Source organism: Pseudomonas sp. Q1-7 (genome assembly GCF_028010285.1).
GTDB lineage: Bacteria > Pseudomonadota > Gammaproteobacteria > Pseudomonadales > Pseudomonadaceae > Metapseudomonas.
Map to the genome: position 1 here is coordinate 57,672 of NZ_CP116304.1, position 56,217 is coordinate 113,888.

Genomic DNA, 56,217 nt, shown 5'->3' on the forward strand with positions numbered 1-56,217 from the left:
ATTACGGATTGCGCAAAGGACGGGAGAACAACAATGAACCCAGCACTCGCCATGCCTGACGCCGCGCCACCGCGCCGCCGTGGGCGCATCCAGCTGCTGCTGATCCTGATGGTGGTGATCGGCCCGATGCTGCTCGCCACCGCCATGTACAAGTTCAACTTCTGGGTGCCGGAGGGCCGGAGCTACCACGGCGCCCTTATCGGCAATGGCCAGACCCTGGCCGACCTCGGCGTGCAGGATGCGACTCAGTCGGAAACATGGACGTTGCTGGTGACCGCCCCGGCCGGCTGCCTGGAGGACTGCCAGCAGTTGGTCTATGCGGCGCGGCAGATCCACATCGGCCTGGGCCGCGAGGCTTCTCGCGCCACCCATGCCCTGGCCACCACCGAGGTGTCCGCGGACTACGCCGCCCGGCTCCAGCAGGAGTACCCGCAGCTCAAGCGCCACGGCCTGGATGCCGCCGCCTATGAAAAGGCCACCGACAACCTGGGCGGCGCGCAGCTGTGGATCGTCGATCCCCACGGCAACCTGGTGCTGCGCTACGACGGCAGCGCCAAGGGCAAACAGATTCTCAACGACCTGCGTCACCTGCTGAAGCTTTCCAATATCGGTTGAACGAGCCCTTTCCCCGGAAAGGTGAGGAGCGGCTGCTGTGGATAACCTCAAGAACCGGCCTGGATACCGCCTCGCCCTGTTCGCCACCCTGCTGGCCGTGGTGGTGGTGCTGCTGGGCGCGTACACCCGCCTGACCCACGCCGGTCTCGGCTGCCCCGACTGGCCGGGGTGCTACGGCTTCATCGGCGTGCCGCAATCCGAAGCCCAGCTGGCACACGCCGAGGTCAACTTCCCCCATGCGCCAGTGGAGGCCGAAAAGGGCTGGAACGAGATGGTCCACCGCTACTTCGCTGGCACCCTGGGCTTGGTGATCCTGGGGCTGGCCATCCAGGCGGTGCGCCTGCGCGGCCGCGACGGCCAACCGCTGAAGTTGCCGCTGCTGTTGCTGGGCGTGGTCATCACCCAGGCGGCGTTCGGCATGTGGACGGTGACCCTGCAGCTCTGGCCCCAGGTGGTGACGGCCCATCTGCTGGGCGGATTCACCACCCTCTCGCTTCTGCTGCTGCTTTGTCTGCGCCTGTCCAATGCCTTCCCTCCCCTGCATCTACCGGTGCGGCTGCGTCGTTGGGCGGCGTTGGGCTTGGCGCTGGTGATCGGGCAGATCGCCCTGGGGGGATGGGTCAGCTCCAACTATGCGGCAGTGGCCTGCGTCGACCTGCCCACCTGCCACGGTGAATGGTGGCCGGCCATGGACTTCGCCAACGGCTTCCACCTCACCCAGCACATAGGCCCCAACTACCTGGGTGGACAACTGGACAGCGATGCCCGCACCGCCATCCACATGACTCACCGGCTCGGCGCCCTGGCGGTAACCCTGGTGCTGCTGGCCCTGGCCTGGCAACTGCGCGGCGCCGGGCTTTCACGCCTGGCCGGGCTGCTGCTGGCGGCACTGTGCCTGCAGGTGGGCCTGGGTATCAGCAACGTGCTCTTGCACCTGCCGCTGCCGGTGGCGGTGGCCCACAACGGCGGCGGTGCGCTGCTGCTGCTGGTGCTGGTATCAGTGAACTACCGGGTGCGGGCGCAGGCTCCGGCCGCCTCCGTTTCCGCCGCGGCGGTCCGGCACCACGCCGGCAAGCCGGCCTGAACACAAGAAGAAGGAGAGACGCCATGGCCACTCTGCTCAGCCAAGGACACAGTGAAGTCCGCGCCAGCTGGCGCGACTACCTGGAACTGACCAAGCCCAAGGTGGTGGTGCTGATGCTCATCACCTCGCTGGTGGGGATGTTTCTCGCCACTCGCGCCGGGGTGCCCTGGGACGTGCTGCTGTTCGGCAACCTCGGCATTGGCCTCTGCGCCGGTGCGGCGGCGGCGGTCAACCATGTGGTGGACCGGCGCATCGACTCGATCATGGCGCGCACCCTCAAGCGCCCGGTGGTCAATGGTCGTGTCTCGCCGGCGGCGGCGCTGGCCTTCGCCTTCGTGCTGGCGGTGGCCGGCCAGGGGCTGCTGCTGGCCTTCACCAACGAACTGACCGCCTGGCTGACCCTGGCCTCGCTGGTGGGGTACGCCGTGCTCTACACCGGCTTCCTCAAGCGCGCCACGCCGCAGAACATCGTCATTGGCGGCCTGGCCGGCGCTGCGCCGCCGCTGCTGGGCTGGGTAGCGGTCACCGGGCACCTGTCCGCCGAACCGCTGCTGCTGGTGCTGATCATCTTCGCCTGGACCCCGCCGCACTTCTGGGCCCTGGCCATCCACCGCAAGGCCGAATACGCCAAGGCCGACATCCCCATGCTGCCGGTGACCCACGGCGAGCAGTACACCAAGGTGCACATCCTGCTCTACACCCTGGCGATGTTCGCGGTGAGCCTGCTGCCTTATGCCATTCACATGAGCGGCCCGCTCTACCTGGTTTGCGCCACGGCATTGGGCGCGCGCTTCCTGCAGTGGGCCTGGGTGCTGTACCGTGACAGCAAACCGCACGCGGCGATCAGGACCTTCAAGTACTCTATCGCCTACCTCTTCCTGCTGTTCATCGCGCTGTTGGTGGACCACTACCTGATGCTGAACCTATGACCAGAATCCAGAAAACCGTCTTCGTCCTCGTCGCTGTCGTCGCCGTGGTGCTCGGCCTCACCGTGCATCGGGTGCTCAACAGCCAGGGCCAGACCGACCCCACCAAACTGCTCGACGCCGGCATCGTCCTGCTGCCCCAGAGCCGCACGCTGCCGGCGCTGGAAATGATCGACCAGAACGGCGCCAAGGTCGCGGTGGACCAGTTCAAGGACAAGTGGAGCCTGGTGTTCTTCGGCTACACCTTCTGCCCGGACATCTGCCCCACCACCATGGCGCAGATGCGCGAGCTCAAGGGCCTGCTGCCGCCGGAAGCGCGGGACAACCTGCGCATCGTGTTCGTCAGCGTCGACCCGAATCGCGACACCCCGCAGCAGATGAAGCAGTACATCGGTTACTTCGACCCGAGCTTCGTCGGCATTACCGCCGACCTGCCCACCCTGCAGAAGCTGGCCAACGCGGTGAGCATTCCGTTCATCCCGGCCGACACCAGCAAGGAGAACTACACCGTGGACCACAGCGGCAATCTGGTGGTGCTCGGCCCGGACGGCACCCAGCGCGGCTTCATCCGCTCGCCGCTGAACAACCAGAAGCTCAAGGAGCAACTGCCGGGATTGCTGGCGCCCAAGGGCTGACCGTAGGTTGGGTCGGGCGGCGCTCCGCTGAGGAACGAAGCCAACGAATCCGGTGCACAGCCTTTCGCGAATGAATTCGCTCCCACAGGAAACCAGGCACCCACAAAAAAGCCCGCTCAATCGAGCGTAATGCTGTTCACATAAGCATTTGAGCTGCAGCCGAAGCTCCCCGAGAATCCGATGCCAGACCTCTGGCATCGGATTTTTTATGTCCTTTCAACAGCAGTTGCTCGACCTGGGCGAGTTGTTCAACTTCTCCGACTTGAGCACCTTCACCCAAAACATCCCGATCGAGTGGGTGGCGTCGGCGCTGGACCTTTCTGCCCAAGCCACCATCCGCCGCCGGCGCCTGCCCAGTGATCAGGTGCTCTGGCTGGTGCTCGGCATGGCCTTGTTCCGCGACGAGCCGGTCCATGAGGTGGCGCGGCGCCTGAACATCTGCGCCCAGGGTCTGGCCTCCGACCACCTGCTGGCCAGAAGTGGGGTCACCGAGGCACGCAAGCGGCTGGGGGCCGATCCGGTTGAATGGCTGTTTCGCCAGACGGGTCAGCAATGGGGGTGTGAGCGCTATGACGGCGATAGCTGGCAGGGCCTGCAGGTGTTGGCGGTGGATGGTGCACTGCTGCGCACCCCGGATACACCCGAACTGCGGGAGCATTTCGGCTCTGGCAATACCGCCACCGACCGTCAGACGCCGTTCCCCATGCTGCGGCTCGTGGCCCTGATGAATGTGCGCTCGCACTTGATTCTGGATGCCCAGTTGAGCCCATACCGGCGCAGTGAAATGCGTTTGGCCGATGCCTTTGTGCAGCAGATTCCCGACCATTCGGTGACCTTGTTCGACAAGGGGTTCTGGAGCGCCGATTTGCTGTTGGGGTTGAACAAGGGCGGTGACCACCGACATTGGTTGATCCCGGCCCGCCAGGGTCTAGTCAGCGAGGAAGTGACGCGTTATGGCAAAGGGGATCGCCTGTTGCGCATGAAGGTGTCGCCCCAGGCGCGAAACCGTAACCCGAACCTACCCACGCACTGGGAGGTGCGCGAGGTCAGCTACGAAGTCCAGGGCAAGGTAAAAACCGTTCTGACCTCGCTGCCGGCCGAGCGCTACAGCGCCAAGGCGGTCGCCACACTGTACCGGGAGCGCTGGGAGATCGAACTGGGTTTCCGGAACATCAAGAGTTCCCTGCAGCAGAATGCGGTGACCCTGCGCAGCAAGGTCAAGGCGTTGGTCTACCAGGAGGTCTGGGGATTGTTGCTGGCCTACAACATCATCCGCCGTGAGGCCGGTCAGGCGGCAGTCGCCTTCGGCCGCTCACCCGCCGACATCCGCTTCAAGCCGGTGGCTCACTATATCGCCGTGCAATTGATCGTGATGGCGGCGGCCAACCCGATTTCGGCCACGGGCCGTCGCCTGTCGGAGTTGCGAGCCGGTATTGGCGGGCTGTTTCTGGATCACCGCCCCAAGCCATCAAGACCCAGGACGGTGAAGATTTCCAAGACCCGCTACCCGGTGGACCGCAAGGCTGCTCCGCTTAAGTGAACAGCATTACGCTCAATCGAGCGGGCTTTTTCATTCATGCCGAAGCAATCAGAACGCCGGAACCACCGCGCCCTTGTACTTCTCCTCGATGAATTGCTTCACCTCGGGGCTGTGCAGGGCCGCGGCCAGTTTCTGCAGGTCGGCGTTGGCCTTGTTGTCCTCGCGGGCCACCAGGATGTTCACGTAGGGCGACTCGCTGCCTTCGATGGCCAGGGCGTCCTGGGTGGGGTTCAGCTTGGCTTCCAGGGCGTAGTTGGTGTTGATCAGCGCCAGGTCCACCTGGTTCAGCACGCGCGGCAGGGTCGCGGCTTCCAGCTCACGCACCTTGATGCCCTTCGGATTCTCGGCGATGTCCTTCGGGGTGGCGGTGATGCGGGTGTTGTCCTTCAGCTTGATCACGCCGGCCTTGTCCAGCAGCAGCAGGGCGCGGCCGCCGTTGGTGGCGTCGTTGGGGATGACCACCTGGGCGCCTTCCGGCAGCTCGGCCAGGGACTTCACCTTGCTGGAGTAGGCGCCGAAGGGCTCGACGTGGACGCCGACCACGGACACCAGCTTCACCTTGGTCTGGCGGGCCTTGTTGAACTCGTCCAGGTAGGGCTGGTGCTGGAAGAAGTTGGCATCCAGGCGGCCTTCGGCAACCTGCACGTTGGGCTGCACGTAGTCGGTGAAGACTTTCACCTGCAGGTCCACGCCTTCCTTCGCCAGTTGCGGCTTGATGAACTCGAGGATTTCCGCGTGGGGCACCGGGGTGGCGGCCACCTTCAGGGTGTCGGCCTGGGCGGAGAGGGTGGTCAGGGCGGCGAAGGCCACCAGCAGTTTTTTCATGAGCGGCTCCTTGTGGGCAGTCGTGGGGGCCGGCGCAACGGGCGCCGGCGCCAGGTCATTTACGGGAAAAGTGAACCACCAGCTTGTCGCCGACGGTTTGCAGGATCTGTACGAGCACCAGCAGCAGGACCACCGTGACCACCATCACGTCGGTCTGGAAGCGCTGGTAGCCGAAGCGGATGGCCAGGTCGCCGAGGCCGCCGGCGCCCACCACTCCGGCCATCGCGGTGTAGGACACCAGGGTGATGGCGGTGACGGTGATGGCGGCGAAGATGCCCGGCCGGGCCTCCGGCAGCAGGGCATTCCAGATGATCTGGCGGGTGGTGGCGCCCATGGCCTGGGTGGCTTCGAGGATGCCGCGATCCACCTCGCGCAGGGCGGTTTCCACCAGGCGCGCGAAGAAGGGCGTGGCGCCCACCACCAGCGGAGGGATGGCGCCGGCGACACCCAGGGAGGTGCCGGTGATGAACACGGTGAAGGGGATCATCACAATCAGCAGGATGATGAAGGGCAGCGAACGCAGCACGTTCACCAGCAGCGACAGCAGGCCGTAGACGGCTTTCTGCTCGAACAGCTGGCGAGGGCCGGTGAGGAACAGCAGCACGCCCAGGGGCAGGCCCAGCAGCACGGTGAACAGCAGCGAGCCGCCGAGCATCAGGAAGGTGTCGAGGGTGGCGAGCCAGATTTCGTACCAGTCGATATTGGCGAGCAGGGCGTCCATCAGCGCAGGATCTCCAGGTGCACGTCCGCCTCGCGGAAGCAGGTCAGCGCGGCGTCGATATCGCCGCCGGTCAGGGCCAGGGTCAGCTGGCCGTAGGGGGTGTCCTTGATGCGGTCGATTCGTCCCGCGAGGATGCTGTAGTCCACCCCGCTCTGGCGCGCCACGGTGCCCAGCAGCGGGGCGTAGGTCGCGTCGCCGCGGAAGGTCAGGCGCAGGATGCGGCCGCTGACATGGGCGAAATCATCGCGCTGCTCGCCTTCGTCCACGTGTTCGTCTTCCAGCACGAAGCGCTGGGTGGTGGGGTGCTGCGGGTGCAGGAACACATCGGCCACCGCGCCCTGCTCGACGATGACGCCACCGTCCATCACCGCGACGCGGTCGCAGACCCGGCGGATCACGTCCATCTCGTGGGTGATGAGGACGATGGTCAGCTTCAGTTCGCGGTTGATCTCGGTCAGCAGTTGCAACACCTGCGCGGTGGTCTGCGGGTCGAGGGCGCTGGTGGCCTCGTCGCAGAGCAGGATTTTCGGCTGGGTGGCCAGGGCGCGGGCAATGCCGACACGCTGCTTCTGGCCGCCGGAAAGCTGCGCCGGGTACTTGCGCGCGTGGTCGCTGAGGCCGACACGGGCCAGCAGTTCGGCGACGCGGCGATCGATCTCGCTGCGGGACAGTTCGCCCGCGAGCTTCAGCGGCAGGCCGACGTTCTCGGCCACGGTCTTGGACGACAGCAGGTTGAAGTGCTGGAAGATCATCCCGACGCGCTGGCGGAAGCGGCGCAGGCCCTCGCTGTCGAGGGCGGTGACGTCGGTGCCTTCGATGACGATGCGGCCACCGGAGGGTTCCTCGAGGCGGTTGATCAGGCGCAGCAGGGTGCTCTTGCCGGCGCCCGAATGGCCGATCAGGCCGAAGACTTCGCCGCTCTGGATGGCGAGGTCGGTCGGCTGCAGGGCCGGGATTTCACGGCCTTCGACGCGATACGCCTTGTGGACGTTATGGAATTCGATCACTGCGGAAACCTTGTGGGTTCGTCGTTAGCCGGATCGGCTAAAAAGCCGGCAAGTTTACCTGCTGCCACATAGGCACAGAAAATCTTTCTGTGCCTATGGCTATAGCATCGGGGAATAAGCGACAGGCGGGCTCAGTGCAGTCTAGCTGCCTGTCGGCCGGCGGCCTCAGGACTGAGGGGCCGGCTCCAGCGGCAGGGCTTCGTTGCCCGCCTGGCGCGCCTTGTCGATGGCGCCGTTGAGGCCTTCGGTCAGCGCCGGGGCCTTGGGCATCAGGCTGCGCGCGTGGCTGAGGGCCGTGGCGGCGCCGTCCAGGTCTCCCAGTTGCAGGGCGACCTGGCTGCGCTTGAGCCAGGCATCGGCCAACTGGCGCTGGTAGTGCGCGACGCGGGCGTCCGCCGCGTTGCTGCCTTCCAGGGCCCTGAGCTGGCTTTCTGCCTCGGCCAGTTGGCCGGCCGCCAGGCTCTGGTCGAGCTGCAGGAAGCCGCTGCTCAGTGCGTCGGTGGGCGGCTCCGCGCCCTGTTGTGCGGTCTGGCAGGCGGCCAGCAGCACGGAAAGCGCGGCGATGGATAGGCAACGAGTGGCGAACGGTTTCATTTCGTCAGGTCTCTGATTGCTCAAAAAATGCGCGATTGTACACGCTGCTCGGGCTTAGGACAAAAAAGCAGTGTCATTCCGGCCGCCGGGCTGGCGATTCTGTCGCCTTGCCTGGCGCCGCTCAGGTGCGACGCGGCAGGGCGAAACTGAAGAGGAACAGGCTCGCGGCCGACACCACGATGGACGGGCCGGCCGGGGTGTCCTCGTACCAGGACAGCGCCAGACCCGCGCACACCGCCACCAGGCCCAGCAGGCTGGCGCCCAGGGCCATCTGCTCGGGGCTGCGGGCGTGACGCTGGGCGGCGGCGGCCGGGATGATCAGCAGGGACGTGATCAGCAGCACGCCGACGATTTTCATCGCCACGGCGATGACGATGGCGATCAGCAGCATCAGGCCGAGGCGGATCGCCGCCACCGGCAAGCCTTCCACCCGCGCCAGTTCCTCGTGCACGGTGATCGCCAGCAGCGGCCGCCAGATAAGGGTCAGCACCAGCATCACCAGGGCGCTGCCGCCGAGAATCCAGGCGAGGTCGGTCCGGCTCACTGCCAGCAGGTCGCCGAACAGATAGGCCATGAGATCGACGCGTACCTCGCTCATGAAGCTCAGCACCACCAGGCCCAGGGACAGGGTGCTGTGGGCGAGGATGCCCAGCAGGGTGTCGGAGGCCAGCGGTTGGCGCTGCTGCAGGGTCACCAGCAGCACGGCGAGCAGCACGCAGCCGACGGTCACCGCGAGGGTGGGGCTGACGTCGAGCATCAGGCCAAGGGCCACGCCGAGCAGGGCGGCATGGGACAGGGTGTCGCCGAAATAGGCCATGCGCCGCCAGACCACGAAGGAGCCGAGGGGGCCGGCCACCAGGGCCAGGGCCAGGCCGGCGAGCAGGGCGTTGAGGAGAAAGTCAGCCATGGTTGCAGTCGGGGCCGTGCTTGTGGACGGGCGTGAAGCGGGTGCCGCCGGGGAAGGGGGGCTTCACCACTTCGCCATGCAGGTCGTGGGCATGGTCGTGGTGGTGGTGGTAGACGGCCAGGCTCTTGGCGTCCTGGCCGAACAGTTCGACGAAGGCCGGGTCGCCGCTGACCTGTTCCGGGTGGCCGGAGCAGCACACGTGGCGATTCAGGCAGACCACCTGGTCGGTGGCGCTCATCACCAGGTGCAGGTCGTGGGAAACCATCAGCACGCCGCAGCCGTGGCGGTCGCGCAGGCGGCCGATCAGGCGATAGAGCTCGGCTTGGCCGGCGACGTCGACGCCCTGCACCGGCTCGTCCAGCACCAGCAGCTCGGGCTCGCGCAGCAGGGCGCGGGCCAGCAGCACGCGCTGCAGCTCGCCACCGGAGATGTTTTGCAACGGGTTGTCGATCACCTGGGCCGCGCCCACTTCATCCAGCGCGGCGAGGGCGGCCTTGCGGTCAACCCCCGGCACCAGGCGCAGGAAGCGCAGCACGGTCAGCGGCAGGGTGGCGTCCACCTGGAGCTTCTGCGGCATGTAGCCGATGTGCAGGCGCGGCTTGCGCCAGACTTCGCCGCTATCGGGCTTGAGCAGGCCGAGCACGGCGCGCACCAGGGTGGTCTTGCCGGCGCCGTTGGGGCCGATCAGGGTGACGATCTCGCCGGCCTTCACTTCCAGGCGCACATCCTGCAGCACCGGTTGGCCCGCGAAGTCGACGCCGACCCCGTCGAGACGGATCAGTACATCGCTCATGCGGCCACCTGGCAGCTGGCGCAGAGGCCGACGATCTCCACGGTCTGGCCTTCGACCACGAAGCCCACGGACGTGGCGCTCTCGACAATGGCCTGGCTGATGCTCGGTTGTTCCAGCTCGATGGCGGTCTGGCAGTTGCGGCAGATGAGGAACTGGCCCTGGTGGGCGTCGCCCGGGTGGTTGCAGCCGACGAAGGCGTTGAGCGAGGCGATGCGGTGCACCAGGCCGTTCTCCAGGAGGAAGTCCAGGGCCCGGTAGACGGTGGGCGGCGCCGCGCGGCGGCCGTCTTCCTCGGTCAGCACGCCGAGGATGTCGTAGGCGCCCAGCGGCTTGTGGCTTTGCCAGACCAGTTCCAGCACGCGCTTGCGCAGGGCGGTCAGGCGCAGGCCCTGGCGGGCGCAGATGGCATCGGCCTCGGCCAGGGCGTTGGACACGCAGTGGGAATGGTCGTGGGGACGACAGGCCAGGGGGGCCTTTACGCTGATCGGCTTGAGCATGGCGGCGGCGACGTCAGGTGAAAGAGACGTTATTCTATAACTCTTTTACCGCCGAGTCTGTGCCGTGTTCCGTCTATTCGTCTCCCTTCTGCTCAGTGCCTGCGCCCTGTCGGCCCAGGCCGAGGTCCGCCTGCTGACCAGCATCAAACCGCTGCAACTGATCGCCGCCGCCGTGCAGGACGGCGCCGGCCAACCCGACGTGCTGCTGCCCCCCGGCGCCTCGCCGCACCAGTACGCCCTGCGCCCCTCGGACGTGCGCCGGGTGCGCGAGGCGGATCTGTTCTACTGGGTCGGTCCCGACCTGGAAAGCTTCCTGCCCCGCGTGCTCCAGGGCCGCGACAAGCCCAGCGTGGCGCTGCAGGGCGAAGCCGGCATGACCCTGCGGCATTTCGAGGCCCCGCATGACGAGCACGGCGAGGATGATCACGAACATGAGCATGAGCATGAGCACGATCATGACCATCGCCCCGGCTCGCTGGACGTCCACCTCTGGTTGCTGCCGGCCAACGCCCGGGTGATTGCCGCGCGCATGGCCGCCGACCTGGCCGCCGCCGATCCGGCCAACGCCGCCCGCTACCAGGCCAACCTGAAGGCCTTCGAAGGTCGTCTGGAGCAACTCGACGCCCGCCTGAAGGCGCGCATGGCCAAGGTCGCCAGCAAGCCCTTCTTCGTTTTCCACGAAGCCTTCGACTACTTCGAGGCCGCCTACGGCCTGCGCCACGCCGGTGTGTTCAGCGTGGCCAGCGAAGTGCAGCCCGGCGCCCGCCACGTCGCCGCCATGCGCGAGCGGTTGCAGAAGGCCGGCCCCAGCTGTGTGTTCAATGAGCCGCCGGTACGTCCACGCCTGGCCGACACGCTCTCTGCCGGCCTGCCGGTGCGCCTGGCCGAACTGGATGCCCTGGGCCTGGCCGCGCCGGTCGCCGCCAACGGCTATGAAACCCTGCTGCAAAACCTGGGCGACGGCCTGGCGGGGTGTCTGGAAGCGCTCTGAACGCGCTTCCACGGTTTCGCGGTATTCCAGGCGTCGTGAGCGAAGCGTCGCCTGCTAATGTGAGAGAGGGGCCGCGGGCCGTCTTGATGTGGATCAGCGGCCGGCATTCGTGGTCATGCGAGTCTGGACTCTTCATCACGGGAGGGTAGCGGATGGCCAGGACAGGGACCCCCAGGCAGGTCCAGGGCAACCACGGCATCGCCTTGCAGGCGGCGTCGGAGGACATCTGGGACAGCAAGTACCGCCTCAAGCACAAGGACGGTACGCCGATCGACCTCACCCCGGACGCCACCTGGCAGCGCGTGGCCCGCGCCCTGGCGGACGTGGAAGCCGACAGCGCGGCCCGCGAGCACTGGTACGAGCGCTTCCTCTGGGCCCTGCGCAACGGCGCCATCCCGGCCGGACGGATCATCTCCAATGCCGGCGCCCAGGACATCAAGCCGGCGACCTCGACCATCAACTGCACGGTCTCCGGCACCATCCTCGACTCCATGGACGACATCCTCGGCAAGGTCCATGAAGCCGGGCTCACCCTCAAGGCCGGCTGCGGCATCGGCTACGAATTCAGCACGCTGCGTCCGCGGGGCGCCTTTGTGTCCGGCGCCGGGGCGCAGACCAGCGGGCCGCTGTCGTTCATGGATATCTACGACAAGATGTGCTTCACCGTGAGCTCCGCCGGCGGCCGCCGTGGGGCACAGATGGGCACCTTCGACGTCTGCCACCCGGACGTGCGTGAGTTCATTCGCGCCAAGCGCGAGGACGGGCGCCTGCGCCAGTTCAACCTCAGTCTGTTGGTCAGCGATGCCTTCATGCACGCGGTGGAGAACGACACCGAGTGGCCGCTGCTCTACCCGGTGCACCCCAAGGAGCGCGACGAACTGGACTTCGGCGATCCGACGCAGGTGATCTGGCGCGACTGGCCGGTGCACGAGGGCTACATCGTCCGCGAGGACGGCCTGGTGGCCTGCAAGGTGTACGGCCGCGTCCAGGCCCGGCACCTGTGGGACATGATCATGGTCTCCACCTACGACTTCGCCGAGCCGGGCTTCATCCTCATCGACCGGGTCAACGAGCTGAACAACAACTGGTGGTGCGAGGCTATCCGCGCCACCAATCCCTGCGGCGAGCAGCCGCTGCCGCCCTACGGGTCCTGCCTGCTGGGCTCGATCAACCTCACCGCCTTCGTCGAGGAGCCCTTCAGCGAAGACGCTCACTTCGACTGGGAGCGCTTCCGCGCCGTGGTGCGCGTCTTCACCCGCATGCTCGACAACGTGGTGGAGATCAACGGCCTGCCGCTGGCGCGGCAGCGCGAGGAAATCCTCGGCAAGCGCCGCCACGGCATGGGCTTCCTCGGCCTGGGTTCGGCCCTGGCGCTGTTGCGCTTGCGCTACGGCAGTACCGAAGCCTGTGTGTTCACCGAGGAGGTGGCGCGGGAGATGGCCCTGGCCGGTTGGCAGGTGGCGCTGGAGCTGGCCCGGGAGAAAGGCCCGGCGCCCATCCTGAGCCGCGACTACGAAGTGACCGCCGCCCTGCTGCGCAAGCGCCCGGAGATGGTGGACGACGGCTACAAGGTCGGCGATCGGGTGCCGGGGCGTATCCTCCACGCGCGCTATTCCCGCTACATGCAGCGGATCGCCGAGCACGCACCGGAACTGGTGGCCGAGCTGGCCGAGGTGGGCGCGCGCTTCACCCACCACAGCTCCATCGCTCCCACCGGCACCATCAGCCTGAGCCTGGCCAACAACGCCTCCAACGGTATCGAGCCGAGCTACGCCCACCAGTATTCGCGCAACCTGATCCGCCCCGGGCGCAAGACCAAGGAGAAGATCGAGGTGTGCAGCTACGAGCTGCTGGCCTATCGCGCCCTGGTCAACCGCCAGGCCCGGCCCGACGCTGAGCATCCGACCCAGCGCCTGCCGGACTATTTCGTCAGCGCCGACGACATCCGCCCTGCCGAGCATGTGGACATGCAGGCCGCCGCGCAGCGCTGGATCGACTCCTCCATCTCCAAGACCGCCAACGTCCCCACCGACTTCGCCTTTGAGGACTTCAAGGACATCTACCTGCGGGCCTGGCACCAGGGCCTCAAGGGTTGCACCACCTTCCGCTTCAACCCGGCGGCGTTCCAGGGGGTGCTGGTGAAGGATGCGGACCTGGAGCGGACCGTCTACCGCTTCGAGCTGGAAGACGGAACCCAGGTGGAGCTGCGCGGCAATGAAGAAGTGGAGTACGACGGCGAGGTCCACACCGCCGCCAACCTGTTCGAAGCCTTGAAGGAAGGCTACTACGGCAAGTACTGAACACGTGGAGGCCCCTATGCCCCTCAAGATCGAGCAGAAGATCAAGGGCTTCAGCCTGGTGGACCTGGACCAGGAAAAGGCCCGCAAGGCCGCCGAAGAAGCCGCCGCCGTGGTGCAGATGGACGAGACCCTGCAGCGTCCGGAAACCCTGGTGGGCGCCACCTACAAGATCAAGTCGCCGCTGTTCGAGCACGCGCTCTACGTGACCATCAACGACATCGTGCTGAACCCCGGCACTGCCTTCGAGCAGCGCCGGCCCTTCGAGATCTTCATCAACTCCAAGGGCATGGAGCATTTTCAGTGGATCGTCGCCCTCACCCGCATCATGTCAGCGGTGTTCCGCAAGGGCGGCGACTGCACCTTCCTGGTGGAAGAGCTGAAGGCAGTGTTCGACCCGCGCGGCGGCTACCTCAAGCGCGGCGGGGTCTACATGCCGTCGCTGGTGGCGGAAATAGGCGCGGTGCTGGAGCGTCACCTGGTGGCCATCGGCCTGATGGAAGGCCAGAAGCTGGACGAAGAGCAGCGGCTCTACCTGGCGGAAAAGCGCGCGGCCTATGAAGCCAGCCTGGGCACCACCACCGCCGAACCCGGCGAAGGCTTCCCCGCGGGCGCCCAGCTCTGCGGCAAATGCAACACGCAGGCAGTGGTGCAGATGGACGGCTGCGCCACCTGCCTCAACTGCGGACACTCGAAGTGTGGGTGAGCCGGATCAGGCGAAGCATGCTTCGCCCCGGCGAACGACCGGCCATGGATGGCCGGGCCGGGGTTGAACTTGAGCAGAGGAGCAACGACAGGGATGTCTGCTGCGGATTCGATCTTTACTCGCTCGAGCATGCGTTTTGAAGGGCGAACGACCAGCCATGGATGGCCGGGCCGGGAATAGACCTGTGGGAGCGAATTCATTCGCGATTTCCGGTCAGGCGCGTGCCGATGGATGTCACGGGCAGCAGAGCTGCCCTTCGCGAATGAATTCGCTCCTACAAGGGGGCGCCCCCTGGAGGGTATTGCTGCCCGTCAGAGCGCAAACGGCAACGCCACCTCAATCCTCTGCCGCTGCGCCAGGCGCTTCTGGAACACATTCGGGTCATGGATCAGCACATCCTGCCCGGCGAAGGCATTGGCGGCGATCAGCCGCGACAGCCAGAAACGCACGCAGGCGATGCGCAGGGCGGTCGGCCAGAGTTCGGCCTCGGCGGCGATGAACGGGCGCAGCGCGGCATAGGCACCGAGCAGGGCACGGGCCAGTTGGCCGTCGAGGCGGCCGTCGGCGTCCGAGCACCAATCGTTCAGGCAGATGGCCAGGTCGTAGAGCATGGGGCCGGAGCAGGCGTTGTAGAAGTCGATCACCCCGGACAGGTGCGGACCATCGAACAGCACGTTGTCCTTGAACAGGTCGGCGTGCAGGTTGGCCCGTGGCAAAGCGAGAAAGCGTTCCTTCACCTCGCCGATTTCCTTCAAGGCATCGCGCAGCAGCGGCAGCGCCGCGTCGTCCAGCTGCAGGGCGAGGCCAGGACCCTCGTCGACCATCCAGGCCAGGCCGCGATCGCTCTTGCGCTCCAGCACCCGTTCGCGGGTGGCCAGGTGCAGGCGCGCCAGGAGACGGCCAACTTCCGCGCAATGGTGGGCGTTGGGCTGGTGCACGTGCTTGCCCGGCAGGCGCGGCTGCAGCAGCGCCGGCTTCTCCGCCAGCTCGCGCAGGGCCTCGCCCGTACCTGTGCGCAGGGCGAAGGGCACCGGCAGGTCGGCCTCGTGGAGCACGTCGAGCAGTTCGATGAAGAACGGCAGGTCGTGGCTGGGGCCGCGCTCCACCAGGGTCAGGACGTATTCACCCCCTTCCAGGCTGACGAAAAAGTTGCTGTTCTCGGAGCCTTCGGCGATGCCTTGGAAATCCTTCAGCCGACCCAGCCCGTAGGGGGCGAGGAAGGCTTCCAGTTCCGGACGTTCGAGGGGGGTGAATACAGACATTGGACTACCTTGTTACGGGGTTGCGCGTGCGCTACCAGCTGAAGATTTCCCAGGCCGGGATAAGCATGTCGGGGTTGTCCGAGCGGACGTAGTTGCTTTCGCCATCGGCGCGGACCAGGAAGTACGGCTTGCCGTTCTTCGGGGTCACCTTGATGGCGTAGAGGAAACCGTTGACGCGGTATTCCTGGATGGTCTTGTCGCCTTCCTGGCGGATGGTGACGTCCGGTTCCGCGGAGGGTTCGTCGGCGGCGAACGTGGCGACCGGGGCGATGGCCAGGAGGCTGGCGATCAACAGGCGGTTCAATGCGCGCATGGTAACCTTGTCCCTTCTCGTCAATGATCGGTCCATTCTACTTCGGGTCCGGTGAATAAAGGTTGATTTCACGCATGAGCCAAGCCCCCCTCGTCCTGGTGGACGGATCCTCCTACCTGTACCGCGCCTTCCATGCCCTGCCGCCGCTGACCACCTCCGCCGGCCTGCCCACCGGTGCGGTCAAAGGTGTGCTGAACATGCTCAAGAGCCTGCGCCGGCAATACCCGGACAGCCCCTTCGCGGTGGTCTTCGATGCCAAGGGCGGCACCTTCCGCGACGCGATGTTCGCCGAGTACAAGGCCAATCGCCCGTCGATGCCGGATGAGTTGCGGGTGCAGGTGGAGCCGCTGCATGCCAGCGTCCGCGCCCTGGGCCTGCCGTTGCTCTGCGTGGAGGGTGTGGAAGCCGACGACGTGATCGGCACCCTGGCCCGGCAGAGCGCGGCGGCCGGCCGCCCGGTGGTGATTTCCACCGGCGACAAGGACATGGCGCAGTTGGTCGACGGGCACATTACGCTGGTCAACACCATGACCGGTAGCACGCTGGACGTGGATGGCGTGAAGGAGAAATTTGGTGTCGGTCCTGAACTCATCATCGATTACCTGGCGCTGATGGGCGACAAGGTGGACAACATCCCCGGCGTGCCCGGCGTCGGCGAAAAGACCGCCCTGGGCCTGCTCACCGGCGTGGGCGGCGGCCTGGACGTGCTCTACTCCAGCCTCGACAAGGTGCCGGCGCTGCCTATCCGCGGCGCCAAGGGCCTGCCGGCCAAGCTCGAGGAACACAAGGACATGGCCTACCTGTCCTACCAGCTGGCCACCATCAAGTGCGACGTCGAACTGAATGTCGAGATCGATTCCCTGCACCCTGGTGAGCCCGACCGCGAGGCCCTCGCCGAGCTGTACCGCACCCTGGAGTTCAAGAGCTGGCTGGATGACCTGCAGCGCCAGGCGAAGTCCGATGGTGAGCAACTGGAGCTTGTGGACGCCGCCCCGGCCAAAGACGAGGCGCGTTACGACGTCATCCTGGAGCAGGCGCAGTTCGAGGCTTGGCTGAAGAAGCTGGAAGCCGCGCCGTTGTTCGCATTCGACACCGAGACCACCAGCATCGACGCCCAGCAGGCGCAGGTGGTGGGCGTGTCCTTTGCCGTCGAAGCCGGCGAGGCGGCCTACGTGCCCCTGGCCCACAGCTACATGGGGGTTCCCGCGCAGTTGGACCGTGACGCCGTGCTCAAGGCCCTCAAACCGCTGCTGGAGGACCCGGCCAAGGCCAAGGTCGGCCAGCATGCGAAGTACGACATGAACGTCCTGGCCAATGCCACCACGCCGATTGCTGTGCAGGGTATCGCCTTCGACACCATGCTCGAATCCTATGTGCTGGATTCCACCGCCACCCGCCACGACATGGACAGCCTGGCCCTCAAGTACCTCGGCCACAGCACCATCCGCTTCGAGGACATCGCCGGCAAGGGCGCCAAGCAGCTGACCTTCGACCAGATCGCCATCGAGCAGGCCGGCCCCTATGCCGCAGAAGACGCCGACGTCACCCTGCGTCTGCACCAGACCCTGTGGCAAAAGCTGGAGGCCGTTCCTTCGCTGGCCAAGGTCCTGAAGGAAATCGAAATGCCCCTGGTGCCGGTGCTGGCGCGCATCGAGCGCAACGGTGCCTTCGTCGACGGCAAGCTGCTGGGCCAGCAGAGCCTGGAACTGGGCGAGAAGATGGTGGCGCTGGAGCGCCAGGCTTATGAGCTGGCCGGCCAGGAATTCAACCTCGGCTCGCCCAAGCAACTGGGCGCCATCCTCTATGAGAAGCTCGGCCTGCCGGTGCTGGCCAAGACCGCCACCGGGCAGCCGTCCACCGCAGAGAACGTGCTGGCCGACCTGGCCGAACAGGACTACGAGCTGCCCAAGGTGATCATGCAGTACCGCTCCCTGAGCAAGCTCAAGAGCACCTACACGGACAAGCTGCCGGAACAGATCAACCCGCGCACCGGGCGCATCCACACCTCTTACCACCAGGCCGTGGCGGCCACCGGGCGCCTGTCCTCCTCCGATCCGAACCTGCAGAACATCCCGATCCGCACCGCCGAGGGTCGGCGCATCCGCCAGGCCTTCGTCGCGCCCAAGGGCTACAAGCTGCTGGCGGCGGACTACTCGCAGATCGAGCTGCGCATCATGGCCCACCTGGCCAAGGACGAAGGCCTGCTGGATGCCTTCCGCCACGACCGCGACGTGCACCGCGCCACCGCTTCCGAAGTGTTCGGCGTGCCGCTGGACGAGGTCAGTGGCAACCAGCGTCGCAGTGCCAAGGCGATCAACTTCGGCCTGATCTACGGCATGAGCGCCTTCGGCCTGGCCAAGCAGATCGGCGTCGAGCGCAAGGAAGCCCAGGCCTACATCGACCGTTATTTCGCCCGTTATCCCGGTGTGCTGGCCTACATGGAACGCACCCGCGAGCAGGCCGCGCAGCAAGGTTTCGTCGAAACCCTGTTCGGCCGCCGCCTGTACCTGCCGGAAATCCACTCGAAGAACCAGGCCATGCGCAAGGGCGCCGAGCGCACTGCGATCAACGCGCCGATGCAGGGTACCGCCGCGGACATCATGAAACGCGCCATGGTGGCGGTGGACGACTGGCTCCAGGCGAGCGGACTGGATGCCCGCGTCATCCTGCAGGTACATGACGAACTGGTGCTGGAAGTGCGCGAGGATCTGGTGCAGCAGGTCAGCGAACAGATCCGTCCGCTGATGGGCGGCGCGGCGCAGTTGGATGTGCCGCTGGTGGTGGAAGTCGGGGTGGGCGACAACTGGGACGAGGCGCACTGAGTGCGCCTTGGGACGGGCATCTGTATCGGCGATGAAACAGATGCCTGGATTTTGCTCGAATAAGCGCTCGGATCCTGATAGCGAATTCTTTCTAAAATTAATCTGAACTTTCTGCAAAAGGCGGGAGTCACACAACTGAATGGCTGGTGAAGCCCTTCGATGCTCCTTTTGCTGTGTTTAGTGTTGGCAGATATCTGAACCCCGCCCTAGCGGTTCAGACTTAAACCCCGAACTTCCCCCTCCCCATACGAAGTCCGGGGTTTTTTTTGCCCGGAATTCAGGCTTCGGCCTCGCCTTCTTCCTGGTCCAGTTGCAGCCAGTGCGCCAGCACCGCGTGGGCTTCCTCGATGCCCTGGCGCTTGGGCGCGGAGAACAGCTGAATGGAAACGCCGTCGCCCCAACCCTTGCGGATTTCCTGCCGCACCTTGAGCAGCGCGTTCTTCGCCGCGCCGAAGGCCAGCTTGTCGGCCTTGGTCAGCAGGATGTGCAGGGGCATGTTGCCGGCGCTGGACCAGTCCAGCATCAGGCGGTCGAAATCGGTCAGAGGGTGGCGGATGTCCATCAGCAGCACCAGGCCTGCCAGGCTCTCACGGCTGCTGAGGTAGGCTTCCAGATGGTGTTGCCAGTGCTGCTTGAGGGGAATCGGCACCTTGGCGTAACCGTAGCCCGGCAGGTCCACCAGGCGGCGCTCCTCGTCCAGCGAGAAGAAGTTCAGCAGCTGGGTGCGGCCCGGCGTCTTCGAGGTGCGCGCCAGGTTGGCGTGGGTCAGGGTGTTCAGCGCGCTCGACTTGCCGGCGTTGGAACGCCCGGCGAACGCCACTTCCAGGCCGCTGTCCGGCGGGCATTGGTCGACTTTGGCGGCACTGATGAGGAAGCGGGCCTGTTGGCACAGACCGAGGATCGGGTTCTTGAGTGACATGGGGAATCCAGGGGTGCGACGCGGTGTCGCATAGGGCGGTTTCGTTTCCGTTTATGCCTCGCCAGTATATAATGCCGCGGATTTAGTGTGCGCTTTATCCCCCAGGGTCTGGTGTCCACGGCAATGACCGACGCACGACAGAATGCGCGGCAACGCCCTCTGATGAGGTTGATCATGAAGAACGTACTGCTCGTCGCTAGCCTTGCAGCGCTGTCCTTCGTCGCGCAAGCGGCCCAGGATCCGGAAGCGGTTTTCAACCGGTCCTGTGGGGCCTGTCATAGTGGTCAGCTGCCGATGGCGCCGAAGAAAGGCGACAAGGCTGCCTGGGAACCGCGCCTGGCCAAGGGCATGGATACGCTGGTGCAGAATGTCACCAATGGTTTGAACGCCATGCCGCCGAAAGGCCTGTGTATGGATTGCAGTGCCGAGGACTACAAGGCCGTCATCCAGTGGATGAGCCAATAAAGTAGCCCGGCGCATAACACCTTTACCCTTTAGCCGTAGTTGGATTAGCTGATGAACAAAATAATCGTGAGTCTGCTGTTGACCCTGGGCATCACCGGCTTGGCGCACGCCGCCGGCGATGCCAAGGCTGGCCAGGCCAAGGCCGCCGTATGTGGCGCCTGCCACGGTCCGGATGGCAACAGTGCTGCCCCGAACTTCCCGAAACTGGCCGGCCAGGGTGAGCGCTACCTGCTCAAGCAGATGAACGACATCAAGGCCGGCAACCGCACCGTCCTGGAAATGACCGGCCTGCTGAACAACCTCAGTGACCAGGACATGGCCGACATCGCCGCCTATTTCTCCAGCCAGAAAGGCAGCGTCGGCGCCGCCGACCCGAAAGTGGTCGCTCGTGGCGAAGCCCTGTTCCGTGGCGGCAAGCTGGATGAGGGCATGCCGGCCTGCACCGGTTGCCACGCTCCCGACGGTTCCGGCAACGCCGCTGCCGGCTTCCCGCACCTGGGTGGCCAGCATGCCCAGTACGTGGCCAAGCAGCTGACCGATTTCCGTGAAGGCAACCGCACCAACGATGGTGATGCCCAGATGATGCGCAGCGTCGCGGCCAAACTGAGCAACAAGGATATCGAAGCGGTTTCCAGCTACATCCAGGGCTTACACTGAGCATCGATGTTTGGAACCTGATCAAGGGTGGCCTAGGCCACCCTTTTTCGTTCTCCGGCCCGCTACAATGGCCGGAACCCGCTGTGCCGCCGCAGGTCGAATCCTGGCCTTCGTAGCCCTATTTTCCCGTCAAGGAGTGAAGCATGCGTAACCTGATCCTTTCCGCCGTTCTTGCCGGCGCCAGCCTGCTGGGCGTGAGCACCGTCCAGGCGGATGACATCGAAGCCGGCAAGCAGTATGTCGAGCTGAGCAGCCCGGTTCCGGTTTCCGTTCCCGGCAAGATCGAAGTGGTGGAGCTGTTCTGGTACGGCTGCCCGCACTGCTATCAGTTCGAACCCACCCTCAATCCCTGGGCCGACAAATTGCCGGAAGACGTCAATTTCGTGCGTATTCCCGCCATGTTCGGCGGCCTCTGGAACGTCCACGGCCAACTGTTCATCGCCCTGGAAAGCATGAAAGTCGAGCAGAAGGTGCACAAGGCCGTGTTCGACGCCATCCATAAGGAAGGCAAGAAGCTCGCCACGCCGGAAGAGATGGCCGAGTTCCTCGCCGCCCAGGGCGTGGACAAGGACGCCTTCCTCAAGGCTTACAACTCCTTCGCCGTGAAGGGCCAGATGGAAAAGGCCAAGAAACTGGCGATGGCCTACCAGATCACTGGCGTACCGACCCTGGTGGTCAACGGCAAGTACCGTTTCGACATCAGCTCCTCGGGTGGTCCGGAGCAGACCCTGAAGGTCGCCGAGCACCTGATCGAGAAGGAGCGCGCCGCGAAGTAAGCGGCGCATTCGCCCGATGCTGCGACGCTGGGTGAGTGAGCGGGCGGCGAACTCGTGCGACGCACGGGTGAACCCCCATTGCGACAAGGGCAGGCTGCCCGCCGACGGCCGCCTGCGACTGCTCAGCTTCAACATCCAGGTCGGCATCAGCACCGAGCGCTACCATCACTACCTGACCCGTGGCTGGCAGCACCTGCTGCCGCACACGGGGCGTGCCGGCAACCTCCAGCGCATTGGTGACCTGCTGGGCGACTACGACCTGGTCGCCCTGCAGGAAGTCGACGGCGGCAGCCTCCGCTCCGGCTTCATCAACCAGGTCGAGCACCTCGCCCAGCTCGGCGACTTCCCCTACTGGTACCAGCAGCTGAACCGCAACCTCGGCCGTCTGGCCCAGCACAGCAACGGCTTGCTCAGTCGCCTGCAGCCCAGCCTGCTGGAGGACCACCCCCTGCCCGGACCGCCGGGTCGCGGCGCGATCCTGATGCGCTTCGGCAAGGGCCGCGACGGCCTCGCCGTGGTGATGATGCACCTTTCCCTTGGCGCCCGTACCCGCACGCGCCAGCTGGCCTACATCCGCGAACTGGTCGGCAGTTATCGCAACGTGGTGCTGATGGGCGATATGAACACCCACGCCAACGACCTGCTGGAGCGTTCGCCGCTGCGCGACCTTGGCCTGATCGCGCCACAGGTCGAGGCCACCTTCCCCAGTTGGCGGCCGCAGCGCTGCCTCGACCATATCCTGCTCAGTCCCAGCCTGACGCTGGAGCGGGTGGCTGTGCTCAGCCAGCCGATATCCGATCACCTGCCGGTGGCCGTGGACATCCGCCTGCCCGCCGAGCTGCAGGCCGACATGCCCCTGGCGCTCAGCGAATCCAAGCGCGGAATGCCTGCATGAGTGACGACGCCCAGCGTTGGAAAGCCAAGTACCTGGAAAGCCTCGAACAGCAGGAAAAGCTCGAGAGGCGCTGGGACGCCCGTCTCGACCTGTTGCGCCGCGGCCTGGTGCGCAGTTCCCTGGCGGCCGAGGGTGCCGACAAGGCCGTCGACCAGTGCATGCGGGAACTGCGCGAGATCATTCGCGGCGAGCAGATGGACGCCGGTCTCTCGGCCCTGATTCCACGGCTGGAACGGGCCGTGCTGGATTCCGAGCAGCGCCGTCAGCAGCGCGTCGAGCAGAGCGTCAGCGCGCTGACCGGTATCGCCGCGCGCCTGCTCGAACTCGACCTGCCACGGGACGTGCGCAAGGGGCTCAAGCAATTCGCCAAGCGCATCGACGAGCGTGCCCGCCAGCCTCGTGAGTTACCCGCGTTGCTCGCCGAACTCGGCATGCTCCAGGGCCAGGCCCTGCAAGCGCTGTCCAGCGAGGACGCACAGGAGACCAGGCCGGGCTTGCTGCAACGGCTGTTCGGCGCCTCCCGCGACGAGACGCCGGCTGATGACCTGCCGGCACCGGCGCCGGTCGACGCGGCCGAGCTCAAGCCCCCCCCGCCGGCTCTGGCGCAGGACATTACACCTGCGCCCGTCGCCAGCAAGCCTGCCGTCACCGATGCGACACCCGCCGCCGCCCCGGAGGCGGTTCCGGCTGCAGTGCCGCCGGTGGATATCGTGGCCGCCCCGGCGCGCAGCAGTGTTCTCGACAGCCTGCCGCTGGCGGCCTCTCTCATCACCGGAGACGGCGACCCCGAGTACGCCCTGCCCGGCCTGCCGGAGCCGGGCTACAGCGCCATCGCGCCCCATGTGGCGGACAGCTTGCGTTCGCTGCTCGATGAGCTGGACCTGCCCGAACACCACCAACCCCAGGCCGAGACGCTGCGCCAGCGTCTGCAGGGCGGGCTCAACTGGTACGAACTGGTGCCGGTGCTGGATGACCTGGGGGTGCTGGTGCTGGCGGTGACCGACAGCGGCCAGCGCGAATTCGCCGGCTACCTCAAGCAGCTCAACCAGCGCTTGGGGCTGTTCCTCGAACAGCTCAGCGCGGCCCAGGAAGGCTATGTCGAGTCGCTGGACAACGCCCGCGCGCTGGACGACCAGTTGCGTGAACAGGTCAGCGGCCTGCAGGCCAGCGTGCAGGACGCCACCGACCTGGATCAGCTGAAGCACAGCCTGGAGCAGCGGCTGGACGGCCTGCTCGACACCATGAGCCGCTACCAGCAGCAGCGTGCGGTCCGCGAACATGAAGTGAGCGAACGCCTGCAGGTACTGATGACACGGGTGGCGGCCATGGAAGACGAGGCCAGGTCCTTCCACGACAACCTCGAACTCCAGCGCCAGAAGGCACTGGTGGACCCGCTTACCGGCCTGCCCAACCGCGCGGCCTGGAACGAGCGACTGGAGATCGAGCTGGCCCGGCAGCAGCGCTACGGCGGCGAGCTGCTGCTGGCGGTGATCGACATCGACCATTTCAAGCGCATCAACGACGGCTTCGGTCACCTGGCCGGCGACAAGGTGCTGAAGATCATTGCCGGCGAGCTTGGCCGGCGCCTGCGCAAGACCGACTTCATTGCCCGTTTCGGCGGCGAGGAGTTCGTCCTGCTGCTGCCTTCGACGCCCATGGCCGGCGCCCGGCAACTGCTGGAAAACCTGCGTGCGGCCATCGAAGCCTGCCCCTTCCACTTCAAGGGGGAGCGGGTGTCCATCACCCTGTCCGCCGGGCTCACCGAACGGGTTGCCGGTGAACCCGGCGACGTCGCCTTCCAGCGTGCCGACCAGGCGCTGTATCGGGCGAAGCACCAGGGCCGCAACCGCATCGAACTGGCCTTGCCGCCGGCACCGGACGGTGCGCCCGATTCTGCTGGCTTGCCGCAGCCGGGTTGAACCCGCCCGGGGATTTACGCCGCACTCGGGATGTAGGGCTTCCAGGTTTCCGGAATGTGCTCCAGGCGCGGGTAGTCCAGGCCAGCGAACTGCGGTTCGCTGAGCATGAAGGGTGTGTGCCGCTGCTCGACCGGCAGGCCACGCAGTTCCGGCAGCCAGAGGCTGATGTAGGTGGCGTCCGGGTCGTACTGCCGGGCCTGGCGCAGGGCGTTAAAGGCGCGCGCGCGGTCGGGGTCGCAGGCCACGCCGGCGAGGTAGGCCCAGTTGCCCCAGTTGCTCGCCGGCTCGTAGTCCAACAAGTGCTCCTCGAACCAGGCCGCGCCATAGCGCCAGTCCTGCTGCAGGTCGTTGACCAGGTAGGCCGCCACCACCTGGCGGCCCCGGCTGGACATCCAGCCGGTCATCATCAGCTCACGCATGTTGGCGTCCACCAGGGGCATGCCGGTGCGTCCGTTGCACCAGTGCAGGTAGCGTTCATCCAGATTGTCCGGTGCCCGTGCGGTGGCCTTCAGGCCGTCGGCGCGGAACAGCGCGCTGCCGTAACGCAGCAGGGTCCAGCGGAAGAACTCGCGCCAGAGCAGGTCCACCCACAATTGCTGGGTGGATTCGCTGCGGCCGTGCTGCGCCTCCAGCCGGTGCAGCTCAGCGGCGACCCGGCGCGGCGAGAGGCTGCCGTTGGCCAGCCAGGGCGATAGCTTGGAGGAATACTCGCTGCCGAGCATGCCGTTGCGAGTCTGCTGGTATTGCAGGACGCCCTGGGTTTCCCAGAAGTAGTCGCGCAGTCGCGCCAGGGCCGCTGGCTCGCCGCCGGCGAACGGGAAGGCGGTGGTCGGCATCCCGAGGGGTTCGCCCAGGCCCAGGCGGGACAGGGTCGGCAGGGGCTCCATCAGGCTCGCGGCGCCGCTGGGCAGTGGCGGCAGGGTGTGGGGTACGGGGCGCGGCTGGAAGACGTGGAGGCGCTCCTCCATCAGGTCGCGGAACTGGTTGAACACCGAGGGCAGTTCGTCCAGCGGTCGGGGCAGCTCTTCTTCGCGCAGCAGGTTGTTGCCCTGAAATTCGGTCAGCGGCACGCCCAGGGCGTGGCGGACACGGCGCATCGTTGCGCGTTCGTAGGGGGCCATCTCGTCGAGGGTCAGGACTTCGTCCAGACCCAGATGCTCCACCAGGGTGGGGATCACCAGCTCGGCATGCCCCTGCACCACCAGCAGCCGCGAGCCGTGCTGGCGCAGGCCGGCGTCCAGGGCTGCCAGGCTTTCCAGGAGGAAACGCGCGCGGTACACGCCCAGGCGCCGTGGCCCCAGGGGTGAAGGTCGCAGCAGGCCGGGATCGAAGACATACAGAGGCAATAGGCGATCGGCCAGGGCCGCCGCCTGGAGCGCCGGATGGTCGTCGAGCCTGAGATCCTGCTTCAACCAGAGCAACGCGCGGCGCATGGCGGTTTTCCTCGGCTGGGTATCCCCTACCTACAACCTTACATGCAGCTGAAAAAGCCCATGTGGCCGTTCATCCCGGCTCGGCGTCCCCGTGTCCGATAATCGTACTGGCCCAGCGCGATCATCCGGCGCGTATAATCGCGCGCCCTTTCCACAGGCCCGCCGGGAACAGTCCGTAACAGGTTCGTCCCCGGCCCACGGGACGGCGCGCAGACGCCGACGCCAACGGCCATTACACTTCTGCCCATTGGTCAAGGGGAGCACCCCATGGAAATCCTAGGCATTGCCGTCCTGATCTTTCTGGTCACCGACCCTTTCGGCAACATCGCCATCTTCATCGCCGCCCTGAAGGGCGTCGCCCCGGAGCGGCGCCTCAAGGTGGCGCTGCGCGAGCTGCTGTTCGCACTCATCCTGCTGCTGCTGTTCCTCACCTTCGGCGACAAGATCCTCAGCGGCCTCGGCCTGTCCAGGGAATCCATCGCCATCGCCGGCGGGATCATCCTGTTCATCATCGCCCTGCGGCTGATCTTCCCGCGCCCCGAAGGCGTGCTCGGCGACCTGCCTGGTGGCGAGCCGATGCTGGTGCCCCTGGCCACTCCGGCGGTCGCCGGTCCGTCGGCGCTGGCGGTGCTGATGACCCTGCGCAATACCCACGAGGGTGCGCTCTGGGAGCTTTACATCGCGGTCGTGCTGGCCTGGGCCTGCACCGCCCTGATCCTGCTGCAGGCCGCATTCCTGCAGCGCTTCCTCGGCGACCGAGGCCTGATGGCCGTGGAACGCCTGACCGGCATGCTGCTCATCATGCTCAGCATCGACATGCTGCTCGATAACCTGCAAAGCATCCTGCACCTGACCCCATGAAAACCTTGGTTCTGAGCCTTGCCCTGCTCCTGCTCGGCGGCTGCGCCGGCGGACTGCGCATCGACGACAGCCATCGCTCGGTGAGCCAGAGCAGCCGCGTGCAATACGTGGTGCTGCATTACACCTCCACCGACACGGCCAGCTCCCTGCGCCTGCTGACCCGCGATGGCGTCAGCAGCCATTACCTGATCGGCGACCATCCGGCGACCATCTACCGTTTGGTGGACGAAGACCGCCGTGCCTGGCATGCCGGGGTCAGCGAGTGGCAGGGGCGTACCTGGCTGAACGCCAGCACCCTGGGCATCGAACTGGTCAACGACGGCTACCGCGACACCCCGGCCGGACGGGTCTACCAGCCGTTCAGCGAGGCGCAGATCGACGCCCTGATCCTGCTGCTCAAGGACATCGTCCAGCGCCACAACCTGCCCTTGGGCAGCATCATCGGCCACAGCGACATCGCCCCCCAGCGCAAGGTCGATCCGGGGCCCCTGTTCCCCTGGAAGCGCCTGGCCGATGCCGGTCTGCTGCCCTGGCCGGAAGCCGGTGCGGTGGCCCGCGAGCAGGCCCGCTTCGCCGTCGCCCTGCCCACCGTGGGCTGGTTCCAGCAGCAACTCGCCCGCCAGGGCTACACCACCCCGCAGACCGGCGTGCTGGACAAGGAAACCCGCAACGTCATCGCCGCCTTCCAGATGAAGTACCGCCAGCGTCTCTACGACGGCCAGCCGGACGCGGAAACCGCCGCGCTGCTGTTGGTGTTGAACGGGATGTCGCACTGAGCCCGAGCATCGAATTGGCCTGCTGCAAGACCTTCTCTTGTGTGGCGGCGAATTCATGCGGTAGCAACTGCGCGTGCTACACCGGCAAGGTCAGATAGAACTGCGCGCCCCGCCCTGGCCGTGAATAGAGACCGAGGCGGCCGCCGTGCAACTGCACGATTTCCTTGCACAGGGCCAGGCCCAGGCCGGCACCGCCCTTGCGGTGGCCGATCTGCACGAAGGGTTCGAAGATCCGTGCCTGCTGGCTGTAGGGTACGCCTTCGCCATCGTCCGCCACGCTCAGCAGCACCCGTTCGCCGTGGCGCCGGGCCTGCAGGCGGATGTGACCGCCGTTCGGGCTGTGGCGGATGGCGTTGCCCACCAGGTTGTCCAGCGCCCGTTCGATCTGCAGGCGATCCAGGTTCACCCGCGGCAGCGGCGGGTGCAGCTCGATCTCGATCTCGATGCCGTGCTCGCTGGCGTGGGCCTCGTAGCGCTGGCGCAGGGTGGACAGCAGTTCTTCCAGGTCGCAGGGCTCGCGCTCCAGCGCCTGCACGCCACTCTGGTAGCGGGAGAAATCCAGCAGGTCGTTGATCAGGCGCACCAGCCGCTGCATCTCCTCGTCCACGGTGTTCAGCAGGTCGTTCTCGCGGCTGTCGGCGGCGAAGTGCAGGCGCTCGTGGAGCAGGCCGAAGGCCATCTGCATGCCGGTGACCGGCGTCCGCAGTTCGTGGGAGGCGCGTAGCACGAATTCGTTGCGCACCCGCTCGAAGGCACGCGCCTCGGTCACATCGCGCAGCACCATCACGCAGCCCAGCAGGCGTCCGCCCTCCAGGGCGACCGGCGCCAGCCGCCAGCTCAGCAGGCGCTGCTCGCCCTCGGCCTCGATCACCAGGTCCTCGGGTTCCTGCTCCAGGGGCTCGCCGCGCAGTACCCGCTGGGTCATCTCTTCCAGGTCTGGACGCCGCAGCGCGCGGGACAGCGGTTGGCCGGTCGGAGGCCCTTCCCAGGACAACTGCCGCTGGGCCACCGGGTTGGCATGCTGCACGCGACCCTGGCGATCCACGATCAACAGGCCGTCGTCGATGCTGTCGAGCACGGCCTTCAGGCGCTGCTGCTCGGCCAGCAGCCTGTCGATGTCGGTTTCCTTGAGCAGCCGCAAGGCCTCGGCCATCAGGCCGAAGCGGCGGATCAGCGCGGCCAGCTCGTTCACGGGCGACAGCGGCAGGGTGACCAGGAAGTCCCCCTGGCTCACCTGATCGGCTGCCTTGGCCAGGGCGTCGATGGGTTCGCCGAAGCGGCGGGCGATGCTCTGGGCGGTGATGTAGCCGACCAGCAGCACCGCGACGCCGAGCAGGCCCAGCAGGCTGGCGATCAGCACCGCGCGGTCGCGCGTGGCGTCCTCCGTGCTCCCCGCCACCGACAGCGAATGGCGTTGCAGCTCCACCATCCGGGTGCGCAACACGTCCAGGGCGTGGCTGAAGTCGTTGTCGTCCAGCAGGCCCCAGCGCAGGCTGGCCGGTTGCTGCACCACATCGAGAAAGCTCTGGTAGGCGGTGCCGATCCGCTGGAAGTGCTGCTGGGTCACCGGGTCCCTTGTCGAATCCAGGCCTTCCTCCAGCGCCGAGAGAAACTGCTGCTGGGAGGTTTCCAGCGCCGGCAGGTCGAGGCGTTCGCTCATCAGGTTGACCAATTGGTCGCCCAGGTGCTGGTGCATGCGCAGGCTGATCTGGATGGTGGTGAACGAGTGATTGATCAGGCGTTCCTGGGAGCCGGCGGCCTGCATCACGCCGACCAGCCCCAGCAGCAGGCCCACCAGTGCCACGGTGATCAGCGCCGATATGCTCAGGAACAGCCGTGTGCGCAGTTGCATGGCCGCCGCTCAGAGGCCGTAGAGTTTGCGCTTGCGATACAGGGTCGAGGCGTCGATGCCGAGGGTGCGCGCGGCCTGGTCGAGGGTGTCGCAACTGGCCAGCACGCCGGCGATGTGCGCACGCTCCAGTTCCTCCAGGCTCAGCGGGCCGCCGACCCGGGGCGAATTGGCGGCGGGCGCATCGCCCAGGCCCAGGTGGCTCACCTCCACCAGCTCCTGGTTGCAGATGATGCTGGCGCGCTCGACCACGTTGCGCAGCTCGCGCACGTTGCCCGGCCAGCGGTAGCCGAGCAGCGCTGAGCGCGCCTCGTCGCTGAACGCCCGCGCGGGTCGTACATAGTCGCTGACGAAGCGCGCCAGGAAACGTTCGGCGAGGTCGAGGATGTCTTCGTGGCGCTCGCGCAGCGGCGGCAGGTTGAGGGCGATGACGTTGATGCGGTAGAGCAGGTCCTCGCGGAAGCGGCCGTCGCGCACCATCGCCTCCAGGTCGAGGTTGGTGGCGGCGAGGATGCGCACGTCGGCGCGGCGCGTCACCGGATCGCCCACCCGCTCGTACTCCTTGTCCTGGATGAAGCGCAGCAGCTTGGGCTGCAGGCTCAGCGGGAAGTCGCCGATCTCGTCGAGGAACAGGGTGCCGCCGTCGGCCTGGCTGACCCGTCCCAGGGTGCTTTCACTGGCACCGGTGAAGGCGCCGCGGTTGTGGCCGAACAGCTCGCTTTCCATCAGGTCCGCCGACAGCGAGGGGCAGTTGATGGTGACGAAGGATTTCTTCGCCCGCTTGCTCCAGCCGTGGATGGCGCGGGCCAGCTCGCCCTTGCCGGTGCCGGATTCGCCGAGGATGAGGATGTTGGCGTCGGTGCTCGCGACCTGCCGGGCGGTTTCCAGCACCGCCATCATCGCCGGGCTCTGGGAGTCCAGGCCGTCGCCACCACGACGCATTTCGCCCTCCAGGGCCTCCAGGCGCGCGGTGAGCTGGCGCACTTCCAGTTGCTTGGCCGCGGCCAGGCGCAACTGGTCCGGGCTGCAGGGCTTGACCAGATAATCGGCGGCGCCCGCCTGCATGGCATCCACCGCGGTATCCACCGCCGAGTGCGCGGTGACGATCACCACCCGCATCCAGGGGGCTTGTACCCGCATCTGCGCCAACACATCGAGGCCGCTGTCTTCGCCCAGGCGCAGATCGAGGAAGCAGAGATCGAACACCTGCCGCTGCAGGAGGACGTCGGTCTGCGCCGCGCTGCTCGCCGTGGCGACGCTGTACCCCTCGTCTTCCAGGCAGTAGCGAAAGGTCCGCAGGATGGCGGCCTCGTCATCCACCAGCAGTATTCGTCCCTGGCTCTCGGTTACCTGTTCCATGCTCCTCACTCCATTTCCGAGTCATAGAAGTTAGTCCAGGAAATATCGTGCAAGTTGCACGTGCTTTTCCTACACGCCTTGCAGCATGCAAGTGTAGGAGCAATGAGCACAAAAGCTAACGTGCTGATTGATAAGGATATTTTTAGACAGGGAAGACTGGCACAGGCCTTGCGATATGCCCCGTACCTGAAGGCGCACCGGTCTTTCTACCTCTTGTGACCCGTGCGGCATTCCCAGGAGCACTCCGTCTGGAACAGGGAAGTTCCGGGTGCTTTTGGCGGGATGCACGTTGCCCGGCGGTCAGTTCCGTGGCGTGCACCGTGGCGTCGCCGCTGATCGAGGTGTGGATGTGACCGATTGAGTTGCCGAGGTTTTCTGCGGCGGAGCGGTTGGCATGCCGTCTGCGCATGAGTGGTTCAGGGCCGCTCGTCCGCCCACGGGAGGAGTCGAGATGAAAGGGTTCCAGTGGCGTTTTTCCAGTTGGCTCACGGCTTTGCTGATCGGGCTGGTGGTGGTGCTCGGGATACTCGCGGAACATCGGTTGCGCGAACGCATCCAGCCCGCGCCGCTGCAGGTTCCCGCTACGCAACAGGGCAGCAGCGGGGCGCCGGCGCAGGCCGACGGTGCCCTGCATGAAGTCAGCCAGCGCGCCTGGACGGGTTTCGGCAGTCCGCGGTGGGTCTTCTGAGTGGCTGGAGGCGCTGTACTTTCCACAGGTTCGCAACCTCCACCGGCATATCGCCTGGCGCCGTGTCGGTGGCCCTGGCGCAAGCGTGCCGCCGGCCGCTGCGCTGATCACCCAAGCAGAAGGAGAAAGGCCATGTTGAGCTGGGCACTGACATTCCTGGTCATCGCCATCGTCGCCGCCGTACTCGGATTCGGCGGCATCGCCGGAACCGCCGCGGGCATCGCGAAGATCCTCTTCGTCATCTTCCTGGTGCTGTTCGTGGTGTCCTTCATCATGGGGCGCCGAGCGCCCTAGACGGGGTGGACCTGCACGCGAAGGCGAAGCCGACGCCTCCCCGCGCCCCCCCTTCACTGCATCCTGCTCACCAGGGTCGCCACATGCTGGCCCTGGAATTTCGCCAGGGCCAACTCCTTGGCGCTGGGCTGGCGCGAACCGTCCGAGCCGGCCACAGTGGCCGCGCCATAGGGTGAGCCGCCGCGCAGTTCGCTGATATCGGTGAGCTCCGGTGCCGAATAGGGCAGGCCGGCGAGGAGCATGCCGTGGTGGGCCAGGGTGTTCCAGAAGGACGTGATGGTGGTTTCCGAACCGCCGCCGGTACCGGTGGAGGTGAACACGCTGCCAATCTTGCCGATCAACGCCCCCTTCACCCAGAGCCCGCCGGTCTGGTCGAGGAAGTTGCGCATCTGCGCGCTCATGTTGCCGAAGCGGGTCGGTGTGCCGAACAGGATGGCGTCGTAGTCCGCCAACTCCTGCGGGGTGGCCACCGGCGCCGCCTGGTCCAGCTTGGCGCCGGCCTTGCGGGCCACGTCCTCGGGCATGGTTTCCGGCACCCGCTTGAGGGTCACCTCCACGTCCGCCACGCCGCGCGCGCCTTCGGCGACCGCTTCCGCCATGCGCTCGATATGGCCGTACATCGAGTAATAGAGCACCAGGACCTTCTTCATCTGCGTTCTCCCTTGATCTGCGGACGCTTGACCCGAGCGGGTCGGACCCAGACAGCCTAGATGCCGCGCCCGCACTTTGCCGCCGCGCCCGGGGAATTGGCGCGCGGCGGCAACGCCAGGCGTGGAATTTGCCCGCGCGGCGCCCCGCTCCCGCTAGAATCCGCCTCACTGATTGCGGGGGAATTGCACATGCTCAACGGCCTTTGGCTGGGTTTCTTCCTGGTGGCGGCGGTGGCCGCGCTGGGGCGCTGGATCGGCGGCGACCCGGGCGTCTGGGCGGCGATGGTGGACAGCCTGTTCGCCATGGCCAAGCTCTCGGTCGAGGTGATGATCCTGCTGTTCGGCACCCTGACACTGTGGATGGGTTTCCTGCGCATCGCCGAGAAGGCCGGCCTGGTGGACGGGCTGGGACGCATCCTGGCGCCGCTGTTCCACCGCCTCATGCCGGAGGTGCCCAAGGGCCACCCGGCCCTCGGCCTGATCACCCTCAACTTCGCCGCCAATGGCCTCGGGCTGGACAACGCCGCCACCCCCATCGGCCTCAAGGCGATGCGCGCCCTGCAGGACCTCAACCCCAGCAGCACGACCGCGAGCAACGCGCAGATTCTCTTCCTGGTGCTCAACGCCTCCTCCCTGACCCTGCTGCCGGTGTCGATCTTCATGTACCGAGCCCAGCAGGGCGCCGACGACCCGACCCTGGTGTTCCTGCCCATCCTCCTGGCCACCAGCGCCTCGACCCTGGTGGGCCTGCTGTCGGTGGCCCTGGTGCAGCGCCTGCGCCTGTGGGACCCGGTGGTGCTGGCCTACCTGGTGCCCGGTGCCCTGCTCCTGGGCGGTTTCATGGCGCTGCTGGCCGGCTTGTCCGCCACCGCCCTGGCGGCGCTGTCCTCCCTGCTCGGCAACCTCACCCTGTTCAGCATCATCCTGATGTTCCTGCTGGTGGGGGCGCTGAGGCGGGTGCCGGTCTACGAAAGTTTCGTGGAGGGAGCCAAGGAAGGATTCGACGTGGCCAGGAACCTGCTGCCGTACCTCGTCGCCATGCTCTGCGCCATCGGCGTGATGCGCGCCTCCGGCGCCCTGGACTTCGGCCTGGACGGCATTCGCGCGCTGGTGGAATGGCTGGGCTGGGACACCCGCTTCGTCGACGCGCTGCCCACCGCCCTGGTCAAGCCGTTCTCCGGCAGCGCGGCCCGCGCCATGCTCATCGAAACCATGCAGAGCCACGGCGTCGACAGCTTCCCGGCACTGATCGCGGCCACGGTGCAGGGCAGCACCGAGACCACCTTCTACGTGCTCGCGGTGTACTTCGGTTCGGTGGGCATCCAGCGGGTGCGGCACGCCGTGGGCTGTGCCCTGGCGGCGGAGCTGGCCGGCGTGCTGGCGGCGATCGGCGTCTGCTACTGGTTTTTCGGCTGATCTCCAGCCTTCACCGGGGCTTGGGCGGCAGCTCCGACGGCGTCACCCGGAAGCGCAGGGTGCCGATCATCTGTCCCGCCTCGGTCAGCACCTGCACCTGCCAGCGGCCCGCCGGATTGCCCGGGAAGTTCCGCTTGTGCGTCCAGGCGCGGTAGCCGGCTTCACGGCCGCCGCGGATGTCCAGGGCGATGCGGTCCACCTCGCGGCCGTTGAAGCGCCACACGTGGTAGATGCGTTCGTTCAGCCCGCGCGGGGCGTTGATCGCCGTATAGGCGTAGAGGCCCTTGCTGTGCAATTCGGCGGCGCTCACCTGCGCCACGCCCTCGCCGGGCGTGCGCCGGTGGTTGTCCAGGTTGGGCGTCACCGCCACTTCGGTGAGCCAGAGGGTCGCCGGCGGCACCCAGATCCGCGCCACCCAGCCGAGCCCGCCCAGGGCCAGGATCAGACCGGCCAGGCCCAGGACACGCCACCAGCGCTGCCCGCGGAATACCCCGAGCAGGCTGACGAAGGACAGCGCCACCGCGATGCCCAGCGCCCAGCGGTAGCTCTGCGCCGTGGTCTGCTGGAGGATCAGCGGCAGCGCCGCCAGCAGCACGGCGAACAGCGTCAGGGTGTGGTAGGCGAGGAACAGCCAGCGGCGCGGCGCCAGGTGGCGGTTATAGACCGGATCGGTGATCGAGCAGAGCGCCGCCGCCCCCAACAGGCCGGTGAACAGGGCCTGGCCGCTGTTCCAACTGGTGGTGATGGCGAAGAACGGCAGCACGAAGAACAGGCTTTCCTGGTGGATCAACTGGGTCAGGAAGCGCATCAGCGGCGGCGGCAGCTCGATGCCGAAGAGCCGCTCGACACTCCGCCGGAACAGGTTCTCCAGCATCAGCCAGACCCAGCTCACCAGCAGCAGGAGGGCGATCACCTTGGCCACCCGCGCGCCCCGCTCCACCAGGAAGAAGCTGGCCATGCCGGAACCGAAGCCGTAGAGCGCGACCAGCCGGGGATGGCGCTGCAGCAGCTCGATCAGCTTGAGCAGGTGGGGCTTGAAGGTGGACAGCAGCATCGGCGGCGACAGGGCTGGAAGCGACGGCGCGCAGGATACTGCCGGCCGTTCGCGCTGAGAAGGCACGATGCGGCCGGTCTGACGGCCTGCGGCTCAGACCGGCGGCGGCCTGTCGCAATTGGCCACTCGCCCTGGCGATGTCGGTCACTGTCGCTCGCCGGGCAGGCGGCTAAGCTGCCTTGGCCCGGTGTGCGCCGAGGGCATAAGAAGAACGACAAGAGACTCCCTGCGATGAACTACGACAGCAGTCAGCAACTGATACTCGGGCTGGTGCTCGCCGCGATGATGTTCGGCGTGGCCCTGGAGCTGCGCCTGGCTCATTTCCTCCTGGTGGCGAAGCGGCCGCTGCCGGCCCTGGTCGGGCTGCTCTGCCAGTGCCTGCTGCTGCCCTGGCTGACCCTGGCGGCGACCCTCTACCTCGACCTGCGCCCCGGCCTCGAACTGGGCATGCTGCTGGTGGCCGCCTGCCCCGGCGGCAATCTGTCCAACATCATTACCCACCTGGCGCGGGGCAACACCGCGTTGTCGGTGAGCGTCACCAGCCTGTCGAGCCTGCTGGCCATCCTCAGCCTGCCGCTGAACTTCGCCGCCACCGCCAGCCTCAATCCGCATACTGCCGCGTTTCTCCATGACCAGTTGAGCCGCCTGGACGTGGATGCCAGCGGCATTGTCGGCGGCCTGCTCCTGCTGCTGGCGCTGCCGCTATTGGCGGGGATGCTGGTGGGCAACCTGGCGCCGGCCTTCTGCGCGCGCATCCTGCCCTGGTTCAAGCGCTTCGCGCTGATCGCCTTCGGCCTGTTCCTGATCGTCGCGGCTGCGGGCAACTGGCAGTTGCTGGTGGCCAATGCCGGCTTGGTCCTGTTGGTGGTGGTCGGCCACAACGCCGGCGCCCTGCTGCTGGGCTGGGGCAGTTCGCGGCTCGCGCGCCTGGCGGACGCCGACCGCCGCGCGCTGACCATCGAAGTCGGCATGCAGAACTCCGGACTGGCCCTGGGGCTGATCCTCACCCAGTTCGGCGGCCAGTTGGACATGGCCCTGATAGCCGGCCTGTGGGGCCTCTGGCACATCGTTTCCGGGCTGGCGCTGGTGATGCTGTGGCGGCGCAGCCCGCCCCGCGAGCAGGAGGAACTGTCGTGCGCGTCCTGATCACCGGCGCCGCCGGTTTCATCGGCCAGCAGTTGCTGGCTGAGCTGTCCCATCGCCATCCGGATTGGAGCCTGGTGGCGACGGACATCCGCCCGCTGTCCCGCGAGGGCCTCGGGCCCAACGTCGAGCCCGCGCTGCTGGATATCAGCCAGCCCCAGGCGGTAAGCGCCTGCGTGCGGCACTGCAAGCCCGAAGCCATCGTGCACCTGGCCTCGGTGGTGACCCCGCCGCGCGGCATGAGTGAAGAACGCCTGCGCGCCATCGACGTCGGCGGTACTCGCGCGGTGCTCGACGCGGCCCTGGCCGAAGGCGTCGGGCAACTGATCGTGACCAGCTCCGGCGCCGCCTACGGCTACTACCCGGAAAACGCCGAGTGGATCGACGAGCAGCAGCCGCTGCGTGGCCACGACCGGTTCGCCTATGCCCGCCACAAGCGCGAGGTGGAGCTGCTGCTGGCCGAGGCGCGCGCGCACCATCCGCAGCTGCGCCAACTGGTGCTGCGCCCCGGCACCATTCTGGGCGAGCGGGTGAACAACCAGATCACCGAGTTGTTCGAGAAACGCGCGGTACTGGGCATCAAGGGGCATGACAGCCGCTTCGTGTTCATCTGGGACCAGGACGTGGTGGCGATCATCCGCGTGGGCCTGGAGCGCGGCGCGCAGGGCATCTACAACCTGGCCGGCGACGGCGCGCTGAGCATGGCCGAGATCGCCGGCATCCTCGGCAAGCCCTACCGGCCGCTGCCCGCCGGCCTGCTGCGTACCGCCCTGGCCCTGCTCAAGCCCCTGGGCCTGACCCAGTACGGCCCGGAGCAACTGGACTTCCTGCGCTACCGCCCGGTGCTGGACAACCGCAGGCTCAAGGAAGAGTTCGGCTACCGGCCAAGGTATTCCAGCCGCGAGGCCTTCCTGGCGTTTCTCGAGGCGCGGGGCATCGCCGCGCACATTTCCCAGTAGGAGCGAATTCATTCGCGAAAGGCCGCGTAGCGGCCGCCAGGTGGGCGTGGCCACAAACCGTCATCGTGAATGAACTCGCACCCACAAACAGGATAGCTTTCAGCCCCGGTGCTTCTGCCGGTACTCCCCCGGCGTCAGCCCGGTCCACTGGCGGAAGGCGCGGAAGAACACGCTGGGTTCGGAGTAGCCGAGCAGCACGGCGATGTCGGCGATGGGCAGACGGCCTTCCTGCAGGTGGCGCTCGGCCAAGTGGCGGCGGGTGTCGTTGAGCAGCTGCTGGTAGCTGCTGCCTTCGTCGGCCAGGCGCCGCTGCAGGGTCCGTTCGCTCATGCCCAGCGATGAGGCCAGGGCCCCCCGGTCGGGTTCGCCGCGGGCCAATTGGGCGCCCAGCAGGGCCACCACCCGCGCCCGCAGTCCCTCGCTGGGCAAGCGTGCGAGCAGGGCCTCGGCATGCTGGCGCAGCACCGCCTGCAGGGGCGGGTTGGCCTGCTTCAGCGGTGCCGAGCGCAACCCCAGGGGCAACACCAGGGCGTAATCCTCCGCCTCGAACTCCAGCGGGCAGGCGAAGTGCTGCTGGTAAAGGGCAACGTCCGTGGGCGCGGCATGCACGAAGCAGGCTTTCAGCAGGCGTAACTCGGCCAGCAGCGGGCGCATCAGTTCCAGCCAGAAGGCCATCAGCGCCAGCACCCGGGCGCGGGTGGCCGGCAGGCCGGGGTGCAGCGGCCGGTACAGCGTCCAGAGTTCGTCGCCGCGCACTTCCAGCGCCAGGCTGCCGCCCTCCCCCACCAGGCGCTGGTAGCGCAGCTCCGCCTCCAGGGCGTCGCCCAGGGTCGGGCTGCTCTGCAGCAGGTAACCGAGCACGCTGAACTGGCCCGGCGCCAGGGCGAGGCCGATGGCCAGGCCCGGTTCGGGATGGGGCAGGCGCGTGTGGATGGTGTCCCAGAGCGCTTCCTGGGCCGTGAAGGGGATGCGTGCGTCCGGGTCGGCGAGGCGGCGCTCGTCGAGCTGGCTGGCGCGCAGCAGCGCCTCCCGGCTCAGGCCGAGCTGGGTCGCGGCATGCAGGATCGCCTGGGTCAGGCTGGCGCTGACCGACGGGCCGGAAGGGGCATGTGGTGTCATGCCCGGATTCTGCCGAAGCCGCCCGTGCGCTGGGAAGAGCGCGATTCAGCGATGGGAGCCAATCTCCGGTTCGAGGTAGCGCGGCGCCTCGGTCGGCGCCTGCTCGTCCGTCACCGCCTCGGGCGCATCGGGATTGTCCAGCACCGCATAGGCGATGGCGCAGAACAGCGAGTTGAGGCGCTTCATGTCGCTGATCAGGCCCAGGTGCAGGGCGCTGGTCTCGATGCTCTGCACCACCTGCTGGTGCAGGCGCGCGACGTGGGCGTGGGCATAGCGCCGTTCGAGGATGCGGAAACGCTGCTTGGCCCGACGCAGGCGCTTGGCGTTCTCCTGGTCGCCATTAAGGAAGACCGACAGGGACAGGCGCAGGTTGTCCACCAACGCGTCGTGCAGGCTGACGATTTCCGCCAGGCCGTCATCGGAGAAGGCGTGGCCCTGGGCGTTCTTCTTGCTCTGCACGTCGTCGAGCATGCGCTCGATGATGTCCCCGGCCTGCTCCAGGTTGATGGTCAGTTCGATGATCTCCGCCCAGCGCCGGCTGTCGCGCTCGCCCAGGTCCTCGCGGGACATGCGCGCCAGGTACAGCTTGATGGCGGTGTAGAGGGCGTCGATATCGTCATCCAGCCTGTGGATATCCTTGCCCAGCAGCGGGTCGCCGCCGCGCAGCAGATGCAGCAGGTTGTTCAGCATCTGCTCGACGATATCGCCCATGCGCAGGGTTTCGCGCACCGCGTTGGCGAGGGCCAGGCTGGGGGTGTCCAGGGCGGCGGGGTCGAGGTGGCGCGGCTTGACCACGTCGTCCGGCTGCGGCCGGTCGGGCAGCAGCCAGTCGCAGAAGCGCGCCATGGGCACGGTCAGCGGCAGGCAGAGGGCGCAACGCGCGCTGTTGTAGAGCAGGTGGAAGGCGATCACCAGCTCGGCGTTGGAAATCGGCCAGCTGTCGATCCAGTTGGCCAGCGGCCCCACCAGCGGCAGCACCAGCGCGCAGCCGGCCAGCTTGAAGGCCAGGCTGCCCAGGGCCACGCGGCGCCCGGCGGGGTTCTGCAGGCTGCTGCTGAGCAGGGCCAGCACGCCGCTGCCGAGGTTGGCACCAATCACCAGGCAGAGCGCCACTTTCAGCGAGATCACCTTGGAAGCGGCCAGGGTGGCGGTGAGCAGCACGGCGGCCAGGCTGGAGTAGGAAATCATCGCGAACAGCGCGCCGGTGAGGGCGTCCAGCAAGACATCGCCGGTCAGGGAGGAAAACAGCACCTTCACCCCCTTCGCGGTGGTGATGGGCTCGGCGGCGGCGATGATCAACTGCAAGGCCAGGATGATCAGCCCAAGGCCGATGGCGACCCGGCCGAGCTGGCCCAGGCGGGTCTGCTTGCGCGACAGGAAGAAAATCACCCCGAAGAAGATCAGCAGCGGCGACAGCCACGACAGGTCGAGGGTCAGCACCCGCGCCATCAGCGCTGTGCCGACGTCCGCGCCGAGCATGATGGCCAGGGCCGGGGCCAGCAGGATCAGGCCCTGGGCGACGAAGGAGCTGACCAGCAGGGCAGTGGCGTTGCTGCTTTGCACCAGGGCGGTGACGCCGATGCCGGCGGCGAAGGCCAGGGACGGGCGGCGCACGCTGCGGCTGAGCAGGCGGCGCAGGTTGGCGCCGTACACGCGGAGAACGCCCGTTCGCACGATGTGCGTGCCCCAGATGAGCAAGGCGACGGCCGAGAGGAGGTTGAGCAAGGTCAGCATGGCGGCCCTCCTGGCGATTTCCAAGGCCGCTGCGTCCAGGCGCGGGCCGGCAGCGGCGCAGTCAGGCGAGTGGTGGTCATCGTTCGACCGTCGCGGTCCTGGCTGATGACCGCTGTTCGCCTGGCATTCAGTTCATGTGACAAGTAAAGCCTGTCTGCATGGATTCTGCTCGTTACCGATCAAGGGTTTGGCGTGCAAAGCTGAGGTGGATTCCTTAAGTGCACCGCAACTCGCGCATTAGGGGCGACCGGCGGCCAGCGCGGCTGCTAACCTGTGCCGACCTCAAGGACACGACGCCCGCCATGCTCAACCTCTACCACGCCAACGACCTGGAAAGCCTCGGCGAGCTGGCCTGCACCCTGCTCGCGCAACCCCAGCAGGACCCGCTGGCGCCCGCCCGTGTGGTGGTGCCGAGCCAGGGCATGGGGCGCTGGCTGACCCTGCAACTGGCGCGCAAGCAGGGCATCGCCATGCACCTGGATATCCAGCTGCCGGCGCGTTTCGTCTGGGACGTCACCCGCCTCGGGCTGGGCGAGCTGCCGCCGCAATCCGCGTTCAACCCGGTCACCCTCGGCTGGCGCCTCTACGACTGGCTCTGCGAGGCCGACAACCTCGCCCGCGCGCCGCGCCTGGCGCAGTACCTGGACGGTGGCGACGAGCGCCGCCGACTGACCCTGGCCACCCGCATCGCCGACGTCTTCGACCAGTACCTGCTCTACCGTGACGACTGGCTGGATGCCTGGGAACGTGGCGAACGGCTCGACCTGGGTGCCGACGAGGAATGGCAGGCCCTGCTCTGGCGCGAACTCACCGCCGACGGCCACCCCCACCGCGCCCGGCTCTTGGGCGACCTGCTGGCCCGCCTGCATGACGGCACGCCCGTCGAGGGCTTGCCCGAGCGCCTGGTGGTGTTCGGCATCAGCAGCCTGCCGCCCCATCACATGCGCGTACTGGAAGGCCTGGCGCGGCATTGCGAAGTGATCCTTTTCGCCCTCAACCCCTGCCGGGAAGCCTGGGGCGATATCCGCGACATCCGCGAGCTGGCGAAGCTGCCGGAGCCCGGCATCGACGACTGGTACCTGGATGTCGGCCACCCGCTGCTGGCCAGCCTCGGCAAGCAGGGCCGCGACTTTTTCGACGCCCTCTTCACCCTCGGCGGCCAGGAGATCGGCGTCTACGCCGAGGACGAAGACCTGCACGACAGCAGCCTGCTGCGCGCCGTGCAGAACGACATCCTGCGCCTGCGCACACGGCGCCCCGAGGAACGCATGGTCCTGGGCGAGGATGACCGCTCCCTGGAAGTTCACCTCTGCCATTCGCCCCTGCGCGAGGTGGAAGTGCTGCACGACCAGTTGCTGGCGCGCTTCAAGGCTGACCCCAGCCTCACCCCGGACCAGGTGGTGGTGCTGACCCCCGACATCGAACGCTACGCCCCCTACATCGAAGCCGTGTTCGCCCCCCGCGAAGGCGTGCCGCGCATACCCTTCAGCCTCGCCGACCGCAGCCTGCGCGCCGAACTGCCGCTGGTGGAAGCCTTCCTCGCCCTGCTGGAACTGCCCCAGAGCCGCTTCGCCGCCGAGGAACTGCTGGCCTGGCTGGAACAGCCAGCCCTGGCCACCCGCGCCGGTATCGAGAACGAAGACCTGCCGCTGCTGCGCGACTGGCTGCGGGACGCCGGCGTGCGCTGGGGCCGCGATGGCGCCCACCGCGCGCGGCTGGGGCTGCCGGAGGAAGGCGCCTTCAGCTGGCGCCAGGGCCTCGACCGCCTGCTGCTGGGCTTTGCCGCCCCGCCGCAACTGGCCGGCGACGCCCCGCCCCTGCTGGGCGACAACTGGCCCCTGGACGCCCTGGAGGGCGCCCGCGCGCAACTGCTTGGCCGCCTCGCCGGTTTCGTCCAGCGCCTCGGCGCACTCGCCGACGACATGGCCCGCCCGCGCCCGCTGGCGGACTGGGCGGAGACTCTGCAAGGCCTGATCGACCAACTGTTCGACGAACGCGAAGCCGGCGACACCTTGCTGCTGCTGTCCCAGGCCTGCGGCGCCCTGCGCGAGCAGGCCGAGGCCGCCGGCATCCAGCGCCCGCTGGAGCTGGCGCTGGTGCGTCAGCACCTGGTCGCCGCGCTGGACCAGGGCAGCGGCGCCTCGGGCTTCCTCACCGGCGCCGTGACCTTCTGCACCATGGTGCCCATGCGCAGCCTGCCGTTCCGCCAGGTCTGCCTGCTCGGCCTGGACGACGGCGCCTTCCCGCGCCGCACCCCGGCCGCCGGCTTTGACCTGATCACCCGCAAGCCCCGCCGTGGCGACCGCGCCCGGCGCCTGGACGACCGCTACCTGCTGCTGGAAACCCTGCAATCGGCGCGCGACGGGCTCTACCTCAGCTTCGTCGGCCGCGACCCCCGGGATAACGCCCACCTGCCGCCCTCGGTGCTGGTCAGCGAGCTGCTGGAAACCATCGACCTCACCGCCAGCGCCGGTGAGCGCAAGGCCAGCGAGCGCGTGCTGGTGGCTCATCCACTGCAGCCCTTCGCCTCGGCCAACTTCGCCACAGGCCAGCAGGCCGGTTTCGCCGCGCCCTGGTTCCGTGCCGCCCAGCGTCTGGCCGAACCGCCGCAAGCGGCCGCCGCGCCCTTCGCCCTGCCCTTGCCCGAGCCGGATGCCGACTGGCTGACCCTGGAGCCCTCGCAACTGATCCAGTGCTTCCGCCACCCGGCGCGCTTCCTCCTCGAACAGCGCCTAGGCCTGCGCCTGGCGGAAGCCGAAGAAGCCCTCGCCAGCGACGAGCCCTTCAGCCTCGAAGGCCCGGCCTGGCGCGGCTTGCGCCAGCTGGCCCTGGATGCGGTGGAGCGCGGCTGGACGGAAGAAGACGAGCGTCGCATCGCCCGCGCCGCCGGCTGGCTGCCGGTGGGTGAAGTGGGGCATGCCCTCTGGGGCCAGCTGCGCGGCCCGGTGCGCGCCTTTGCTCCGCGCCTGTTCGAGGCCCGCCCCGACGCGGTGCCGCAACCGCTGCTGGTGGATGTCGAACTGGCCGGCGTACGCATCCACGGCTGGCTCGACGGCGTCACCCCGGAAGGCCTGTTCGGCTGGCGCCTGAACCGCCTCGGCGAATGGGAGCTGGCGCCCTTCTGGCTGCGCCACCTGCTGCTCAACCTGGCGGCGACGCCGGGCATCGCCCGCGACAGCCGCCTGCTGTCACCGGCTGGCGACTGGCAGGCCGGCCCGCTGGCCAACGCTCGCGAGCTGCTGGAGCCCTGGCTGCACGCCTACCGTGAAGCTCTGTGCACGCCCCTGCCCCTGCTGACCAAGGCCAGCTACGGCTTCGCCCACGGCCTGCGCAAGCCCGGCCGCAAGGAACCCCTGGTCGCCGCCCGCGACAAGGCGCGCGTGGCCTGGGAGGGCATCGACTTCGGCCCCATTGGCGAGTCCCGCGACCCCTGGTACGCCCTGGCCTTCCGCGACCGCGAGCCCCTGGGCGAACGCTTCGAACAACTGGCCGAAACCCTGCTCGGCCCGGCCCTGGATGCCCTGGCGGGAGACGATGATGAGGATTGATGCCGTGCGCGCTCTTGGGGGCGAATCCATCTGTAGGGGCGAATTCATTCGCCAAGCGGGCCGCAGGTCCGCCCGCCGGGACTTCGCGAATGCGCCGGCATCCCTCACCCCAACCCTCTCCCGGAGGGAGAGGGGGCAGTCCGTGTCGGAGGGCCGCCCATGAGCCTCGACCTCCTCAAGGACCCCTTCACCGGCCGCAGCCTGATCGAGGCCAGCGCCGGCACCGGCAAGACCTGGACCCTCACCGCCCTTTACGCGCGGCTGCTGCTGGAGCGCCAGCTCAATGTCGGGCAGATCCTGGTCGTCACCTACACCACCGCCGCCACCGCCGAGCTGCGCGAGCGCATCCGCGCGCGGCTGGCGGCCCTGCTGGCCATGTACGAAGGGGCGCCGGCGCCGGACCCGGTGCTGGCCGGGCTGCATGCGCAGTACCCCGGCGAAGACGCCCACCGCCGCCTGTTGCTGGCGGTACACGGCTTCGACGAGGCGGCCATCTTCACCATCCACGGCTTCTGTCAGCGCGCCCTGCAGGACGCCGCCTTCGAGGCCGGCGGCGACTTCGACAGCGAACTGGCCACCGATGACCGCGAAGTACTCGATGCGCTGCTCGCCGATCTCTGGCGCCGCGAGCTGGCCGACGCCGAGCCGGCCTGGGCGCGTTTCCTGGCGCAGAAGCGCATCACCCCCGCCTGGCTGCGCCAGCGCCTGCGCTCGCACCTGGGCAAGCCCTACCTGCGCATCGAGCCCCAGGGGCTGGAGACGGGCGACCTCTCCGCTGCCGGCGAGGCCTGGAGTCATGCCCAGGGCTTCTGGCAGCGCCAGGGCGCCGAGTGCGTGGCCGCGCTGGCGCAGCTCGATGGTCTCAACAAGCGCAGCTACGACGCGGCCAGGTTCGCCCTCTGGCAAACCGAGCTGGACGCCTACTTCGCCGACCCGGCCGCCCTCTTCGCCCCGCCCGCCGGGCTGGAGAAGCTCGGCAGCGAAGCGCTCGCCAAGGCCACCAAAAAGGGGTTCGACGCGCCCGAGCATGCCGTCTGTGCCGCCTTGCAGCGGCTGTTCGAGGCCCTGGAAGAGGCGAAACCGGCTGGCGAGGCGCGCCTGATCGCCCTGCAGGTGCGGCTGATCGATGCGCTCAACCAGGAGTTGCCCGCGCGCAAGGCGGCCCAGCGCCTGCTGGCCTTCGACGACCTGCTCAACCGCCTCGACGACGCCCTGCGCGGCCCGGCCGGCGAGGCCCTGGGCCAGGCCCTGCGGGATCGCTACCCGGTGGCGCTGATCGACGAGTTCCAGGACACCGACCCGGTGCAGTACGCCATCTTCCATCGGGTTTACGAGCAGCAGGGCGACCTCTGTTTCGTCGGCGACCCTAAGCAGGCCATCTACGCCTTCCGCGGCGCGGACCTGGCCACCTACCTCAAGGCGCGCGAGGAAGCCGCGCGGCAGTACAGCCTGGACACCAACCACCGCTCCACGCCGGAACTGATCGCCGCCCTCAACCGCGTCTTCGACCGCCCCCTGCCCTTCGCCGAACCGGGCCTGGACTACCCGCCCGTGGGCGCCAGCAGCAAGGCCCGCGCGCAACTGGTGCTGCCGGAAACCGGCGCGCCATTGGCGCTGGTGTGGCTGGGCGACGAGCCCCTGGGCAAGGGCGAGGCCGGTGACGCCGTGGCCACCGATACCGCGCGGCGCATCGCCGGCCTGCTGGCCGCGAGCGGCCGGGGCGAGGCTTATTTCGAGGAAGATGGCCAGCGCTCGCCACTCAAGGGCGGCGATATCGCCGTGCTGGTGGCCAGCCACCGCCAGGCCGGCGACGTGGCCGCCGAACTGGCCGCCCGTGGCGTGCCCAGCGTGCGCCGGGGGCGTGACAGCGTGTGGCACAGCGAAGAGGCCGAGGAGCTGGCGGCGGTGCTGGCCGCCTACGCCGAGCCCGGCCGCGAAGGCGTGCTGCGCTATGCCCTGTCCACCCGCCTGCTGGGGCGCGACGCCCAGCAACTGGCGCGCTGCCAGGACGACGAGCACGCCTGGGACGAAGAGCGCGAAAACGCCGAGCGCTACCACCAGCTCTGGCAGCAGCAGGGCTTCATGCGAGCCTTCCGCGCCTGGCTCGACGAACAGGGCGTGGCCGAGCGGCTGATTGCCCTGCCCGACGGCGAGCGGCGCCTGACCAACCTCCTCCACCTGGCCGAACTGCTGCAAAGCGAAAGCCTCCAGCGTCCCGGCCTGGAACCGCTGCTGGCCTGGTTCAACGCCCAACGCGCGGCCGAAAGCCACGGCGACGACGCCCTGCTGCGCCTGGAAAGCGATGCCGAGCGGGTGCAGATCGTCACCGTGCACACCAGCAAGGGCCTGGAGTATCCGCTGGTGTTCTGCCCTTACCTCTGGGACGGCGCGCTGCTGCGCCGCGATGAGGACATCACCTGCCACGCCGAGGACGGCACGCCGCTGCTCGACCTGGGTGGTGACCACTTCGACGAACACCGCGCCGGCGCCCGCCGCGAACGCTTTGCCGAGCGCCTGCGCCTGGCCTATGTGGCCCTGACCCGCGCGCGGGATCGCCTGTGGATTCACTGGGGGCCGGTGGCCGTGCCCAAGCCGAAGAAGGACGGCGAACTGCCGGAAGACGGCCTGCACAGCTGCGCCCTGGCCTGGCTGCTGCACGGCCGCGAGCTGGCGGACAGCGATGTGCTCGGCGCCCTCGCCCGCCATCTGGCGGGCGGCGACGGCGCCGCGCTGCGCAAGGAACTGCAAAGCCTTGCCGCCAGCAGCGACGGCCATATCGCCCTGGTACCGCTGCAAGCCGAGGAGGCCAGCGCCCAGGGCGAGTCCCGCGCCTTGCCACCGGCCGCCCTGGCCAGCCTGGACCGCACGCTGGCCAGCGCCTGGCGGGTGGGCAGCTTCTCGGGCCTCGCCGCCGGCCTGCATATGGAAGCGCCGGACCGCGACAGCCTGGCGGTGCCGTCCGCCAGCGAGCCGGGCAGCGGCTTCTTCGCCTTTCCCCGTGGTGCCCGCGCCGGTACCTGCCTGCACGCGGTGCTGGAAGACTGGATGCGCGGCGAAGGCGAACTGCCGGCGCTGGTGCAGAAGCACCTGCAGGGCCACGGCCTGCCGGACAGTTGGACGGAGATCGCCAGCGCCCACCTGCAAGGCGTCCTGGATACCGACCTGGACGGCCAGGGCCTGCGCCTCTCCAGCCTGGCGGCCAATCGCCGGCTGCCCGAGCTGGGCTTTACCTTCCCGGTGGCCGGGCTGGACGTCGGCCGCCTGCGGACGATCCTCGCCGACCCCGCCCACGGTCTGCCGGAGGTCATGCGCATGGCCGCCGAGCGGCTGGAGTTCGACACCCTCAAGGGTTTCATGAAGGGCTTCATCGACCTCACCTTCGAGCACGCCGGGCGCTGGTACATCGCTGACTACAAGTCCAACTGGCTCGGCCCGGACGCCGGCTTCTACGGCGGCGAGCGCCTGGAACAAGCCATCGCCGCCGAGCATTACCACCTGCAATACCTGATCTACCTGGTGGCGCTGCGGCGCTTCCTGCGCCAGCGCCTGGCCGGCTTCGGCAGCGAACAACTGGGCGGCGCCTGGTACCTCTTCCTGCGCGGCATGCCGGACGCCGGGGTGTTCTTCCATCGTCCCGCCGACAGCCTGCTGGATGCGCTGGACCTGCTGTTCGAGGAGGGCCGCTGATGAGCCTGGCCGATTGGGCCCTGGGCCCGCTGGAGCGCCATTTCACCGAGAGCCTGCAGCGCCTCGACCCGCAGGCGCCGGACGCGGTACTGGCCGCCGCTGCCCTCTGCTGTCAGGCCCTGGGCGATGGCGACGTCTGCCTGCCCCTGGCGCGGATGGCCGGGCAGGCGCTGTTCGTCGAAAGCGGCGCTGGCATCCAGGCCCCCGCCCTGCCCGCCTGGCTGGCCGCCCTCGAAGCCTCGCCCCTGGTGGCCGCACCCGGCGGCTACGCGCCCCTGACCCTGGATGGCGCCCGCCTCTACCTCAGCCGTTACCACGCCTATGAGGCGCACCTGGCCGACAACCTGCTGCGACGGGCCAGCGCCCGGCCGGAGGTGGACGAGGCGCAGTTGGGCGAATCCCTCGCCCGCCTGTTCGCCCGCAACACCCAGCAGCCGGACTGGCAGCGCATCGCCGCCGCCCAGGCGGTGCGGCGCAACCTGGCGGTGATCTCCGGCGGCCCGGGCACCGGCAAGACCACCACCGTCGTGCGGCTGCTGGCCGCGCTGCTGGAGCAACCGGGCGGCCAGCGCCTGGCCATTGGCCTGGCCGCGCCCACCGGCAAGGCCGCCGCGCGCATGGCCGAAGCCATCCGCAACGCCAAGGCCGAGCTGCCGGTGAGCGACGCCATCAAGGTCGCGCTGCCGGAGGAGGCACGCACCCTGCACCGCCTGCTGGGCAGCCGGGGCGACAGCCCGCACGTGCGCCACCATGCCGACAATCCGCTGCCGCTGGATGTGCTGGTGGTGGACGAAGCCTCCATGGTCGACCTGGCGCTGATGGCCAAGCTGCTCGACGCCCTGCCGCCGCAGGCGCGGCTGATCCTCCTCGGCGACAAGGACCAGTTGGCGGCGGTGGAAGCCGGCGCGGTGTTCGCCGAACTCTGCGAAGGTCGTGGCCTGGATGCGACGGCGGCCGCCGACCTGACGCGCATCACCGGCCAGCCGGTGCCGCTGGAACAACCCCGCTCGCGCCTGGGCGACGCCGTGGTGCTGCTGACCCACAGCCACCGCTTCGCGGGTGACAGCGGCATCGGCGAACTGGCCCGGCGGATCAATGGCGGCGATGCCCGTGGCACCCTGGAACTGCTGCGCGGCGGCCACCCGGACCTGGCCTGGAATGCCACGCCGACCCCGGCCGGCCTGCTGGAACGGCTGGAAGCGGGTTACGCGCCCTACTTCGCCGCTGTGCGGGCGGCCGACCCGGCGTCGGCCTTCGCCGCCTTCAATGGCTTCCGCGCCCTGACCGCCCAGCGTGAAGGGCCCTGGGGCGTGGGCGGCATCAACGAGGCACTGGAGGCGCGCATCAAGCGGCGCCTGAGCATTCCCGCCCGCGAGCGCTGGTATCCGGGGCGGGCGGTGATGGTGCGGCAGAACGACTACGCCCTGGGTCTGTTCAACGGCGATATCGGCCTGTGCCTGAACACCCGCCACGGCCTGCGTGTGTTTTTCGAAGGCGACGAGGGTTACCGCCCCTTCGCCCCGGCGCGTCTGCCCAGCCACGACAGCGCCTTCGCCATGACCGTGCACAAGAGCCAGGGTTCGGAATTCACCGAGGTGCTGCTGGCCTTGCCGGAGCAGCCCAGCCCCCTGCTCAGCCGTGCGCTGTTCTACACCGGCATCACCCGGGCGAAGAAGAAGGTGGAAATCTGGGGCCTGCCGGCGCGGCTGACGGAGGCGGTTGCCACCCGCGCCGAGCGTGCGGCCGGGCTGGCCGAGCGCCTGGGCGCGACGGTGCAACGCCCGGCCACACCCCCGGCACGGGATCAGGACCAGCTGAACCTGTTCTAGGGTGGGTCATGGCCTCGGCTTGCCGTGGAAATTTCCCAAACCCTTTTCCCGGCCTTGTTCCCACCTGCCCACCTCCCTAACGTGCCCCGGTCGCGGCCAACGCCGCGACCGGGTTTGACGACCTGAGGCAAGCGGCGCGATGGCGCCTACGGGGCCTGCGAGAAACGGCGGACGTTTCTGGCAGGCACCGGCTCACATGCAGTTTTCCCGGCTGCATCATCTAATGGCGGATCGCGTGGGGAGACCTTCGCGGTCTGCCGGTTCCGTTTGCCCGGTTCGTCAACCCCACGCGATTCGCCACCCTTCGTTTGACGACGAGGGGTGGCGAACCTGACCCGCGAACGGAGACGCACCCATGGATGATGCCTACACCCCCATGTTCTTCCACCGCCACGATCGCCCCCTGTGCGGCGTGATGATCGACAACCAACCCTGGTTCTCTGCCTACGACTTCGCCCGGCTGCTGGGGCTGCACCATCCCCAGGCGCTGCACCGGCGCGTGCGGCCCCACGAAACCCGACGGGTGCGCATCCGCTATGCCAGCGGCCATGAGGAAGAGATCCATGTCATCAACGAGGCCGGCCTCTACAAGGGCCTGCTGCGCTTTGGCCACCCGGAATGCCGGCAGTTGGATGAATGGCTGACGCGGGAAGTGATCCCGACCCTGCGCGACCAGCATTCCCTGTACGGCGCTTCGCCCCGTCGCGTGGTGCTCAGCTGGCAGTCCCAGCGGTTGATGTTGCTGGAATGGCAAGGCGAGTTGTGGATGCCCTGGGAGCAGGTGCCGCGCTTCGTCGATCACTGAGCGGCACGGCAAACCCATCAATGAAAAAGCCCGGCAATCGCCGGGCTTCTGGGTGGCCTGTGTCTCGATCAGCCGACGCGCTGGGCCTGCAGCAGGCGGTCGGAACCGCCTTCGGCTACATCGAACGCCTTGGTGCGGTCGGAGCCACCTTCGGCGACGCGGAAGCCAGGAGTACGGTCGGAGCCGCCTTCGGCGACGCGGAAGCCAGGGGTACGGTCGGAGCCGCCTTCGGCGACGCGGAAGCCAGGGGTACGGTCGGAGCCGCCTTCGGCTACGCGGAAGCCAGGAGTACGGTCGGAACCGCCTTCGGCGACGCGGAAGCCAGGGGTACGGTCGGAGCCACCTTCGGCCACGCGGTCCAGAACCATGAAGCCACCTTCAACGGCCACCGGCTCGATGACCGGGCGGGTGGTGCTTTCCTTCGACTCGCCCAGGACCGTATGAGAGCCGACAGGAAGGGCGAAGACGGAGGTGCTCAGGGCGGCGATGAACAGGGCGGCAAAGGCTTGGGTTTTCATGATCGTGGGCTCCTCGTGGGGGCTGGAAACCGGGTACGGGGCCAATGTTACGGATGGGCTGATGATTAAAAAGTGATCACTCGCGATAGGGATCATCAACACAATCGATAGTCTTGAAAGGCCATGTAAATCAACGGCTTGCAAAATATCCGGCGAACATTCGGATGGCTGTCCGTGGTGGGCGGCCGCGCCATTCGTCTGCAATCCAGCCTGGCGGTGCAATGGGGTCAATCCTTGCCTGTGCAGCCCCAACCCGGACAAGGAGGTCAGCATGGCCAAGCGCCCCGCCCCCGCCAAACCCCGCAAGAAAGCCGTTGCCAAGCCGCTGGATGTTCGCCGCGATTCCATGGACTTCCGCGATCTCACCTATTCGGCCTCGCTGTCCCCGCTGCCGGACGAGCTCTACCCGGACTGGCCGTTGCTGCACATCCTCGACCAGGGCGAGGAAGGCGCCTGCACCGGTTTCGGCCTGGCCGCGGCGGTCAATTACCTGCGCGGCCGGCAAGGCCTGGAGGGTCGGGTGAGCCCGGCGATGCTGTTCGCCATGGCGCGTCGTTATGATCAGTGGCCGGGGGAGAACTACGACTACAGCAGCGCCCGTGGCGCCATGAAGGGCTGGCACAAGCACGGCGTCTGCCTGGACGGCAGCTGGCCGCTGACGCACAAGGACGGGCTGACGCCGCTGATCCAGCAGGAAGCCCAGGACATCCCCCTGGGTGCCTACTTTCGGGTCTTCTCGCGGATCAACGACGTGCAGGCCGCGCTGCGTGACGTGGGCGTGCTGTTCGCTTCGGCGCGGACCCACGAAGGCTGGCGGGCGCCGCGCCGTGGCGTGATCGACTGGAAGCCGGATGCGCCGGATGTCGGCGGTGGCCATGCCTTCGCGATCATCGGCTACACCCGCGACGGCTTCCTGGTGCAGAACTCCTGGGGAACCGACTGGGGCGGGTATCGCTACGGCCAGTCGACCCAGGCGGGGGTGGCGCTGTGGAGCTATGCCGATTTCGAGTGCAATGTCTGGGATGTCTGGGTGGCGCAGTTGGGGGTCAGGGTCAATCACGGGATCACCGATACCGCCACCCGCTATGTTTCCGATGGCGGCACCGCACGCCTGGCGTTGCTCGGCCCGCCGCAGGAAGCCATCTACCTGCACTACCTGCACATCGATGACGGCCAGTTCGACGGCCTGGGCCAGTACGCCTCCGACCTGGCCCAGGTCGAGGCCATCATTGAAGAGCTGCAGCACAGCAAGCCCCGGCACCTGCTGTTGTATGCCCACGGCGGGCTGAACAGCGTGAATGCCTCGGCCATGCGCGCCTTCAAGTGGCGGCCGGCGTTCCGCGACAACGGCGTGCACGAGCTGCATTTCATCTGGGAAACCGGTCTGTTCGCCGAGCTGGGCGACATCCTCCTGAGCAAGCTGCCACTGGTAGGACAGCGGGTCGGCTCGGTCAGCTCCTGGTGGGACAACCAGATGGAAAGCCTGGCGCAGCCCCTGGGATTTGCCCTCTGGCAGGAGATGAAGCTGGACGCCGAACGGGCCTTCCAGCGCCGTGCGGCCGGCATGCTGGCGCTGCAGCGCCTGCTCGGCTGGCTGGCGGCCCAGGGTGCCCAGGCGCCCAAGGTGCACCTGGTAGGGCACAGCGCCGGCGCCATCTGGCATGCACGGTTGCTGCAGGCCTGGCAGACCCTGGGCGGTCCGGTTATCCACAACCTGCTGCTGTTCGCGCCGGCCTGCACCCTGGCGCTGTACGAAGCCACCTTCCTCAAGGCGCTGGGCCAGGGCATCCGCCAGCAGACGCTATTCGTGCTCTCGGACCAGGCGGAGCAGGAGGACAACGTCGCCGGGGCCTACCGCAAGTCGCTGCTCTACCTGGTGTCCAATGCCCTGGAAGACAAGCGCAGGCGGGTGCCGCTGCTGGGCATGCAGAAGTTTCTGCCGCCCAGGCAGCCCGCGGGCAGCACCCTGGTGGTGTCCGCCAGCAGCAGCCCGGACAGCCGCAGCAGCAGCCACGGCGGCTTCGACAACGACCCGCAGACCATGGACTGCCTGCTCCAGCGGGTGCTGGGCAGCGGCAGCTTCCGGGGTTTCAAACCGGAGGAGTTGAAGGGGTATTGAGGGGAAGCGCGCGATCCCTTGTGGGAGCGAATTCATTCGCGATGGGCAGCGCAGCTGCACTCTGAGGAGGGCTAAAGGCAGGCCTTCGGCCTGCTTCGCGAATGAATTCGCTCCTACAGGTAAGCCGTGCGCAATGAAAAACGGGGCCATTCGGCCCCGTTTTTCATTGCTTCGGCTTACTGCCCAGGAATGTCCTTGCGCAATTTCACCGGGTCTTCCTTGCGGCCACGGGCGATGCGGGCGCGGATGTTCAGCGCCTCCACGGCCAGGGAGAAGGCCATGGCGAAGTAGACGTAGCCCTTTGGCACGTGGACTTCGAAGGATTCGGCGATCAGCACGGTACCGACCACGACCAGGAAGGAGAGGGCCAGCATCTTCAAGCTCGGGTGCTTGTCGATGAAGTCGCTGATGGTGCCGGCGGCCAGCATCATCACCAGCACGGCGACGATGATCGCGGCGACCATCACCGGCACGTGGGAGACCATGCCGACGGCGGTGATCACCGAGTCCAGGGAGAACACGATGTCGATGATGGCGATCTGGACGATGGTGCCGATGAAGTTGCGCGCCGCGCCTGAGGCGGGGGTCGCTTCTGTTTCATCTTCGCCTTCCAGGCTGTGGTACATCTCGGTGGTGCTCTTCCACAGCAGGAACAGGCCACCGAAGAAGAGGATCAGGTCGCGACCGGAGATGCCCTGGCCGAACAGATGGAACAGGTCGTTGGTGAGTCGCATGATCCAGGTGATGGACAGCAGCAGGGCGATCCGGGTGACCATCGCCAGCGCCAGGCCGAAGAAGCGGGTGCGTGCCTGCATATGCGGCGGCATGCGCCCCACGAGGATGGCGATCATGATGATGTTGTCGATGCCGAGGACGATTTCCAGGGCGGTCAGGGTGAAGAAGGCGACCCAGATTTCCGGGCTGGTCAGCCATTCCATGATGCGTTGATCCTCGCAAGTTTCTTGGTCTAGGGATGGAACATGAACAAGCCGGAAAGAGCTTACGCAGTTTCCGGCTTGTTCAGCGTGTCATTCAGCGGCTGTCAGTGGGACCCGAAGAGCGGGAACACACCCAGTAGCAGGGCGGCGAGGAGGATACACAGGCAAACCATCACCGCCCACTTCAACGTGAACCGCTGGTGATCGCCGAATTCCACCTTGGCCAGGCCCACCAGCAGGTAGGTGGAGGGCACCAACGGGCTCAGCAGATGCACCGGCTGGCCTACGATAGAGGCCCGCGCCATCTCCACCGGGCTGATGCCGTAGTGGCTGGCGGCCTCGGCCAGAACCGGTAATACGCCGTAATAAAAAGCGTCGTTGGACATGAAGAAGGTGAACGGCATGCTCACGATCGCGGTGATCACCGCCATGTAGGGGCCCATGGACGGCGGGATGACCGCCAGCAGGCTTTTCGACATGGCGTCCACCATGCCGGTGCCGGACAGGATGCCGGTGAAGATGCCGGCGGCGAAGATCAGCCCGACCACCGCCAGGACGTTGCCGGCGTGGGCGGCGACCCGCTCTTTCTGCTGTTGCAGGCAGGGGTAGTTGACGATCATGGCGATGCTGAAGGCGATCATGAACAGCACCGGCAGCGGCAGCAGGCCGGCGATCAGGGTCGCCATCAGGGCGGCGGTCAGGGCCGCGTTCACCCACAGCAGTTTCGGCCGGCGGGCTTCCGGGAACTGCGACACGCTGATCTCGTCATGGTTGAGCTGGTCGTCCGGCAGGTGCAGCACGCCGAGGCGCGCGCGCTCGCGTTTGCCGTAGGCCCAGGCCAGGCCGAACAGGGCCAGCGCGCCAGCGGCCATGGCCGGAATCATCGGCACGAAGATGTCCGACGGGTCTACGTGCAGGGCGCTGGCGGCGCGGGCGGTGGGGCCGCCCCAGGGGGTCATGTTCATGATGCCGCCGGCGAGGATGATCAGGCCGGCCATGATCAGCGGGCTCATGCCCAGACGGCTGTACAGCGGCAGCAGGGCGGCGACGCAGATCATGTAGGTGGTGGCGCCGTCGCCATCGAGGGAGACGATCAGGGCCAGGGCGGCGGTGCCCATGGAGACCTTCAACGGGTCGCCTTTCACCAGTTTGAGGATCTTGCGCACGGCCGGGTCGAACAGGCCGGAATCGATCATCAGGGCGAAGTAGAGGATGGCGAACATCAGCATCACGCCGGTGGGGGCGAGCTTGCCGATGCCTTCCAGCATCATCGGGCCGATGCCCGCGGCGAAGCCGCCGATCAGGGCGAAGGCGATGGGGACGATGATCAGGGCGATCAGGGCGGACAGGCGCTTGGTCATGATCAGGTACATGAAGCAGATGACCATGGCAAAGCCGAGCAGAGTCAGCATGGCGGTTCTCCGGGCGTGATTCGGGCGGGGCGGGAGGGATCAGCGCGCGGCTGGAGACGTGCGGAGGGAAGACGGAAGGGCGCCGGAGCGGCGGCAGGAACGAAGCATGGCGATCACCAATCTTGTTGTTGTCGGGGTACCGGTCTGCGCCGGGAGTGGCGTGGATGCTAAGCCCGCAACCTTTCATCCAGCTTTCGGCGGTGATCGCTGCCGATTGTATGGGGATTCTTCGACGAACGGCGCTCAGGCCACCTTCGGCTCAGGTGGCGAGAAGCTGCATCACCAGCAGCAGGCTGCCGGCGGCGAGCAGCGTCTGCAGGGTGATGAGGCCGGCCATCAGGTGGCTGTCGCCGCCCAGCTGACGGGTCAGCACGTACGCGGTGGGCGCGGTGGGCAGGGCGAAGAACAGCACCAGGATGCTGCTTTCCATGGGCGGCAGGCCGAGCGCGCGGGCCACCAGGAAGGCGAGGGCGGGCATCGCCAGTAGCCGCAGGACGCAGTTCCAGGCCAGTGCCGGCACTTCCCCGGCCAGCTCCTGCGGGCGCAGGGCGGCGCCAACGCAGAGCAGGCCCAGGGGCAGGCTGGCCACCGCCAGCAGGTTGAGCAGGCGGTCGCTGCCGCCCACCAGGCCGAAGCCGGCCAGGTTGAACAGGGCGCCGGCCAGGCAGGCGAGGATCAACGGGTTCTTCACCACCGGCAGCAGCAGGCCGCGCAGGGTGACGCCGCGTTCGGCGGTCAGGGCCCAGACCGACATCAGGTTCACGGTCGGCACCATCAGCGCCAGCATCAGCGCGGCGATGGCCAGGCCGTCCTTGCCATGCAGGCTGCCGATGGCGGCCAGTCCCAGGTAGGTGTTGAAGCGCAGGATGCCTTGGGTGATGGCGCCGAACCGCGACGCCCCCCAGCCCAGCAGGCGCCGCGCCAGAAGCAGGGCGGCCCAGCCGATGCCGAGGCCGAGGAATACCGCCACGGCCAAGCGTGGCAGCGCGGGGTTGTCCAGCGGCGCGCTGGCCAGGCTGCTGAACAGCAGGGCGGGGAACAGGATGAAATAGTTCAGGCGCTCGGCGGCAGGCCAGAAGGTTTCGCCGGGGAAGTCCCAGCGGCGCAGGAGGTAGCCGCCGACGATCAGGGCGAAGAGCGGCCAGAGGGCTTCGAGAAGGGTGAGCACGGCGACATCCCGGTCAGGCAGGTGACGAGCATCTTCTGCATCCGGGCGATGTTGCGCAACCGCCTGCTAGGGTAAAAGACAGCCCGGACCCGGAGATTCGCCATGGCCGAACTGCATACCGGCGGCTGCCATTGTGGGCAGTTGCGCTACGCCGTGGACGCCGCGCTGGACAACGTCGCCCACTGCCACTGTTCGATCTGCCGGCGCACCACCGGTGGCATCGTCACCACCTGGGCCACCGTGCCCCGGCAGGGTTTCCGCTGGACCCAGGGAACGCCCGCCGAATACGCCTCGTCCGCGAGCTGCATCCGCTACTTCTGCAACCGCTGCGGCAGCCAGCTGGCGCTGTTCACCCGCCTCAGCCCGGACACCCTGGACCTGACCATCGCCACCCTGGATCGGCCGGAGCAGGCCCCGGCGGACCGGCATATCTAGGTGAAGAACCGCCTGCCCTGGCTCAGCCTGGACCCGCAATTGCCGGAGGAGGACGAGGAGCAGCTGTGAATCGCGGCGTCCGGATGAACCGCGAATGGTGGATCGATGAAGCGTGATCCACCCTACGACGGCACCAGCCTCGGATTCATGGACGTGCGTAGGGTGGATGTCGCTTTTCACATCCACCCGCGGCGTTCGGATGACCCGCGAATGGTGGATCGATGAGGCGTGATCCACCCTACGACGGCACCAGCCTT

48 protein-coding genes and 1 pseudogene (1 of these 49 cut by a window edge) are annotated in these 56,217 nt (G+C 67.5%); 28 read left to right on the plus strand and 21 right to left on the minus strand.

The annotated features are described in order from the left end of the window. The 6 genes from PJW05_RS00300 to PJW05_RS00325 all read left to right on the plus strand — a co-directional run. Positions 1 to 59: the 3' end of an SURF1 family protein gene (locus PJW05_RS00300; protein ID WP_271409963.1), read on the plus strand. 667 nt of this gene lie to the left of the window's left edge; only the last 59 of its 726 coding nucleotides appear in the window; its start codon lies beyond the left edge, outside the window; it ends in the stop codon at positions 57 to 59. Next, on the plus strand, positions 34 to 615 hold the full coding sequence (locus PJW05_RS00305) for a hypothetical protein (RefSeq protein ID WP_271409964.1): 582 nt from the start codon (positions 34 to 36) through the stop codon (positions 613 to 615). Before PJW05_RS00300 ends, PJW05_RS00305 begins: the two co-directional genes overlap by 26 nt. 37 nt (positions 616 to 652) lie before the next feature. Next, the gene (locus PJW05_RS00310; RefSeq protein WP_271409965.1) at positions 653 to 1,699 is read left to right on the plus strand and encodes a COX15/CtaA family protein; all 1,047 of its coding nucleotides are present in this window, start codon (positions 653 to 655) and stop codon (positions 1,697 to 1,699) included. A 23-nt stretch (positions 1,700 to 1,722) separates the two neighbouring features. Beyond that, positions 1,723 to 2,628, plus strand: a complete 906-nt coding sequence (gene cyoE, locus PJW05_RS00315) for a heme o synthase (protein WP_271409966.1) — start codon at positions 1,723 to 1,725, stop codon at positions 2,626 to 2,628. Beyond that, positions 2,625 to 3,260 carry an SCO family protein gene (locus tag PJW05_RS00320; protein WP_271409967.1) on the plus strand — a complete coding sequence of 212 codons (636 nt, stop codon included), beginning with the start codon at positions 2,625 to 2,627 and terminating at the stop codon, positions 3,258 to 3,260. The genes cyoE and PJW05_RS00320 overlap by 4 nt, the downstream gene beginning before the upstream one ends. Before the next feature lie 208 nt (positions 3,261 to 3,468). Further along, a complete protein-coding gene (locus PJW05_RS00325) occupies positions 3,469 to 4,800 on the plus strand; it encodes an IS4 family transposase (RefSeq protein ID WP_271407860.1) in 1,332 nt (443 codons plus the stop codon). Positions 4,801 to 4,848: 48 nt separating this feature from the next. Here PJW05_RS00325 and PJW05_RS00330 read toward each other — a convergent pair whose 3' ends face one another. The 7 genes from PJW05_RS00330 to zur form a co-directional block, all read right to left on the minus strand. Continuing rightward, positions 4,849 to 5,625, minus strand: a complete 777-nt coding sequence (locus tag PJW05_RS00330) for a MetQ/NlpA family ABC transporter substrate-binding protein (protein WP_271409968.1) — start codon at positions 5,623 to 5,625, stop codon at positions 4,849 to 4,851. A gap of 55 nt (positions 5,626 to 5,680) precedes the next feature. Further along, positions 5,681 to 6,346: a methionine ABC transporter permease gene (locus PJW05_RS00335; RefSeq protein WP_271409969.1), complete on the minus strand. Its 666-nt coding sequence runs from the start codon at positions 6,344 to 6,346 to the stop codon at positions 5,681 to 5,683. After that, the gene (locus PJW05_RS00340; protein WP_271409970.1) at positions 6,346 to 7,353 is read right to left on the minus strand and encodes a methionine ABC transporter ATP-binding protein; all 1,008 of its coding nucleotides are present in this window, start codon (positions 7,351 to 7,353) and stop codon (positions 6,346 to 6,348) included. The genes PJW05_RS00335 and PJW05_RS00340 overlap by 1 nt, the downstream gene beginning before the upstream one ends. 165 nt (positions 7,354 to 7,518) lie before the next feature. Then, entirely contained in the window at positions 7,519 to 7,947 is a 429-nt protein-coding gene (locus PJW05_RS00345) for a hypothetical protein (RefSeq protein WP_271409971.1), read from the minus strand. A 121-nt stretch (positions 7,948 to 8,068) separates the two neighbouring features. After that, positions 8,069 to 8,854 (minus strand): zinc ABC transporter permease subunit ZnuB, encoded by a 786-nt coding sequence (gene znuB, locus PJW05_RS00350; RefSeq protein WP_271409972.1) that lies wholly within the window; start codon positions 8,852 to 8,854, stop codon positions 8,069 to 8,071. Further along, on the minus strand, positions 8,847 to 9,647 hold the full coding sequence (gene znuC, locus PJW05_RS00355) for a zinc ABC transporter ATP-binding protein ZnuC (RefSeq protein ID WP_271409973.1): 801 nt from the start codon (positions 9,645 to 9,647) through the stop codon (positions 8,847 to 8,849). The genes znuB and znuC overlap by 8 nt, the downstream gene beginning before the upstream one ends. Further along, entirely contained in the window at positions 9,644 to 10,144 is a 501-nt protein-coding gene (gene zur, locus PJW05_RS00360) for a zinc uptake transcriptional repressor Zur (RefSeq protein ID WP_271409974.1), read from the minus strand. Before zur ends, znuC begins: the two co-directional genes overlap by 4 nt. A gap of 64 nt (positions 10,145 to 10,208) precedes the next feature. Between zur and znuA the strand changes: the two genes are divergently transcribed. From znuA to PJW05_RS00375, 3 genes are all read left to right on the plus strand, one after another. Continuing rightward, positions 10,209 to 11,135 carry a zinc ABC transporter substrate-binding protein ZnuA gene (znuA, locus tag PJW05_RS00365; protein ID WP_271409975.1) on the plus strand — a complete coding sequence of 309 codons (927 nt, stop codon included), beginning with the start codon at positions 10,209 to 10,211 and terminating at the stop codon, positions 11,133 to 11,135. 152 nt (positions 11,136 to 11,287) lie between these two features. Next, a complete protein-coding gene (locus PJW05_RS00370) occupies positions 11,288 to 13,435 on the plus strand; it encodes an adenosylcobalamin-dependent ribonucleoside-diphosphate reductase (protein ID WP_271409976.1) in 2,148 nt (715 codons plus the stop codon). 16 nt (positions 13,436 to 13,451) lie between these two features. Continuing rightward, a complete protein-coding gene (locus PJW05_RS00375; protein WP_271409977.1) occupies positions 13,452 to 14,138 on the plus strand; it encodes a TSCPD domain-containing protein in 687 nt (228 codons plus the stop codon). Between the two features lie 311 nt (positions 14,139 to 14,449). Here the strand turns inward: PJW05_RS00375 and PJW05_RS00380 are convergent, their stop codons facing one another. Beyond that, positions 14,450 to 15,400, minus strand: coding sequence for a homoserine kinase (locus tag PJW05_RS00380; RefSeq protein ID WP_271409978.1), 951 nt, complete (start codon positions 15,398 to 15,400; stop codon positions 14,450 to 14,452). A 31-nt stretch (positions 15,401 to 15,431) separates the two neighbouring features. Further along, positions 15,432 to 15,713, minus strand: coding sequence for a DUF2782 domain-containing protein (locus PJW05_RS00385; protein WP_271409979.1), 282 nt, complete (start codon positions 15,711 to 15,713; stop codon positions 15,432 to 15,434). 74 nt (positions 15,714 to 15,787) lie between these two features. Between PJW05_RS00385 and polA the strand changes: the two genes are divergently transcribed. Beyond that, positions 15,788 to 18,535: a DNA polymerase I gene (gene polA / locus PJW05_RS00390; protein ID WP_271409980.1), complete on the plus strand. Its 2,748-nt coding sequence runs from the start codon at positions 15,788 to 15,790 to the stop codon at positions 18,533 to 18,535. A gap of 277 nt (positions 18,536 to 18,812) precedes the next feature. On the opposite strand, the gene yihA is transcribed toward polA, so the two are convergent. Then, positions 18,813 to 19,454 carry a ribosome biogenesis GTP-binding protein YihA/YsxC gene (gene yihA, locus PJW05_RS00395; RefSeq protein WP_271409981.1) on the minus strand — a complete coding sequence of 214 codons (642 nt, stop codon included), beginning with the start codon at positions 19,452 to 19,454 and terminating at the stop codon, positions 18,813 to 18,815. Positions 19,455 to 19,628: 174 nt separating this feature from the next. Between yihA and PJW05_RS00400 the strand changes: the two genes are divergently transcribed. The 5 genes from PJW05_RS00400 to PJW05_RS00420 all read left to right on the plus strand — a co-directional run bounded on the left by PJW05_RS00400 (position 19,629) and on the right by PJW05_RS00420 (position 24,166). Then, positions 19,629 to 19,919 carry a c-type cytochrome gene (locus PJW05_RS00400; protein ID WP_271409982.1) on the plus strand — a complete coding sequence of 97 codons (291 nt, stop codon included), beginning with the start codon at positions 19,629 to 19,631 and terminating at the stop codon, positions 19,917 to 19,919. Between the two features lie 51 nt (positions 19,920 to 19,970). Further along, complete coding sequence (locus PJW05_RS00405) at positions 19,971 to 20,576, plus strand: c-type cytochrome (protein WP_271409983.1); 606 nt, start codon at positions 19,971 to 19,973, stop codon at positions 20,574 to 20,576. Positions 20,577 to 20,719: 143 nt separating this feature from the next. Then, entirely contained in the window at positions 20,720 to 21,352 is a 633-nt protein-coding gene (locus tag PJW05_RS00410; protein WP_271409984.1) for a thiol:disulfide interchange protein DsbA/DsbL, read from the plus strand. 16 nt (positions 21,353 to 21,368) lie between these two features. Further along, positions 21,369 to 22,247, plus strand: a complete 879-nt coding sequence (locus tag PJW05_RS00415; RefSeq protein WP_271409985.1) for an endonuclease/exonuclease/phosphatase family protein — start codon at positions 21,369 to 21,371, stop codon at positions 22,245 to 22,247. Next, entirely contained in the window at positions 22,244 to 24,166 is a 1,923-nt protein-coding gene (locus PJW05_RS00420; protein ID WP_271409986.1) for a diguanylate cyclase, read from the plus strand. Before PJW05_RS00415 ends, PJW05_RS00420 begins: the two co-directional genes overlap by 4 nt. 14 nt (positions 24,167 to 24,180) lie before the next feature. Here the strand turns inward: PJW05_RS00420 and PJW05_RS00425 are convergent, their stop codons facing one another. After that, positions 24,181 to 25,599, minus strand: coding sequence for a DASH family cryptochrome (locus PJW05_RS00425; protein ID WP_271409987.1), 1,419 nt, complete (start codon positions 25,597 to 25,599; stop codon positions 24,181 to 24,183). 267 nt (positions 25,600 to 25,866) lie between these two features. Between PJW05_RS00425 and PJW05_RS00430 the strand changes: the two genes are divergently transcribed. Further along, positions 25,867 to 26,460, plus strand: coding sequence for a MarC family protein (locus PJW05_RS00430; RefSeq protein WP_271409988.1), 594 nt, complete (start codon positions 25,867 to 25,869; stop codon positions 26,458 to 26,460). Next, on the plus strand, positions 26,457 to 27,236 hold the full coding sequence (locus PJW05_RS00435) for an N-acetylmuramoyl-L-alanine amidase (protein WP_271409989.1): 780 nt from the start codon (positions 26,457 to 26,459) through the stop codon (positions 27,234 to 27,236). Before PJW05_RS00430 ends, PJW05_RS00435 begins: the two co-directional genes overlap by 4 nt. A gap of 76 nt (positions 27,237 to 27,312) precedes the next feature. On the opposite strand, the gene PJW05_RS00440 is transcribed toward PJW05_RS00435, so the two are convergent. Together PJW05_RS00440 and algB are read right to left on the minus strand one after the other, a co-directional pair. Next, positions 27,313 to 29,088, minus strand: coding sequence for a KinB sensor domain-containing domain (locus tag PJW05_RS00440; protein WP_271409990.1), 1,776 nt, complete (start codon positions 29,086 to 29,088; stop codon positions 27,313 to 27,315). A gap of 9 nt (positions 29,089 to 29,097) precedes the next feature. Then, complete coding sequence (gene algB, locus PJW05_RS00445; protein WP_271409991.1) at positions 29,098 to 30,444, minus strand: sigma-54-dependent response regulator transcription factor AlgB; 1,347 nt, start codon at positions 30,442 to 30,444, stop codon at positions 29,098 to 29,100. A gap of 451 nt (positions 30,445 to 30,895) precedes the next feature. On the opposite strand from algB, the gene PJW05_RS00450 reads away from it, so the two are divergent. Then, positions 30,896 to 31,132 (plus strand): hypothetical protein, encoded by a 237-nt coding sequence (locus PJW05_RS00450; RefSeq protein WP_271409992.1) that lies wholly within the window; start codon positions 30,896 to 30,898, stop codon positions 31,130 to 31,132. Positions 31,133 to 31,264: 132 nt separating this feature from the next. Further along, a complete protein-coding gene (locus PJW05_RS00455) occupies positions 31,265 to 31,426 on the plus strand; it encodes a DUF1328 domain-containing protein (protein ID WP_069081432.1) in 162 nt (53 codons plus the stop codon). A gap of 53 nt (positions 31,427 to 31,479) precedes the next feature. Here the strand turns inward: PJW05_RS00455 and wrbA are convergent, their stop codons facing one another. Beyond that, on the minus strand, positions 31,480 to 32,076 hold the full coding sequence (gene wrbA / locus PJW05_RS00460; protein WP_271409993.1) for an NAD(P)H:quinone oxidoreductase: 597 nt from the start codon (positions 32,074 to 32,076) through the stop codon (positions 31,480 to 31,482). A 189-nt stretch (positions 32,077 to 32,265) separates the two neighbouring features. Here wrbA and PJW05_RS00465 point away from each other — a divergent pair, with 189 nt between their 5' ends. Then, positions 32,266 to 33,492, plus strand: a complete 1,227-nt coding sequence (locus PJW05_RS00465; protein ID WP_271409994.1) for a nucleoside recognition domain-containing protein — start codon at positions 32,266 to 32,268, stop codon at positions 33,490 to 33,492. Positions 33,493 to 33,502: 10 nt separating this feature from the next. Here PJW05_RS00465 and PJW05_RS00470 read toward each other — a convergent pair whose 3' ends face one another. Beyond that, positions 33,503 to 34,546, minus strand: a complete 1,044-nt coding sequence (locus PJW05_RS00470) for a DUF5924 family protein (protein WP_271409995.1) — start codon at positions 34,544 to 34,546, stop codon at positions 33,503 to 33,505. Between the two features lie 231 nt (positions 34,547 to 34,777). Between PJW05_RS00470 and PJW05_RS00475 the strand changes: the two genes are divergently transcribed. Beyond that, a complete protein-coding gene (locus tag PJW05_RS00475; RefSeq protein WP_271409996.1) occupies positions 34,778 to 35,692 on the plus strand; it encodes a bile acid:sodium symporter family protein in 915 nt (304 codons plus the stop codon). Then, positions 35,680 to 36,648, plus strand: a complete 969-nt coding sequence (locus PJW05_RS00480) for an SDR family oxidoreductase (protein ID WP_271409997.1) — start codon at positions 35,680 to 35,682, stop codon at positions 36,646 to 36,648. Before PJW05_RS00475 ends, PJW05_RS00480 begins: the two co-directional genes overlap by 13 nt. Positions 36,649 to 36,747: 99 nt before the next feature. Here the strand turns inward: PJW05_RS00480 and PJW05_RS00485 are convergent, their stop codons facing one another. Together PJW05_RS00485 and PJW05_RS00490 are read right to left on the minus strand one after the other, a co-directional pair. Beyond that, entirely contained in the window at positions 36,748 to 37,767 is a 1,020-nt protein-coding gene (locus PJW05_RS00485) for an AraC family transcriptional regulator (protein ID WP_271409998.1), read from the minus strand. Between the two features lie 45 nt (positions 37,768 to 37,812). Then, on the minus strand, positions 37,813 to 39,501 hold the full coding sequence (locus tag PJW05_RS00490) for a Na/Pi cotransporter family protein (protein WP_271409999.1): 1,689 nt from the start codon (positions 39,499 to 39,501) through the stop codon (positions 37,813 to 37,815). Positions 39,502 to 39,803: 302 nt separating this feature from the next. On the opposite strand from PJW05_RS00490, the gene recC reads away from it, so the two are divergent. From recC to PJW05_RS00510, 4 genes are all read left to right on the plus strand, one after another. After that, positions 39,804 to 43,049, plus strand: coding sequence for an exodeoxyribonuclease V subunit gamma (recC, locus tag PJW05_RS00495; RefSeq protein WP_271410000.1), 3,246 nt, complete (start codon positions 39,804 to 39,806; stop codon positions 43,047 to 43,049). A 159-nt stretch (positions 43,050 to 43,208) separates the two neighbouring features. Continuing rightward, on the plus strand, positions 43,209 to 46,736 hold the full coding sequence (recB, locus tag PJW05_RS00500) for an exodeoxyribonuclease V subunit beta (protein WP_271410001.1): 3,528 nt from the start codon (positions 43,209 to 43,211) through the stop codon (positions 46,734 to 46,736). Continuing rightward, a complete protein-coding gene (recD, locus tag PJW05_RS00505) occupies positions 46,736 to 48,565 on the plus strand; it encodes an exodeoxyribonuclease V subunit alpha (protein ID WP_271410002.1) in 1,830 nt (609 codons plus the stop codon). Before recB ends, recD begins: the two co-directional genes overlap by 1 nt. A 355-nt stretch (positions 48,566 to 48,920) precedes the next feature. Beyond that, complete coding sequence (locus tag PJW05_RS00510) at positions 48,921 to 49,370, plus strand: BRO-N domain-containing protein (protein ID WP_271410003.1); 450 nt, start codon at positions 48,921 to 48,923, stop codon at positions 49,368 to 49,370. 68 nt (positions 49,371 to 49,438) lie between these two features. On the opposite strand, the gene PJW05_RS00515 is transcribed toward PJW05_RS00510, so the two are convergent. Continuing rightward, on the minus strand, positions 49,439 to 49,888 hold the full coding sequence (locus PJW05_RS00515) for a phage infection protein (protein ID WP_271410004.1): 450 nt from the start codon (positions 49,886 to 49,888) through the stop codon (positions 49,439 to 49,441). Positions 49,889 to 50,159: 271 nt separating this feature from the next. Here PJW05_RS00515 and PJW05_RS00520 point away from each other — a divergent pair, with 271 nt between their 5' ends. After that, a complete protein-coding gene (locus PJW05_RS00520) occupies positions 50,160 to 52,007 on the plus strand; it encodes a C1 family peptidase (RefSeq protein WP_271410005.1) in 1,848 nt (615 codons plus the stop codon). A gap of 176 nt (positions 52,008 to 52,183) precedes the next feature. Here the strand turns inward: PJW05_RS00520 and PJW05_RS00525 are convergent, their stop codons facing one another. The 3 genes from PJW05_RS00525 to PJW05_RS00535 all read right to left on the minus strand — a co-directional run bounded on the left by PJW05_RS00525 (position 52,184) and on the right by PJW05_RS00535 (position 55,546). Next, the gene (locus PJW05_RS00525; protein ID WP_271410006.1) at positions 52,184 to 52,945 is read right to left on the minus strand and encodes a TerC family protein; all 762 of its coding nucleotides are present in this window, start codon (positions 52,943 to 52,945) and stop codon (positions 52,184 to 52,186) included. Between the two features lie 104 nt (positions 52,946 to 53,049). Beyond that, entirely contained in the window at positions 53,050 to 54,357 is a 1,308-nt protein-coding gene (locus PJW05_RS00530; protein ID WP_271410007.1) for a CitMHS family transporter, read from the minus strand. Between the two features lie 259 nt (positions 54,358 to 54,616). Next, on the minus strand, positions 54,617 to 55,546 hold the full coding sequence (locus PJW05_RS00535) for an AEC family transporter (RefSeq protein WP_271412314.1): 930 nt from the start codon (positions 55,544 to 55,546) through the stop codon (positions 54,617 to 54,619). An 81-nt stretch (positions 55,547 to 55,627) separates the two neighbouring features. On the opposite strand from PJW05_RS00535, the pseudogene PJW05_RS00540 reads away from it, so the two are divergent. Further along, positions 55,628 to 56,029: pseudogene (locus PJW05_RS00540) on the plus strand (GFA family protein). The last annotated feature ends 188 nt before the right edge of the window (positions 56,030 to 56,217 follow it).

Bases quoted from the DNA above. Each gene is read 5' to 3' on its own strand.
- PJW05_RS00305 (WP_271409964.1), top strand. From the start codon at position 34: ATGAACCCAGCACTCGCCATGCCTGACGCCGCGCCACCGCGCCGCCGT.
- cyoE (WP_271409966.1), top strand. From the start codon at position 1,723: ATGGCCACTCTGCTCAGCCAAGGACACAGTGAAGTCCGCGCCAGCTGG.
- PJW05_RS00320 (WP_271409967.1), top strand. From the start codon at position 2,625: ATGACCAGAATCCAGAAAACCGTCTTCGTCCTCGTCGCTGTCGTCGCC.
- PJW05_RS00325 (WP_271407860.1), top strand. From the start codon at position 3,469: ATGTCCTTTCAACAGCAGTTGCTCGACCTGGGCGAGTTGTTCAACTTC.
- PJW05_RS00330 (WP_271409968.1), bottom strand. From the start codon at position 5,625: ATGAAAAAACTGCTGGTGGCCTTCGCCGCCCTGACCACCCTCTCCGCC.
- PJW05_RS00335 (WP_271409969.1), bottom strand. From the start codon at position 6,346: ATGGACGCCCTGCTCGCCAATATCGACTGGTACGAAATCTGGCTCGCC.
- PJW05_RS00345 (WP_271409971.1), bottom strand. From the start codon at position 7,947: ATGAAACCGTTCGCCACTCGTTGCCTATCCATCGCCGCGCTTTCCGTG.
- znuB (WP_271409972.1), bottom strand. From the start codon at position 8,854: ATGGCTGACTTTCTCCTCAACGCCCTGCTCGCCGGCCTGGCCCTGGCC.
- znuC (WP_271409973.1), bottom strand. From the start codon at position 9,647: ATGAGCGATGTACTGATCCGTCTCGACGGGGTCGGCGTCGACTTCGCG.
- zur (WP_271409974.1), bottom strand. From the start codon at position 10,144: ATGCTCAAGCCGATCAGCGTAAAGGCCCCCCTGGCCTGTCGTCCCCAC.
- PJW05_RS00370 (WP_271409976.1), top strand. From the start codon at position 11,288: ATGGCCAGGACAGGGACCCCCAGGCAGGTCCAGGGCAACCACGGCATC.
- PJW05_RS00375 (WP_271409977.1), top strand. From the start codon at position 13,452: ATGCCCCTCAAGATCGAGCAGAAGATCAAGGGCTTCAGCCTGGTGGAC.
- PJW05_RS00380 (WP_271409978.1), bottom strand. From the start codon at position 15,400: ATGTCTGTATTCACCCCCCTCGAACGTCCGGAACTGGAAGCCTTCCTC.
- PJW05_RS00385 (WP_271409979.1), bottom strand. From the start codon at position 15,713: ATGCGCGCATTGAACCGCCTGTTGATCGCCAGCCTCCTGGCCATCGCC.
- polA (WP_271409980.1), top strand. From the start codon at position 15,788: ATGAGCCAAGCCCCCCTCGTCCTGGTGGACGGATCCTCCTACCTGTAC.
- yihA (WP_271409981.1), bottom strand. From the start codon at position 19,454: ATGTCACTCAAGAACCCGATCCTCGGTCTGTGCCAACAGGCCCGCTTC.
- PJW05_RS00400 (WP_271409982.1), top strand. From the start codon at position 19,629: ATGAAGAACGTACTGCTCGTCGCTAGCCTTGCAGCGCTGTCCTTCGTC.
- PJW05_RS00405 (WP_271409983.1), top strand. From the start codon at position 19,971: ATGAACAAAATAATCGTGAGTCTGCTGTTGACCCTGGGCATCACCGGC.
- PJW05_RS00410 (WP_271409984.1), top strand. From the start codon at position 20,720: ATGCGTAACCTGATCCTTTCCGCCGTTCTTGCCGGCGCCAGCCTGCTG.
- PJW05_RS00415 (WP_271409985.1), top strand. From the start codon at position 21,369: ATGCTGCGACGCTGGGTGAGTGAGCGGGCGGCGAACTCGTGCGACGCA.
- PJW05_RS00420 (WP_271409986.1), top strand. From the start codon at position 22,244: ATGAGTGACGACGCCCAGCGTTGGAAAGCCAAGTACCTGGAAAGCCTC.
- PJW05_RS00425 (WP_271409987.1), bottom strand. From the start codon at position 25,599: ATGCGCCGCGCGTTGCTCTGGTTGAAGCAGGATCTCAGGCTCGACGAC.
- PJW05_RS00430 (WP_271409988.1), top strand. From the start codon at position 25,867: ATGGAAATCCTAGGCATTGCCGTCCTGATCTTTCTGGTCACCGACCCT.
- PJW05_RS00435 (WP_271409989.1), top strand. From the start codon at position 26,457: ATGAAAACCTTGGTTCTGAGCCTTGCCCTGCTCCTGCTCGGCGGCTGC.
- PJW05_RS00440 (WP_271409990.1), bottom strand. From the start codon at position 29,088: ATGCAACTGCGCACACGGCTGTTCCTGAGCATATCGGCGCTGATCACC.
- algB (WP_271409991.1), bottom strand. From the start codon at position 30,444: ATGGAACAGGTAACCGAGAGCCAGGGACGAATACTGCTGGTGGATGAC.
- PJW05_RS00450 (WP_271409992.1), top strand. From the start codon at position 30,896: ATGAAAGGGTTCCAGTGGCGTTTTTCCAGTTGGCTCACGGCTTTGCTG.
- PJW05_RS00455 (WP_069081432.1), top strand. From the start codon at position 31,265: ATGTTGAGCTGGGCACTGACATTCCTGGTCATCGCCATCGTCGCCGCC.
- wrbA (WP_271409993.1), bottom strand. From the start codon at position 32,076: ATGAAGAAGGTCCTGGTGCTCTATTACTCGATGTACGGCCATATCGAG.
- PJW05_RS00465 (WP_271409994.1), top strand. From the start codon at position 32,266: ATGCTCAACGGCCTTTGGCTGGGTTTCTTCCTGGTGGCGGCGGTGGCC.
- PJW05_RS00470 (WP_271409995.1), bottom strand. From the start codon at position 34,546: ATGCTGCTGTCCACCTTCAAGCCCCACCTGCTCAAGCTGATCGAGCTG.
- PJW05_RS00475 (WP_271409996.1), top strand. From the start codon at position 34,778: ATGAACTACGACAGCAGTCAGCAACTGATACTCGGGCTGGTGCTCGCC.
- PJW05_RS00485 (WP_271409998.1), bottom strand. From the start codon at position 37,767: ATGACACCACATGCCCCTTCCGGCCCGTCGGTCAGCGCCAGCCTGACC.
- PJW05_RS00490 (WP_271409999.1), bottom strand. From the start codon at position 39,501: ATGCTGACCTTGCTCAACCTCCTCTCGGCCGTCGCCTTGCTCATCTGG.
- recC (WP_271410000.1), top strand. From the start codon at position 39,804: ATGCTCAACCTCTACCACGCCAACGACCTGGAAAGCCTCGGCGAGCTG.
- recB (WP_271410001.1), top strand. From the start codon at position 43,209: ATGAGCCTCGACCTCCTCAAGGACCCCTTCACCGGCCGCAGCCTGATC.
- recD (WP_271410002.1), top strand. From the start codon at position 46,736: ATGAGCCTGGCCGATTGGGCCCTGGGCCCGCTGGAGCGCCATTTCACC.
- PJW05_RS00510 (WP_271410003.1), top strand. From the start codon at position 48,921: ATGGATGATGCCTACACCCCCATGTTCTTCCACCGCCACGATCGCCCC.
- PJW05_RS00515 (WP_271410004.1), bottom strand. From the start codon at position 49,888: ATGAAAACCCAAGCCTTTGCCGCCCTGTTCATCGCCGCCCTGAGCACC.
- PJW05_RS00520 (WP_271410005.1), top strand. From the start codon at position 50,160: ATGGCCAAGCGCCCCGCCCCCGCCAAACCCCGCAAGAAAGCCGTTGCC.
- PJW05_RS00525 (WP_271410006.1), bottom strand. From the start codon at position 52,945: ATGGAATGGCTGACCAGCCCGGAAATCTGGGTCGCCTTCTTCACCCTG.
- PJW05_RS00530 (WP_271410007.1), bottom strand. From the start codon at position 54,357: ATGCTGACTCTGCTCGGCTTTGCCATGGTCATCTGCTTCATGTACCTG.